Genomic DNA, 56,742 nt, shown 5'->3' on the forward strand with positions numbered 1-56,742 from the left:
TTCGGCGCCGGCCCCGACATCGAGGTCTTCGACGAGAACCTGAAGCCGTGTCCCGTCGGGGTCGAAGGGATGCTCGCACGCTCGGGCCCCATGCCGCTCGGCTACTACAAGGACCCGGTCAAGACCGCCGCCACCTTCCAGCGGATCGGCGGCATCCGGTGGACCATCCCCGGTGACTTCGCCCGCCGCGAACCGGACGGCTCCGTCACCGTCCTCGGCCGCGGATCGGTCTGCGTCAACACCGGCGGAGAGAAGGTGCACCCCGAGGAGGTCGAGGCCGTGCTGCTGCGCCACCACGACGTCTTCGACGCGGCGGTCGTCGGGACCCCGCACGAGCGCTGGGGCCAGCAGGTCACCGCACTGGTCCAGCTCCGTGACGGCGCCACCGCCACCGAAGACGACCTCCGCGAACACACCCGAGGTCTGATCTCCAACTACAAGGTTCCCAAGAGGTTCCTCCTCGTCACGGAGGTGCCCCGCACTCCGGTCGGCAAGATCGACTACCCGGCCAACGCCGCGCTCGCCGCGCGGCTGCTCGCCTGACCCCGCCGACGACCGGCACGGCATGGCGGGGCCGGCCGGCCACCGATCAGAACCAGGGGGCGGGATCTCCAGCGCCTCTGCGGAGGATCTCCGGTTCGTCCTGGGAGAAATCGATCACCGTCGACGGCACGGCGCCGCACTCGCCGGAGTCGACGATGGCGTCCACCACATGGTCGAGCCTTTCCTTGATCTCCCAGCCTTGTGTCATGGCTTCGGTCTCGCCGGGCAGGAGCAGAGTGCTCGACAGCAGCGGCTCGCCGAGCTCGGTCAGCAACGCCTGCGTGACGACGCGGTCGGGGATCCGGACCCCGACGGTCTTCTTCCTGGGATGCAGCAGCCGCCGCGGCACTTCCTTCGTCGCCGGCAGGATGAACGTGTAGCTGCCGGGAGTCGCCGCCTTGAGCGAGCGGAACAGCGCGGTGTTGACCTGCACGAACTGGCCGAGCTGCGCGAAGTCCCTGCACACGAGGGTGAAGTGGTGGTCACGGTCGAGGCGGCGGATCTCCCTGATCCGGTCGAGGCCCTCCTTGTTCCCCAGCCGGCACCCGAGCGCGAAGCACGAGTCCGTCGGGTACACGACCAGCCCGTCCGAACGGATGAGGTCGACCACCTGCCGGAGCGCCCGAGGTTGCGGATTATCCGGGTGCACATCGAAGTACCTGGCCATTCACGACAGTTTAGGGCGCGGTTCCTGTCAGCTCTTGCACGGATCGACTCCTCGCGTACCGGGACGGGCGATGTGGCGCTCGTCGAGAAGCCGTTCCAGCACCGCCGGCCACGCCGCCATGATCCCGTCGGCGCAGGCGTCGATGAGGGTGTTGTACGCCGCCTCGTCCTCCGGCGCCGTACCGCTGAACCACACGTGGACCGCGTATCCGTCCGCGTGTGCGCGGGCGACGAACTCCGGGGTGGCGACCGGGATCCCGTTGAACCGTACGGGGATCTGCAGGGCCTTCGTCCCGTCGATCGGTCGCGTGCCGGAGAAGAAGTACGCCGACAGCTCGTTCTGGCCGGGCGCCAGCGCGATCCGTGGCGCGAGGCGGTGGAAGGTGGCCAGGGCGGCGTCGTTGAACGAGGTCACGATGACGTCGGTGCGACCGGCCCGGTTCAGGAAGCCCGCGAGCAGCCGCGCGTTGTGCTCGAACGACTCGACGTCGGTGTCGCTGGTGCCCTTGATCTCCATGTTGATCGGCACGTGCGGGAACGCGCGGAACACGTCGCGCAGCGAGGGAATGGCGAAGTCGCTCGCCCGGTACCCCCTCGGCGGCTTGCGGTGGTGGGTCCGCACACCGCGCAGCGGATACGACTCCGGCGGCAGTCCGGGTACGGCGCTGCGGCCGGGGACGAAGTTGTACGCCGCGTCCAGAGCGTTCACCTGGCGGTACGTCAGATCGCGTACGAGGCCGGTGCCGCTGGTCGTCGCGTCCACCGACGAGTTGTGGATCACCACCAGCCGATCGTCCGCGGTCGACTCGACATCCAGCTCCACCATGTCGGCGCCGAGCGCGACCGCCCGTTTGAACGCGTACAACGTGTCGGCGGGCGCCTCGTTCTCACCGCCGGCATGCGCCATGTTCAAGAACCGCCGGTGCAGCCACGGATTCCCGCTCGGGTGCGCGGCCGCATGGTCATCGGCTCGGGCGCCGGCCGAGGCCGGGGCGGCCGAGCCCGGACCGGCGGCGATCGCCATCAGCAGCGTGACGAACACGGCCACGCGCGCGGACGGATGGCGCGCGGTGCGGGCGTGGTCGGACCTGTGGTCGCGCTTGTACGACACGGAGGCTCCCATCGGGGTACGTCGGCCGGAGCCCCACTGTGGCCCCTTCGGGAACCCTTGCACCATCTCCAGGCCCGGCCGGAAACGGCCCCGATTGATATGACCCTTAAATTTAGTCTTGACAGAAGGGCGTCACGAGACGAATCTACGGCTGATAGAGCGCTCTCTGAGGAGCTCCCCCCGCCTCGCCACTCAGGAGACCCCTATGTCACCGGCACCATTTCCGAATCGGTTCGTGCGGTCGTGGAACAGGATGGTGATCGGGCCGATGGGGTCCGTTGCCCGGTACATCGGGGCACGGGTGATCCCATCCGTATCCCGCGGTCGCTCGCTCAGGCGCCGATCGGTCCTGGCCATGATGGCGCTCGTGGGCGCCTGCCTGAGCGGCGTCGTGACCGCGGCCGTCGTCGGCGCCCCCTCCGCGTACGCCGACCCCGTACCCCCGCCCCCGTCCGGCTGGTCGACCGTGTTCAGCGACAACTTCGCCGGGACCGCCGGGTCACCGCCCTCGTCGGCGAACTGGTTCTACGACATCGGCACCGGCTTCGGCACGGGCGAGAAGGAGCAGACCACCAGCTCGACCGCCAACTCGTACCTGGACGGGAACGGGCACCTGGTGCTCAAGGCCATCAACAACGGCGGCACGTGGACCTCGGCCCGGCTCGAGAGCACGCGCGACGACTTCCAGGCGCCGCCCGGCGGCAAGATGGAGATGACGGCGTCGATCCAGCAGCCCAACCCGGCGAACGGCCTGGGGTACTGGCCCGCGTTCTGGGCCCTGGGTTCGCCGATGCGCGCCGGAGGCGGCTGGCCCGGCTCCGGTGAGATCGACATGATGGAGGACGTCAACGGCCTGAACCAGGCCTCGCAGACCCTGCACGACTCGGCCAACAGCCCCGGGCATGGGCTGATCTCCTGCCCGAACACCGCCTCGACCTGCCAGACCGGCTACCACACGTACTCGGTGATCATCGACCGTACGAACACCAGCGCCGAGACGCTGCAGTTCCTCATGGACGACACGGTGGAGAGCACCATCACCGAGGCGTCGGTCGGCACCGCCGCCTGGCAGCAGGCCATCGACCACGGGTTCTTCATCATCTGGGACCTGGCGATCGGGGGCAACTACCCCGACGGGATATGCGGCTGCACGACGCCGACCTCCGCCACCACCTCCGGTGCCTCGATGAGCGTCGGCTACGTGGCGGTGTACGAGCAGGGCGGCAACTCCACCCCCACCGCCACGGCCACCGCGACGGGTGCGGTGAAGGGCATCAACGGCCTGTGCCTGACGAACCAGAACTCGCTGAACACCGAGGGGAACCCGATCGGCCTCAGCGCGTGCAACGGGAGCGCCGGCGAGGTCTGGTCGACGTACAGCGACAACACCGTACGGGTCCAGGGCGGCTGCCTCGACGTGGTCAGCGCCGGGACGACCAGCGGCACCAATGTCGACTGGTATCCCTGCAACGGCACGAACGCCCAGGTCTGGAACCATCAGGCCAACGGCACGTTCCTCAATCCCAACTCCGGCCTGTGCCTGACCGATCCCGGCGGCAATACCGGGTCCCGGCTCGACATCGAGGCCTGTACCGGTTCCGCGCAGCAGCAGTGGACCCTGCCTTCCGGCGGCACCGGCAACACCGTGACCGTGACCAGCCCGGGCGGTCAGAGCTCGACCGCCGGCGCCGCGGTCAGCCTGCAGGTTCACGCGACCGATTCGGCGTCCGGCCAGACGCTCACCTACAGCGCGAGCGGCCTCCCCGCGGGGCTGTCGATCAACTCCTCGACCGGCCTGATCTCCGGAACGCCGACGACGGCCGGCACCTCGAACGTCACCGTGACCGCCAAGGACGCCACCGGCGCCAGCGGCTCGGCCTCGTTCGGCTGGACGGTGACCTCCGGCGGCGCCTGTTCGACGACGAACCTCGCCCAGGGCAGGACCGCCACCGCGTCGTCGGCGGAATCGGCGGCCTTCCCGGCGTCGAGCGCGGTGGACGGGAACCTCGGCACCCGTTGGTCGTCGGGCTTCAGTGATCCCCAGTGGCTTCAGGTCGACCTCGGCAGCACACGGTCCATCTGCGGGGTGACCCTGAACTGGGAGGCGGCGTACGCCACCGCGTTCCAGATCCAGGTCTCCGGCAACGGGACCACCTGGACCACCATCTACTCCACCACGACCGGCACCGGTGGCGTGCAGAATCTCAACGTGAGCGGATCGGGCCGCTACATCCGGATGTACGGCACCGCGCGGACGACCCAGTACGGCTACTCGCTCTGGGAGTTCCAGGCGTACGGCGCCTGACCACGGATCGGCCGACGCGACCTCATCGGAGAGGTCGCGGTCGGCTGATCTGGGCGTTGAGCTCGGCTCCGAGCAGCACCGCCAGCGCGGTCACGTACAGGAACAGCAGGGCCGCGGCGGGCGCCGCCAGGACCCCGTACGCGGGATTGTGGGCGATGGCGGTGGTCAGGAACAGCCGCAGCAGGAGACTGCCGGCGAGCCACAACAGCATGGCGACGACGGCGCCGGGCAGTTCACGGCTCCATCGGCCGCGCACGGGCACGGCCAGGTGGTAGAGCGTGACCAGCAGTCCGGTGCAGATCAGGATGAGGACGGGCCAGTAGCCGTAGCTCACCACCGGGGTGAGCGCGCCGTGGGCCCGTCCTGGAGTGGCCGCGATGATCCAGCCGGGCGCGGCGATGAGCAGCGGAAGGGTGATGGTCCCGGTGACCAGCGCCCCGAGGTAGAGGGTGAAGGCCAGCACGCGGGCGTGCACGGCGGAGCGGACGTCACGCATGCCGTAGGCGATGGTGATGGCGTTGACGTAAGTGTTCATCGCCGCCGATCCGGTCCACAGCGCCATGACGAATCCGAGCGAGATGATCCCGCTGCGACCGTGCCGCAGCACGTCGGTGAGCACCGGCTTGATGATCTCCTCGACGGCCGACGGCGCCAGCACGTGCCCGGCCGCGGCGAGGATCCGGGCCTCGGCTTCGGTCGCGACGTCCGCGCCGAACAGCGGGGTCAGGTAACCGATCGTGGCGACCAGGACCAGCAGCAGCGGAGTGAGGGACAGCAGCGCCCAGAACCCGGCTTCGGCCGCCAGCCCCAGCACCCGGTCCGACCAGGACTGCGCGACGGTACGGCGGACCAACGACCAGATCCACGACAGCCGCCGCCTGAGCCTGAGCCTGGGACCGGACGGGCCAGGCTGCGGTCGCCGCGCGGTCAGGGAATCGTCCGCCACCGGGGAGGCCGGCGGCGTCTCGGCCGCGCCCTGCTCCTCCGCCGGGCGGTGATCGCTCCGGTCGGCGTCGTTCTCCTCCGCCGCCGTCGTCCGCCAGGCCCTGATGAACACCGGAACGATGAGCCTCCCCTGCCGGGTGACCGGCCAGCCGATCTTTCAGTCAACCTCCCGCACTTCCGGACGGAAACGGGCAACCTGAGCAAGCCTCATCACCTGCCCTGATGATCAGAGCGTCTTCCCGCCGTTGTCATGCCGGCCGTAGCGCACAGGACCGGCGGCCGGCCCGAGGATTCTCGGGGCCGGCCGCCGGCCGGTGTGGTGGGTCAGACGCCGCGGCAGGGTGTCCGGGTGGCGTCCAGGCTGAGCTTCTTCTTCAGGGAGTTGAAATTCTGGGCGTTGGCCTTGGAGCAGAACTTGGAGGTCGCGAGGGTGTACTCGACGTTGAAGACGGCCTTCCCGGCGGCCACGTACTTGTCATAGCCATAGCCGGTGTCCGCGGTGGTGCACTCGCCGTACGTCCAGCACTCCTCGTTGAGGGCCCAGTCGAAGTACGGCTGGAGCGACTGGAGCTGGTCGATGTCGTTCTTGAGCCCGACCGACAGCCCGCGGTTGTGAGCCTCGTTCGCCAGCCAGGAGTTGAACTTCAGCTGGTCGTTCGCGGTGAGCGGGAATCCGGAGTCGTTGGTGTAGCCGTCGACGTTGTCGAACTCGACGGCGTCGAAGCCCTTGGTCTTGCACATGTCCATGCGCTTCTTCAGGACCGTGCCGAGCGTTCCGGTGTACTGCCGGACGTCCAGCCAGCGTTCGCCCGCCCAGCCGTCGACGTCGCTGCCGAGCACGCTGCTGGGGAAGTCGCCGGCGTCCGGTCGCCAGTTCTCATACGTGCCGGCGCTGATGTAGCACACGACCTTGCGACCGGACTTGGTGGAGTGCAGCTGTGACACGTTACCGGCGGTGGCGTCGAAGCCGTCGATGTCGTACATGGTGACGTCGAGATACGGCGCGGACGGCACCGCGGACAACTGCCACTGCCAGCTCGTGTTCAACGCCGGCTTCCAGCAGCCGGAACACGAGACGGGGGCCGGGAGACTCGCCGCCTCGGACGGCACTCCCCAGCAGAGGATCAGAGCCGCGCTGACGGCGGCGACGATGAGACGTACTGTACGGCGCATGGGCGCTCCTCGTAAGTCGAAGAAACAAGGGGCGGCATACGCGCTGTTCCACACTCCCCGCACTGGCCGGCCCCGGGATCACCGCGGCAGCCGGGGTGGCATCGCCCATCAGGATCAGCAGGACTGACGCCAGCACGCGAAAGAGCTCTCCTTCCCTCGACCAGATCGAAGGATCGCTCATTCGCGGCCACTCATCAAGCATTTCCCCAAAGATCGCCCGATTGTTTACACATCACCGGAACAGAGCCTTTTCAACATGACCCCGTCCGCGTGGAAAGACCGCCGGTCAGGAGACATCCGTGCGGGATGCCGACGAGGCGGTCGGCGCGGTCAGGTGCGGTCAGGTGCGTCGGAACTCGAGCACGGGGATCGTGCGGATGCCCTCTGCGCTGCGTGCGTACTCGGCGAAGCCCGGGTAGCGGCGGGCCTGTTCGGCGTAGATCCGGTCGCGCTCCTCACCGGCCAGGTCGCGTGCCTGGACCTGGTAGGTCTCGGTGCCACGCTCGATGACGGCCGTCCCGGCCGCGACGATGTTGTAGTACCAGTCCGGGTTCGACGGCGCGCCGGCCTTGGTGGCGAACACGTAGATCACGTCGCCGTCGCCGTCACCGTCGTCCGGCAGGTACATCATCGGGTTGACGTACTCACGTCCGCTCTTACGGCCCCGGTGATGCACCAGCACCATGGGGGCGTCTTCGAAGTTGCCACTCACCTGGCCGCCGTTCGCACGGAACTCGGCGATGGTCTTCGCGTTCCAGTCGTTGGGCTCTGAGGTCATCACGCCACTCCTTCCCGGTGGATCCTCGATCCACCGCCTGCTCAGCCGCAGGCCTCCGAGTGTCGGCCCCATGTTTCCAGGCATACCACCCGGGTGGCGACGGCGGGCTCTCCCGCGAAGACGATGTCCGGCGGGCGTGTGCCGTCCTGCATGGGGGTTACGCCGATCGACTCGTCGGTGAGCGTCCCGTCCTCGGTGAAGGCCACCAGCCGGCCTCCGCGGTGGCGGCGCGTCGGTGGGCTTCGCGATGCTCGTCACCGCGCGGGCCTGCCAAGGCGTGTTCGGGGCGATGCTCCCCCCGGCCGCTCTCGCCCTGCTGAGCACGACGTTCAGCGACCCGAAGGAGGAGGGCAAGGCGTCCGGCGTGTTCGGGCGCCGGCGCCGGCAGCGCGGTCGGCCTGCTGCTCGGCGGGACACTGACCGAGTACCTGTCGTGGCGCTGGTGCCTCTACATCAACCTGGTGTTCGCGGGGCTCGCCCTGGCCGGCGGCGCGGTGCTGCTCAAGCACCACCCGCGCCGGCCCGGCGCCCGCCTCGACTGGGGCGGCGTGGTCACCGTCTCCGGCGGCGTCTTCTGCCTGGTCTATGGGTTCTCCGGCGCGGCCATGAACTCATGGTCGACCGCCTCGACCTGGGGTCTCCTCGCCGCCGGGGTGGTGCTGCTGGTCATCTTCGCGGTGTGGCAGGGCCGTGCGGCCGACCCGCTGCTGCCGCGCCGACTGCTCACCACTCAGGTCGAACCGCCTCGTCACCGCTAGGGTGGCCACGAGGTCTCCGGATTACAGGTTCTTCTTGGTCGATGAACCCTCTACCGGAGACCTCACTGCTTAGAGGCCACGACACACCGCCACACATCAGACTTCGAGACAGGCCCTAGCGTCTGAAATGCTTCGAATCACAGGTCGCGACATTGCCGTCGCGACCTGTGATTCGCCTTACTCGTGCCCTTAGGCGTTGTCGCCGCAGAAACCTGTTGTTTCGAGCTTGTCCAGCTTGCGGATTTCGATTACGTCCATTTTGACATATCCTCTCCAGGCCGGCGGGCCGCGGCGGTATTGCGAGTTTGCCATTACGTTGGCGGCCCTGGATTCAACTGATCATAAGTGATCGTAGATGCGCCTCAGAGTCTTGGCAATACCTTCTCAGGAAGGACTCGTCCTGGTCATGCGGGTATGCGGTCCGGTCCGTCTAAACCATTGGCGGACGCGTTCACCGTGCCTGCGCCACCAGGCGGAAATCCAGACCACCTGGAATCCCGCCACAATGAGAATGACCACGGCCGCTTCCGCTGCCGCGCCCATGGATTCGGTGACCAGAAAAGTGTGAATGGAATCAGCGATCAACCTGATATAGGTCGGGATGGTTATGGCACTGACGACAAGCAGGCAAACGCTCGTGCCGAGGACGAGCAATACGGCATAGCAGCGAACGGCCACTTGCTCATGCCTGGGGAGCCGCAGTATGGCGGGGCTTCCCGATTCGCCGCGTCGCCGTGTGAGGCGGGCGGCGACGTCACGAACGTACGCGGATCCGTCCGCGTAGAGGTTCCGGCATCTCGCCAGATCCTGGAGGAGGAAGTACACGTCCGTTCGCATGAAGACGAGAAACTGCAGGGGAAGCATCGATGAGATCATCAGTACGATGATCGGCAGAGCCGATGGGGCGTCGATGCCCATGACCTGCAATGTCTTGATGGCAAGGATGGCGAGTGAGGCTATTGTGAGGTCGATCGCCATCCCCGCGCCGTAGACGGTGAATCGATGTCTCCGTGGCGCCGTCCAGATGCCGCTGACATCGGTCTGAGCGACAAGAAACTGCAGCCGAGTCCCCAGTCTGATGTGCGCCGGAACATCGGCGGCCCGTGCCGTGGCCAGGTGGCCCATCTCATGGACGAGGATGAGGGCCCATGCGACAAGGGCCTGGCTGAGCAGAATCAGACTCTCGTGGTCGGTCCAGAACATCTCTCGGTAACTCGGGAACACGCCCGGATCCCAGGCGATCACTCCGAGAGAGGCGATCACCACCGTGGCCATCAGCGCGGCCAGGATCGGGCTGAGGGTCCAGCGGACGTGACGCGGTCGCAGCCAGGGAAGGGAGGGTTTCTGAGGAGGGGGTTGCCCGACATCATGATCGTCCACTGCGGCCACAAAGCCGAGGTCGACCAGCTGATTCACAAAAGCGACCACGTCAACGGACTGTTCGCTGCGCGACTCGATGTCCTGCCGGATGTCGTCGAGCGGTCGCCCATGCTGGATGCCCTCGATGACCTGCATGCCGATCTGCGGGATGGCGATGAAGGTCCCGGTCTCGGCCCGACCGATGATCCACTCTTGCCCGTCCTGGCGAGAGCGGAGGGAGTGCAGGCGAACTGCCGAGTCATTCCTGGCGAGAGGCAACTCCGGCTGAGTCATTCTAGGTCGTCCCGCAGGCGGGACAGCCGGGTTGGCGAGGGTGAGAGACGAGTACGGGGTCGGTCAACGCGACCAGATTCATGCCGTAGACACGTCCGGCCGGCAGGGCCGGCACCCCTGTGAGCAGGGAGATGGCCGCGTGTGTCATGAGGAGGCCCGCCATCCCGGCCGAGGCCGCCGTCACCGGATGCCCGGGTGTCTGCGTGCCGAAAGACGACTCGTCTTCCGGTCTGAAGATCGACATTTCCGGTCGGCGCGCCTCTGCGAGCTTCAGACATTCCCAGCAAGCACCGTCGCCCGGCTTGAAGACGCCCACCGTCAGTAGTGCGCCGTGATATCCACCGCCGACCCACGGAACGTTCTTGGCCAGACAGGCACGGTTGGCCCAGGTGCGAATGATCTCCGGTCGGTCGGCGGCCAGGACGAGCACGTCGCAGTCTTCCGCCAGAGCCTCCAGGTCGGCCTGGCCGCGCACGGTGCTTCGCTCGCCTGTGATCTTGATATCTGAGTTCAACCGGCCCAGTCGGGCGACCGCGACATCCACCTTCGGCTTGCCGAGGTCATCCTCGTTATAAAGAACCTGCCGGTTGAGGTTCGACAACTCCACGATGTCGGAGTCGACGCAGTGCAGATGCCCCACTCCGGTCGCGGCCAGACCCTGAGCCGCCGCGCCCCCGGCACCACCGACACCGACCACCACCACGCGCGCGTCGCGGAGCCTCAACTGCACGTCCCAGGAGCCTTTCCGGGGCAGCGTGTCCACCCATCGGAAGTAGGCGTGACCGCGGCCGTAGCGCTCCCGTTCACGCGGGGAGAGCGTCTCGGGTTCCAGGCTGTTCGCGTCTTCGAGATGTCCCGCTTGGAACAAGGACTCGATCGTGTCCATGATCTGCGGCGCCGTGACCGGTGGCCGCTCGCCCGAGGACATCAATTCGACGATCTGCGGGATGGTGCGAGAGCCGTTCATGGCCTCAAGGAGTTCCCAGATCCGGCCTGAGGGGTCCTTGATCTCTGCCGCTATACCGAAGAGCCCGCGTCCCAAGCGTATGTGGCCGTCAATCGTTCTGTACGGTTGATGTTCGGGCTTTACTCGAGGAAGGTGGGGCAATGAGCGGACCCTGTCCTCGTCTGTCTGCATCAAAGGCGCACACCAGATCTGTCGAGCGGATGACTCAATGAAAAGCCCCAGTGATTGAACATCGAGCATCCGAAGATTTTCGAAGTCACGGGTCGCGACATTGCCGTCGCGACCCGTGATCTAAACCTGCTCGTGCGTCACATTTCGGTGGCGCAGAAACTCGTCGTCTCGATCTGGTCCAGCTTACGGATTTCGATGTCCATCCTGACCATCCTCTCTAGGCCGGCGATCCATGGCGTTTCGGCATCGTCGCAGTTGGCCGTTACGCCGGCCAGCCATCGATCTGACTGATCATGGGTGATCGTAGACGGGCCCCCAGAGCCTTGGCAATACCTTCGTCACGGAGTGCTGGGACCTTATGCCGCCGACATTATATTTTCTGTAAGCGGCCTCCCCCGTAGGCGAATCATTGCTGGCAGTTCGCTGGAAGCCTCCGATCGGAAATTAATCCACCCCGCCGGCCGGGCGCGGGAATTCGGGGCGCCCGCGCCGCGACGACCAGGACGGCCGGACAGAACGGACGCTCGTCACTGGCCCATACGTCCGTCGATCCGCTCGCGCAACAGGTCGGCGTGGCCCATGTGACGGGCGTACTCCTCGATCAGTCCGACCAGCACCACGCGCAGCGACATCGGCCCTCCCCCGCTGCCATGCAGATTCAATGGATCGTCGCCGGTGATGTCGAGACTGCGCGCCTCGGCGACGAACCGTGTCGCGAAGTCCACCTCCGTACGCCACGCGTCCCAAGCCTCCGCGACCACCTGGGGATCGGCGACCGCGCCATCGAAGTCACCGTCGCGATCGGTGTCGGAGCAGAACAGCCGGGGCACGTCCTGTCCCGACATCAGCACCCGGAACGTCGCCCGCTCCACCTCGGCCAGGTGCCGCACCAGCCCAAGGAGCGACATCGTCGACGGCTCGACGGAGCGCCGCGCCATGGCCTCCGCGTCGAGACCCGCGCATTTCATCTCCAGCGTGAGGCGCTGACAGCGCAGGGATTCGACCAGCGTGGTGCGCTCGTCCCCCAGCGTCGGTCCGTTCTCACGCGCATCGTCGTCAGACGGCGTGCCGTCCGCGGTGAACATGTCGGCTCGCCGGGTCGTGGCCATGGCCGCAATCATCGGCGATGCGCGTCGCGGCCGACAAACGATTAAACCGCACTCGGGATCTCAACAACGTTCGAAGGTGTGAGCAGGTGAAAGGCGAAGTATCGCGGGCGGCCACGGCGTTGTGGTTTGACGACCTGCCCATCGGGCATTGCTGCGGCACCCTGGACGAAACTATGAAGGGAGCACAGCGATGGGTCTGATGTTCCGTAAGCGTAAGAGGTTCGGCCCCCTGGTTTTCAACTTCACCGAGAATGGCATGTCGTCGTGGACCATCAAGGTCGGACGATGGTCGTGGAACTCCCGGTCCCGTGCGCACCGGTACGACCTGCCCGGGCCGATGTCGTGGAAGCAGGACAAGGACAAGTCCAAGTCCTGACACGCGTGGACCTCGGGGCGGTGTCGTCGGCCCGGACGGACGCCGCCCCGCGAAGCGCGTCGAGCGCGAAGCCTTTTCACAGATGGCTCGGAGCCGGTCGCTGATCGGCGATGCCCCAGATCACGTCGTCAGCATCACCGGCGGCTCGCGGCCGTCGTCCTGCCGTTTCGGTACCGCTCGGCTCGGACCCGCAGCAGTTCGGCAGTGGTCTGGTCGGCGGGCAGGAACGCCTCCAGGTGGAGTTCGGCGAGCGTGATGTCGGTCGCGGTGGCGAACGAGGTCAGCGTGGTGATCAGGCGCAGTTCTCCGTCCGCCGACGCCAGCCGCATCGGCACGGAAAAGCCGAGGTGTTCGGGGCCGACCGGGGCCTGGGGAACATATTCGGCCAGCTCGGCGACGAAATCGTCCAGGCGCGGGTCCGGGCTCCGCCGTGCCCTGGCGCGAAGGTTATCGATAACGTGTCTGCCCCACTCGTCCAGATTTCCTACTCTGGCCGCCATTCCCTGCGGGTGGAGCATGAGCCGCAGCATGTTGACCGGCGGTTCGAGCAGCTCGAGTGACGCGTCCTCGGTGAACACCTCGACGGCGTCGTTGGCCGCCACCACCCGTCCGTACGGTGCGATGACGAGGGCCGGGTACGGCAGGTGGCCGTGCAGGATCTGCTCGAGGGCGACGCGGACCGGGCGCAGTGCCGTCTCATCCAGGCCCGACTCGGTGAACACCGGCGCGTAGCCGACCGTCATGAGCAGGTCGTTGCGCTCCCGCAGCGACAGGCCGAGCGACTCGGCCAGCCGGATCACGATCGCGCGCCCCGGCCGGGAGCGGCCGCTTTCGATGAAGCTCAGATGACGTTGGGTCGTGCCCGCCAGCGCGGCCAGTTCGAGCTGGCTGAGCCGCCGAACCGCGCGCCAGCGTCTCAGCTCCGCACCAACGGTTGTGCTGCTCACCGCTCAGTTCTACCCGCCCTCCCGTGACACTGGCGATTCCCTCGGGGGAATTGCCGAATGCCCTGGCGACTCAGCACGATCGTGCCCCGAAGAACGGCCGGGCCGAAGTGGCCCGGCCGGCTCCCCGTGCTGCCGTCGCGGGGCGACCTTCGTTCAGACCACGAGTAGGAAGGCCGTTCAATGAAGAGCTATCGCCTTGAGCCGGGTCGTGGCCTCGCCGGGCTGACGGTCCACGATCAGGACGAGCCCGAACCGGGGCGCGGGCAGGTCGTGGTCAAGATCCGCGCGAACTCGATCGGCTCACGTGACCTCCTGGTACTGGCCGACAACTATGTGCTGCCCATCAGGCCCAAGGTGGTGCCCGGCTGTGAAGGGGCGGGCGAGGTCGTGGCCGTCGGCGAGGACGTCAGCCGGGTCAAGACGGGTGACCGCGTGGCGGCCACCGTCTTCCCGCGCTGGCTGGACGGCCCGTTCAGGCGCGAGAACGCCGCACAACTCGGCACCATGATCGACGGAGTTCTGACCGAGTACGCGGTGCTGGACGAGGGCGGCGTCGTGCCTGTCCCTGAGCACCTGTCGTTCGAGGAGGCCGCAGCGCTGCCGTTGGCGGCGGTGACCGCCTGGAACGCGCTGACCACCGGCAGCGCGCTACATCCCGGTGCGACCGTGCTGACACTCGGATCGGGAGCCGTGTCACTGTTCGTCCTACGGTTCGCCAAGCTGGCCGGCGCCCGGGTGCTGGTCACCACGTCCAACGCCGCCAAGGCCGAGCGACTGAGGGCGCTCGGGGCCGATGAGGTGATCAACTACCGGGAGAATCCCGGCTGGGCCGAAGAGGTACGTGCCCTGACCGATGGCCTCGGTGTCGATCGCGTCGTCGATGCGACGGGACCGCTGGAGCAGTCGCTGAAGTCCGTCGCACCAGGCGGCGAGGTGGCCTTCGCCGGCTACTGGCTGTCCGGCACCGAGGGGACCACCCCCATCGACCCCGCGACCCTGTTCATGGCGGGTGCGACGCTGCGCCGTGTCGCCACCGGCAGCCGCGCCCACTTCCTCGAGCTGAACCGCGCTGTCGAGACGCACCGGCTGCGTCCCGTGATCGACCAGGTGTTCCCGTTCGAGCAGGTACCCGACGCCTTCAAGTACTGCGAATCAGGCGGCGGCTTCGGCAAAGTGATCATCAGCCACACCTGACGATCAGGGATCCGCGCAAGCCGGGCCGGTACGGTGCCGGCGGCGCCAGGGCGATGGTGGGCGCAGCGAACGCCCACTACAACCGCGCGTTCGCGCCGGAACTATACTGAATATCAAGAAGATCACTGTGCCGGTCCTGGTGATGCACGGCGATGACGACCGACCAGATCGTCCCTTATGCCCTCCGGTCCTGACCGTACGACCGGCGATACCGCGCACTCCAGCCGATCCGGCATGCCTCGGCGAGCCCAAGTGCTGACACCGCGCATGGTGAGGCACGGCGGATAAGGAGCGCACAGTGACGAAAGTACTGATCACCGGATCGGGTACGGGTTTCGGGCATGAAGCGGCGATGCGTCTCGCGGAGAAGGGCTTTGACGTCATCGCGTCGGTCGAGATCTGGGCTCAGGTGCAGACGCTCAAGCGTCAGGCGGCCGAGCGGGGCGTGAACCTTCAGGTCGAGAAGCTCGACGTCACCGACGAAGGCGACCGCAGGAAAGCCCTGGCGTGGGGTGTCGAGATCCTGGTGAACAACGCCGGGGTGGGCGAGGGTGGCTCGACGGTGGACGTCCCGGCGGAGAACATGCGCCGGCAGTTCGAGGTCAACGTCATCGGCCCGCTCCTGCTGACGCAGGGCATCGCCAAGCAGATGGTCAAGCGAGGCAGCGGACGCGTCGTGTGGGTCTCCTCTCGCGAGGGTCTCAACGTCAATCCCTTCACCGGCCTCTACTCCGCCTCCAAACACGCCATCGAGGCCATCGCCGAGACCATGGCCTACGAGTTGCAGGAGTCCGGTATCGAGGTCGCCACCGTCAATCCGGGGCCGTTCCTGACCGGTTTCAACGACCGGATGTTCCAGACGTGGCAGAGCTGGGAGGACGACGCGTCCGAGCGGATGTTCGACTACGCGAAGCTCGCGTTCCCCCGGCCGCAGTTCGATCCCGAGCCGGTGTACGCCACGCTGACGGCGGTCGCCGCGGGCGAGGTCGACACCTTCCGCAACCTCGAACCCAAGTCGATGATCGAGGAGACCAAGAACCTCCAGCAGGTTCCCTGGGAACGAAAGGTCTCGGACGGCCTCAGGACCCGGCCCAGGCAGATTCAGGCCTCGTACGACATGGAACCTGAGACCCCGGTCTCCGAGTAAGGCGAGCCCCGGCCGGCCCGGTACGCGGGATCGCGCCACACAACGAAAGAATCTCAGCGCCAGGGGGGACGATGCCCACCAGGACCACCGTGCTACAAGATCGCTTTCGTAACCGCGGCACCGCGTTCACGCTGGACCAGCGTGCCGAACTCGGCATCACCGGCCGGCTGCCGGCCGCCGTGGAGACCCTCGACGAGCAGGCCGCCCGCGCGTACGCGCAGCTGCGTGACCAGCCGTCGGACCTGCACAAGTACATCTACCTCAACGAGCTCCACGACCAGAACCAGGTGCTCTACTACCGGCTCCTGGTCGACCACCTCACCGAGCTGCTGCCGGTGGTGTACGACCCCACCGTGGGCGAGGCCATCCAGCAGTGGTCCACCGACTTCCGCGACTCCCGCGCCGTGTACCTGTCGATCGACCGGCCGGAGGACGTCGAGGCCTCGTTCGCGTCGCTTGGACTCGGTACCGGCGACGTCGACCTCATCGTGGTCTCCGACGCCCAGGAGATCCTCGGCATCGGAGACTGGGGCGTGAACGGCACCGACATCTCGATCGGAAAGCTGGCCGTCTACACGGCCGCAGCCGGCATCGACCCCGACCGGGTCATCGCGGTCAACCTCGATGTCGGTACGGACAACGAGCAGCTCCTCAACAGCCCGTACTATCTCGGCAACCGCCACGCGCGGGTCACCGGAGAGCGCTACGACGACTTCGTCGCGCTCTACCTGGAAACCGCGTCCCGGCTGTTCCCGGACGCTCTGCTGCACTTCGAGGACTTCGGACCGTCGAACGCGCGGCGAATCCTGGTCGGCAACGCGGCGAAGTACCGCGTCTTCAACGACGACATGCAGGGCACCGGCGCCATCGTCATGGCCGCGGTGTTCGCCGCCCTGCGGGTGACGAGAGGACGCTGGGCCGAGCAGCGGCTCGTCGTATTCGGCGCCGGCACCGCGGGCACCGGCATGGCCGACCAGATCCACGCGGCGATGCTGCGCGACGGGGCCACGGCCGGCGAGGCGAAGAGCAACATCTGGCTCGTCGACATCCACGGGCTGGTGACCGACGACATGGCCGGCCTGCCCGACTACCAGCAGGTCTACGCCCGCCCGAAGTCCGAGGTCGGTTCCTGGGCCGACGGTGAGATCGACCTGCTCACCACCATCGAGCAGGTCAGACCGACCATCCTCATCGGCACCTCGACCGCGCACAACGCGTTCACCGAGGATGTCGTCAGGACTCTCGCGAAGGGCACGGAGCGTCCCATCCTGCTGCCATTGTCGAACCCCACCAGCCGCATCGAGGTCATGCCGTCCGACGCGGTGCCCTGGTCCGGCGGCCGGGCGTTGATCGCCGTGGGTATCCCGGTACCGCCGGTCGAGTACGACGGCGTCACCTACACCATCGGCCAGGCCAACAACGCGCTCCTCTACCCAGGCCTGGGCCTGGGCACCATCGTCTCAGGAGCCAGGCACGTCACCGACACCATGTTGCTGGCCGCGGCCGAGGCGGTGGCCGGCCAGGTCGACGTGTCCGAACCCGGCGCCGGCCTGCTGCCTCCGGTCGACGACCTGCGGGCGTCCTCGGCCACGGTCGCCGTGGCCGTGGCGAAGGCCGCCGTCGCGGACGGAGTGGCGACGAAGTCGCACGACAACCTCATCCAGGCCGTCCAGCAGGCGATGTGGCAGCCGGTGTACACCGGCGAACTTCCGACCGGCGAGACACAACCATGAGATCGCATCCGAAAATGAGGGACGTTCCCGTCGGCATCGACGCGTCTGGGCGGCGTCAGGAGTTCGACAGCATGGGCACGGTCGACGTGCCGGCGGACCGCTACTGGGGCGCGCAGACACAACGCTCCCTGATCCACTTCTCGATCGGGGACGACCGGATGCCGAAGGAGGTCTATCACGCCTACGGCTACGTGAAGAAGGCGGCGGCACTGGTCAACGGCGCCGCCGGGCGGCTGCCCGGCTGGAAGGTCCGGGCGATCGTACGGGCCGCCGAAGAAACGATCGACGGCGCCCTCGACGATCATTTCCCGCTGTACGTGTGGCAGACCGGGTCCGGGACCCAGAGCAACATGAACCTCAACGAGGTGATCGCCAACCGGGCGTCACAGCTCCTGGACGGCGCGCTCGGCACGCAGGAGCCGGTGGCCCCGAACGACGACGTCAACATGGGGCAGTCCAGCAACGACAGCTTCCCCACCGCCATGCACCTCGCGTCCGTACGGATGATCGACGACCACCTGCTCCCGCAGGCCGAAGAGCTCGCGACCACGATCGAGGCCAAGGCCGACCAGTGGAAGGAGGTCGTCAAGATCGGGCGGACCCATCTCGAGGACGCCGTCCCCCTGACCGTCGGGCAGGAATGGTCCGGGTACGCCGCCCAGCTACGCGCCTGCGTCCAGGAGATCGACCACGCCCGGCAGGGCCTCCTGGAGCTGGCACTCGGTGGCACCGCCGTCGGGACGGGGTTGAACGCCCCGAAAGGGTTCAGCCATGACGTCGCGGCGCGGATCGCCGAGCTGACCGGCATACCGTTCGTCACGGCGCCGAACAAGTTCATGGCACAGGGGTCGCTCGACCCGATGGTGCGGGCTCACGGCGCGCTTCGCGGGCTCGCCGTCGCCTTGATGAAGATCGCCAACGACATGCGATGGCTGGCCTCCGGACCACGCACCGGCTTCGCCGAACTGCTGCTGCCGCAGAACGAGCCGGGGTCCTCGATCATGCCGGGCAAGGTCAACCCGACCCAGTGCGAGGCCATCGTGATGATCGCCATCCAGGTGCTCGGCGACGACACCGCAGTCGCCTTCGCCGGAAGCCAGGGCAACTTCGAGCTCAACGCGATGCGCCCGTTGATCATCAACAACTTCCTGCACTCCGCGCGCATCCTCGCCGACGGAATGGAGAAGTTCCGCACCTTCTCCGTCAGCGGCACCGAGCTCAACCGGGACAAGATCACGCAGTACGTGAACGAGAGCCTGATGCTGGTCACGGCGCTGAGCCCCACCATCGGCTACCAGAACGCCGCGCACATCGCCGAGTCCGCGCTGGCCAACGGCCAGACCCTGAAAGAGGCCGCTCTGGCGAGCGGCCACGTCGACGAGAAGACCTTCGACGCGGTCGTCGACCCGCTCTCGATGGTCGGCCACGGCGTCTCCGGCGCTTGATGCCCCTCACACCGTGCGGAGGTAGCGGCTCCACGATCTCCTCGCGGTCCACCGTGATCGGCCCGTCGGCCTAGAGGCGGCCAGGATTCTCAGAACGAGACGCCCACCGGGAGGATCCTGGGCTTACCTGGATCTATGGGACCTAGAACCTCACCTCCGGCGGCGCAGGCTGCCGAGCAGCTGTGCTCTTACGTACCGGACGGTCCTGTGAGTACGACGAGCACACCCATTCGTTGCGTCATCGTCGATGACAACCGTCACTTCCTGCACACCGTCAACGACGTGCTCAGCTATGAGGGAATCACCGTGGTCGGCCTTGCCTCGAAGAGCGACGAGGCCCTCAGCCATGCCTGCCTGCACCGGCCCGACGTCGTCCTCGTGGACGTCAACTTGGGGCCGAAGAGCGGTTTCGACCTCACGCGGCGGCTGATGGCGGCGGCACCCGCCTGGCAGCCGACCGTGATTTTGATGTCCACCTACGCTGAAGAGGACGTCAGGCCCATGCTCGAGACCAGCCCCGCCGCCGCGTACATCCCGAAGATCGCCATCTCCGGGCCCGCCATCCGCCGGGCCCATCGCGAGTATCGGGAGCGCGGGCGGCCTTCGACGGGACGTCATCGAATGGTCGCGACGCCCGGCCATGCCGATGAGCGCGACGACAGACGGGCCCATGCCGCAGATCGGAAGGAAGGAGGGGGTGGGTGGTCGACGACATCAGGGCCGACAGTGTGGCCCGGGTCCGGGAACGTTTTCTGCAAGCGGAGGAAGTGTCACCCGACCGGCTGCGGGCCGGGATAGTCGAATCATGGCGACGCTCGCAGCTGTACGCCGTCCCTGCAGCGAACACTTCAACGAGCGGCTGCACCGGGGAGCGTGCGCCGGCGCGCCCATCCGGGACCCGCTGACCGGACGGCTGGCCGGGCTGCTGAACATCAGCTGCTGGCACAAAGACGCCGGGCCGTTGGTGCCCGCTCTGGCGCACAACGCCGCGAGCGCCGTCGAGCAGCGGCTGGCGGAGCTGGGATCAGAGCGCGAGCGGGCCCTCATGCGCGAGTTCCTTTCCATCGGCAGGAAGTTCGGCCGGCCGGCCATCACCGTCGGCGACGGCCTGACCATGGCGAACCGGCCGGCCGCCGACCTCCTCGAGGCGCGACGGCCCGCACCCCGGCCGATGATCAGTCCCGCCGCGCTGGGCCTCGCGGGTGGCTCCACCACGTTCTGTAAGGTGTGCGCCGACCTGATGGCAGGGTGCCCGGCCGGTACCTGGACGCTGGTGGAGGGCGAACCCGGCGCAGGCAAGCTGACGCTCGCCGAAGCCGCGCACCACGCCCGCGACCGCGAGGCGCCGCTCGTCATGATCGAGCCCGCCGACCGGCCCGAGGACACCACGGCCCGCCTGGACCAGGCCTCCTCCAACGGCTCCGCGAGGCGCACCGTGGTACTCCGCCACCCGGAGAGCTTCACCCCCACCGCGCTGGCGGCGGTCATGGCATGGATGGCCTCACAGTCCGGGCATCCGGAGCGGCCCTGGCTCGTCGCCACCGCATCCGTGGCCACCGAACTGCCGGCCGGCCTGCTGCGCGCCCTGCCGGTGACGCTGACCGTGCCGCCCCTGCGTTACCGGATCGACGACGTGCGCGAGACGATCTACCGCAAGATCAACACCTACGGAATCTCGGTCACCCCACGCTAACCCCGTCCGCGTTCTCCGAGGCCCCTACGCCGCCCTCACGAAACTCAGGCGGGTACGAGTGCCGCCAAGGGGACGTGGTGCTGGCCCGCGTGAACATCCCGATCGCGCAGGCTGCCCTGGGCCACCGGCCGGGGAAAGGAGATCTTGACGACGTTGAGGACGGGGATGCGGAAGATCTGGACGTCCGCCGGGTCGAGTTCGTACAGCCGCGCGATGACCTCCTCGTTGATGAAGTCCTCGTCCGCGACGGTCGCGTAGTCCTCGGCCGAGCACATGAAGAGCTCCATGGTGACCCAGAAGGGGCCGGCGTTCTTGGAACGCACTTCCTGGGCCAGTTCGCCCAGCGTGGGCCGGCGCTCATCGGTCATGGGAGGCGTCCTCGGTGATCTCGATGCGGAACATGTCGGTGGGTTCGTCGACGTCGACGACGTGGTTGAGCACGAACTCGTAGGCCGGACCGCGCTCGGTCTCCGCGGGTGAGGTGGCGAAGGCCAGGCTCGGCAGGTAGTCCATGTCATGGGTCGGGAGGTGGAGCATCAGCGGATTGGCGATCTTGGCGATCGTGGTGGCCGTGGCCTGGTCCGGGGCGTTGACCAGCAGCATCACTCCGACCTCCCGGGGCCGCCCGGCCGCCGGGTCGATGGCTCCGAGTACGGCGTTGTACCCGTACGGACGGATGTCCACGGCGTACTCGGGAGGGTCGAGTCCCAGTGTCTGGCGTACGCGCCCGGCGAGGACCTCCTCCAGCAGGGCGAGCCACTCCTCGATCCGCGCGAGGATGCGCGGATCCCGGATGGCGGTGAAGGACATGGTCTCGTAGCCCGTGACGCGGGCTCCTTCGAGCTTGATCGTGTGCTGGCCGGCGAGCTCGAAGCGGGACCCTTCGACGCGGACACGGCGGTGGTCCAGCGCGGTGTAGACCGCGTCGGAGACGACGAGCGTGCCCGCCGGCTCCCGCATCTGGAACGGGTCGACCGTCTCGTAGAGCATGTGCGCCGCCACCGACGTCGGTGTGCAGGCGGTGGAGGGGTCCAGTGGCTCGATGGTGAAGCCGTCCTGGTCGATGGTGGCGAGGACGCCTCCCCCTCGCGGGTCGGTGGTGCACTGCCCACCGCACTCGACGATCTTGGAAGCGTGCCAGGTGGGACCCGCAGGCATTCCCTTCATCAACGGGTACGCGGCGGCCACGGCGGTGTCGGTGGCGCGACCGGCGAGCACCACGTCGGCCCCGGCCGCCAGCGCCTCCACGATGGGTTCGTGGCCCATCATACCGACGATGTGGCTGCAGTCGTCCAGCGTGGCGGCGTCCAGCCGGCCCATCGGTGCCAGCGGGTGTACCCGTCCCTCGTTGAGGCTCTCCTTGAGGGCGGCGGCCGTCTGCTCGCTGTAGATGCGGGCGACCTTCAGGTCCAGGCTCTCCTCCCGGAGGATCCCGTCGACGATTCCGGCGACCCAGTCGACGCCGGAGTCGGTGCCGCTCGTGCCGCACGAACCGATGATCAGCGGGATGCCGGCGTCGGCCGAGGCCCGCAGCAGTATCCGCAGGTCGCGGGCGACGGCGGCGGTGGCCGTCTTCGGTGTGCCCGAGCCCAGATAGTACGGACCGGAGTCGGTGGAACCACCGTCGACGGCGATCACGTCGGCCCCCAGCTCGAGCCCCCGGCCGACCGTCTCCGGCGGGAAACCCGCCCCGAGCATTCCGCTGGGGGTCAAGATCCTGACGGTCTCCCCCGGAGCGGGATCCCCGGTCGCGGCCGTGCTCGTCATCTCGTCCTCGTTTCTCTTGATCGTTCTTCGTACCGCCGGCTCCGCGACGGCCCGGTGGTCACCGGCCCGTACGGGCGGGAGCAGATGTGCGTTGAGCGAGGACCGGGGACGTCCGCGCAGGGCGGCCACCAGTTCGCGGGCGCCGTCCAGGCCGGCGGCCCGGCGGGCCTCGGCGGTCTGCCCGGCCAGGTGGGAGTAGACCGTGATGCCGGGGACGTCGCGCAAGGGGCTGTCCGCCGGCAGCGGCTCGGTCTCGGCGACGTCGAGGGCGGCGCCGGCGAGCCGGCCCGTGCGTACCGCGTCGGCCAGTGCCGCCTCGTCGACGATGGCGCCGCGTGCGGTGTTGACCAGGTGCGCCGTCGGTCTCATGCGGGCGAGCGCGGACGCGTCGATCAGGTGCCGGGTGGCCGGGGTGAGCGCGGTGTGCAGGGAGAGGAAGTCCGCGGCGGCCAGGAGTTCGGGCAGGTCCACGAACCGCACGGAGGCGTCGTCGCGCCGGCTCGCCGGCACGCCGGTCGTGCAGAGCACCGACAGTCCGAATGCCCGGGCGAGAGGCACCACGGCCCTGGCCGCCGCACCGTACCCGAGGAGTCCGAGCGTCCTGCCGCGCAGCTCGTGACCGTCCTCGCGCGGCCAGCGACCGGCGCGGACACCGGCGGCGACCGGCACCAGCCGGCGGGCCTGGGCCAGCAGCAGGGCCATCGTGTACTCGGCCACGGCGTTGGCGTTGACGCCGGGCAGATTGCTCACCGAGACGCCCGCGCGGGTCGCGGCCGCGATGTCGACCGAGTCGTAACCGACGCCGGTACGTACCACCGCGCGGAGGGCCCGGGCCTGCGCGAACACCTCGGCGGTCATCGGCTCGCCTGCGATCAGCGCGCCCTCGGCGCCGTCCAGGATCGCGATCAGCTCGTCGCGCTCACGGGCGCCCCGCAGCGGGCGGTGCCGGGTGGTGTAGCCCGCGTCGAGGAGGAAGCGGTCCACCTCGTCGCCGGGCACCAGGTAGTCGGTGGTGATGAGGACGGTGGGCGGCGTGCTCACAGGGCGCCCTCCCCCGTGTCGTTGCCGCGCTGGAGCCGGTCGATCCGGACGACCAGCAGGATGGCGATGACGGTCAGGACCGCGATGTCCAGCAGCATCAGATGCCATCCCGTGATGTCGACCGCCAGGCCGACGAGGGCCGGCCCGGCGATGCCCCCGGACGCCCATCCGACGGTGTACAGGCCGGTGTAGGTACCGAGGACGCGGGACGACGGTGCCAGGTTCCACAGCACGACGACGGCGTTGATGATGAAACCGGCGGCGCCGGCCCCGCCGAGGCACAGCGTCACCATGGTGACCGTCGGAGTCTGGACGGCGGCTCCCAGGAGCAGGCCGATGGCGAAGACCGCCATCCCGGCGACCATGACCCGCAGCCGCCCGAAGCGCTCGGCGAGCAGGGCGACGGGGAAGGCGGCGAGGATGTAGGTGATCCCGCTGGGCAGCGTCAGTCCGCCGGCCTGGCCGTCGGAGAGGCCGAGGACCTCCACACCGTACGGGGTCATCAGGGAACGTGATGCGAACCAGGCGCTCGCGAAGGCGAACACGGCGATGATCAGTAGCAGCCGGCTCCGGTCGGGATCGCGCACCAGCTCGCGGAGAATGACCCTGGCCTTCACCTCGGCGTTCGCCTCGCGCCGGCCGGTGGCCGCCGACGCCTCGTCCTCCGCGAGGGCGGCCTGGTAGGCCGCCGAACGGCTGTCCCGTACCCGCCAGACGAGCACCGCCGCCGCCACCAGCATGAGGCCCGACGGAACGGCGAAGGCCAGTTTCGGGTGGTCGTCGACCAGCAGCAGGCTGACCAGTGCGGCGACGATGGTGGTCAGCGCTGAGGCGATCTTCACCGCGGCGTTCCCCCGGCTCCGGCGCGCGGGCTCGATGAAGTCGGGCATGAGCGACTCGCTGACGGGCTTGAAACTGTTCATCACCAGCGCGTAGAGGAAGATCACCAGGATCAGCCAGCCCAGCGACGTCGCCTGCGGGATGAGCAGGAACAAGGCGGCGCCCACCGGCATCATGACCGCCAGGTACGGGATCCGGCGCCCCCAGGCCGTCCGGGTGTTGTCCGACCGGTTGCCCATGTAGGGCTGGATGAAGACTCCGAGCAGGTTGTCCATGCCCATGAGCAGGCCGATCACCGCCGCACTGGAGACGTGGTCCCGCAGCAGTTCGGGCACCCGGTTGTCGTAGAAGTTCCAGGTCGACTCCTGAGCGAACACCGCCAGGGCCACGTAGAAGGTGATCCTCCTGGTGCCGGCCGAACGGATTTCGGTACGGGTCGCGCTCGCCATTGAGGTCCTCCTCCGCTATGGCACGCGTCACGGTAGTTGCTATAGCAAAAAAGTCAAGAGACAGCATTTGTGACTTGCCATGTCACTGTTACGATGCGGCCATGACGGTCAAGTCGACGGCGGACCGATCCGCCACAGGCGGCCAGACTCGAGCCGACCTCGCCTACCAGGCCCTGAGGGAGGCGATCGCCTCCGGTGCGCTCCGTCCTGGCCAGAAGGTGACCGAGCGAGGCCTGGCCGAGCAGCTCGAGGTCAGCTCCACACCGGTGCGCGAAGCGCTGCGCCGGCTCGAGCAGGACGGACTCATCCAGCGCACGGGGCCACGAACGGTCGTCGTGGCCGAGATCGCCGAGCGCGCCATCGACGACCTCGCCGAGGTCGAGATAGGTCTGCGGGGACTGGTGGCCCGGTTCGCGGCCCGGTACGCCACCCCCGAACAGCTGGACGCCCTCGACACGATCCTCGACGCCGCCGACGACCTGCTGATCGTCATCGTCACCCGGCACCGGAACGGCGAGAACGTCGACCGGTACGTCGCCGCGCTGCTCGACCGGATGCAGGAGTTCAACGAGGCGGTGAACTCCTGTGCCGCCAACCCGGTGCTGATCCGGCTCCTCGAGCAGTCGCGGGTCTTCTCCCAGCCCGAGCGCCGGGCACGGATCCTCGAACAGATCGCGGCGGGCGACAGCTTCGGGCTGGACCGCTACTCCAGCCACCGCGCCCTGGTACGCGCCCTACGGGAAGGCGACTCGGCGACCGCGGAACGGCTGGTCATCCAGGACGCCCAAGGCGGCCTGGCGGCCCTTCGAGCGCGCCCGCGCAGGAGGTCCCGATGACGGCGTCCTCGTACCGCATCGCCGTGATCCCCGGCGACGGAATCGGTACGGAGGTCGTCCCTCAGGGACTCCAGGCGCTGGAAGCCACCGCCGGAGTGTTCGGTCTCGACCTGCGGTTCGACCACTTCGACTTCGCCAGCGCCGCGTACTGGCAGCGCCACGGAACGATGCTGCCGCCCGACTGGCAGGAGGTCCTCGGCTCCTACGACGCCCTCTTCTTCGGCGCCGTGGGCTGGCCGTCGATCGTCCCCGACCACGTCTCGTTGTGGGGCAGCCTCCTGCGGTTCCGGCGCACGTTCGACCAGTACGTCAACCTGCGTCCCTGCCGCCTGATGCCCGGCGTCCGCAGCCCCCTCGCCGACCGCGAACCCGGCGAGGTCGACTTCCTCGTCGTACGGGAGAACACCGAGGGCGAGTACTCCAGCATCGGCGGCCGGATCTTCGAGGACACCGAGCGCGAGACCGTCCTGCAGGAGACGGTGATGACCCGCGTCGGCGTCGACCGCGTGCTGCGGTACGCCTTCGAACTCGCCGAACGACGGCCGGCCCGGCACCTCACCTCGGCCACGAAGAGCAACGGCATCTCGATCTCCATGCCCTACTGGGACGAGCGGGTCGAAGCGATGGCGAAGCAGTTCCCCGGAGTCAGCCACGACAAGTCCCACATCGACGCGCTGGCGGCGAACTTCGTCCTGCACCCGGACCGGTTCGACGTCGTCGTGGCCAGCAACCTCTTCGGCGACATCCTCTCCGACCTGGGCCCCGCCTGCACCGGGACGATCGGCATCGCCCCCAGCGCGAACATCAACCCGGACCGGACCCACCCGAGCCTCTTCGAACCGGTCCACGGCTCCGCACCCGACATCGCCGGCCGCGGCATCGCCAACCCGGTCGGGCAGATCTGGTCCGCCTCCATGCTGCTCGACCACCTCGGACACCCCGACGCCGGCGCACGCCTGCTGGCCGCGATCGAGGACGTCCTGGCCGCAGGTCCCGCCGAAGCCCCGCTCACCCCCGACCTCCACGGCCAGGGCACCACCCTGGAACTGGGAGAGGCGATCACCGACCGAGTCAGGCAAGCCCCGAAGGCCGCATCCGCGACACAGACCCTTCGGCACCGTTCTCGGACAGAGCCGCCCGCACGACGAGAATGAGTGGGATATGAGGGAAGACCGTGACGGGTGGAAGGTCGTTTCCGACCCGTCGGCATGGGTCGGCATCGTCTTCGTCGACATTGACGGCACCCTCGTACCGGCCCCCGGCTCCGCTGTCCACGTAGCCCGATATCTGGGCACGGAGGAGGAGATGGCCAAGGCCGAGGCGGCCTACGCGGCCGGTCTATTGACCAATCCCGAGATCGCTGCGGTGGACGCGCTCGCATGGGCGGGCCGCACCGAACGGGAGATCGACGACTGGCTGACCCAACTGCCACTCGTCGACGGGATCGCGGAGACGGTCCAGTGGTGCCGTGCTCATCGTCTGCTGCCGGTACTGGCCACCCTGGCCTGGCAGCCGATCGGGAAGCATCTCGGGAAAAGGTTCGGGTTCGCCGCCTACTGCGGACCTGAGCTGGAAACACTCGACGGGTCCTTCACCGGCCGAGTGCGGGCCACCTTCGATGAGTTCGGCAAACGCGACTTCGCGCTGCGCTACGCGGAGAACCTCGGCTTCGGCCCGTCCCAGTGTGCCGCCATCGGCGACAGCCGGTCGGACCTGCCGCTGTTCGACGAGGTCGGCCTCAGCGTCGCCTTCAACGCGGACCAGCAGGCGCGTGACAGGGCCTCGACGACGGTGGACGGCGGGGACCTATGGGCCGTGACACCGCTTCTGGCGGATTGGCATCAGCGCATTCGCTGAAGCGCCCCAGCCGCCGGTTCCGCACCCGACATCGCCGGCTTCGGTCCCCGGGGTGACGCCGGGGACCCCGGAGTGTCAGGCCGGCCGGGCGACGGTGCGGGTCCACGCCAGCATCAGTGCCGCCGCCTCGGGCTCGGTCGTGCTTTCCTGCACAGAGTGGCCGGTCCTCGGGATGATGCCGAAGCTCACGTGCCGCGCCGGCCAGTACTTCCCCTCGCCCTGATGGAAGGTCGCGCTACTGGAACAGTCGAAGGCGCCGGCCCCGCAGAAGGTCAGGTCACTGCCGCCGACGAGGACCAGCGCGGGCACCGTCAGCTGCCTGCTGATCGCGTCGGCGGGCGTGGCCGGAAGGTTGTAGGCGAGGATGTCCGGCACGTCGTGGCTCGAATGGACGTCCTTCAGCTTCTCGTCCAGGGCGTTCATCCCAGGCGTCGAGGTGCGGGAGTCGTGGTAGAGACGGCCTCGCACGCCCGGGACGGTGGTCAGATATCCGTCGTAGCCGAGCCCGGCGAACTTCGGATCGAGGTTCGCCTCCTGGGTCGCGTCGAGGATGGCTCCCGCCGCGTCGGACATGGCGTGGCCACCGCCGATGCTGATGACACCGTCGACGTCGCGGTAGTGCGCCGACTCCACCACCGCGACCGCCGAGCCGAACGAGTGCCCGGCCGTGATGACGTGCCGGAACGCGTGACCGCCGACACTGCCCGACCGCAGGGCGGTCACGACGTCGTGCATCGACGTCGCCTCACCCGCGAGAGTCAGGTCGGTGTACGGCGGGTGGCTGCTGTATCCGCTGCCGATCCGGTCGACGTCGAACGTCGCATAGCCGGCCGAGGTCGCCGCCCGTACGTAGGAGTAGACGCCGCCCCGGTACGGGAAGTCCCAGTAGGTGTGGTTGTAGGTCCCACCCGGGATGAGCAGCTGCACCGCCTTGGGCTTGATTCGGCCCTGGTAACACAGTTCGCCCCACATCCGGTACGCGGCGGGGCCGCCGTCGGCGAGCCGTACGTGCAGCACATGCGTCGAGCAGTGCGCGGGCGTACGGGCCTGTGCGGGCGCGGCCACGAAGGTGGCGGCGATCAGCGCGGCGGCGAGTAATGGCAGGCGTCTCACGGCGAAGCTCCTTACGGCATCGATCGATGACAGTGCGCAGCCGCAGACGCCGCTCAGGCCTGGGCTGGTGAGAAGACGACCGGCAGCGTGGTGAGGCCACGGATCACCGGGCCGATCACCCAGTCAGGCTCGTAGCCCTCGGCGAGCCGGAACCCGGGTGCCATGGCGAGGAGCTCTTCGGTGATGATGCGCATTTCCAGCAGGGCGAGGTGCTCGCCGAGGCAGCGGTGGACGCCGGAGCCGAACGTCACATGAGGGTTGCGCTCCCGGGGGCAGACGAACTCCTCGGGCCGGTCGAACACGGCCGGGTCGTGGTTGGCGGCGCTGAAGACCATCAGCACCCGCTCCCCGTCCTCCAGCTTCTGCCCGGCCAGTTCGGCGCCCCCGCGCACGGTACGGGCCAGGGAGACGATCGGCGCCTCCATGCGAAGGCTTTCATCGATCATCGGCGGGATGAGCGCCGGGTCGGCGATCAGGCGTTCCTTGAGGCCGTCGACGGTGGCCAGGTAGTAGATCATCGCCCCGATGCCGTGGACGGTGGTCTCATGCCCCGCCGCGATCAGCAGCGCGATCATGCCCACCTGCTCCTCCTGGGTGAGCGGCCGCCCGTTGAACCGGCCTTCGTCGATCGCACCGATGACGGCGTTCTCTTCGCGCGCGCCGCCCAGGTGGTCGGCGATGTATTCGGTGAACTCCTGAGTCACCCGCTCGTTCTCGGCGAGGTCGCCCGTGGCCGCCGTCATGAGTTGCCGTTCCACCCAGTACATGAACCGCTCGCCGTCTTCGGGCGGAAGTCCGAGGATCATGGCGATCGCCATCGGCGGCACGTTGCGGGCCAGCGTGGCGATGAGGTCGGCGCTGCCCTGCTCGATCAGTTCGCCGAGGCGTTCCCGTACCAGCCTGCGCAGGAGCGGCTCGTAGCGTGCCGCGCCCTGCCGGGTGAACTGCCGCTGGACGATCCTGCGGTAGGCGGTGTGCTCGGGCGGGTCGAAGTCGAGAGGCGGCTGCAGGATGGAATGGACCCTGGGGATGGTGACGCAGTCGGTGCTGGTGTAGGTCTGCGGATCGCTGGTCACCTCCTTGACGGCCTCGTGAGTGAGTGCCGCCCAGAAGCCGCCGTACTTGGTGCTGTGCACGACCGGGCAGTCGCCTCGGAGCTCGGCTAAGACCTCGTTGATGCGTGGCGCCAGCCATGGATCAACATGATCGAATTCCCATCCACCAGCGATTGCCGTCATGTGTTGGGAATATCACCACATAAGCACTGAATCAAGACATGTCACTCGTCCGCCGCCTCGGCGGTATTCGGCTGATCAAGCCATCGAGGACCGGTTGCCGCCCATTCGCCCGGCAGGTGCGGCGTATCCATTCAGCCTGAGCGGGCGGCTGGTGTCCGGGTGAGTCAGGAATAGTTCTCCCAGCCCGGCCAGAACCTGCGGAGCTTGGGGTCGGTGTCGTTGGCGCGAGGCCAGAGTCGGAGCCGGTAGTGGTCGTCACCGTCAGCTCCGGCGTGGCCCAGCGTGGTGTAGCCCGCGCCGGAGATGCGCGCTCGGTAGCGGCCCGCGGGCAGTTCGACCGGGATCGGCGTGCCGCCGCCGGACGCTTGGAAGATCAGCTGCCCGTCCGGTATATCGAGGTCGACATCGACTTCGTGTGACCAATTGCCGGTGTCGGCGGAGGGCTCGGCGGCCCAGACCTCCACGCGCATCGGTGTTTCGAAGTTCCACTGCCCTGGCGTCATCAGGTCGATGAGGCCGCCCGCGGTGCCGACGAACCGCTGGGAATCCACTGCGTCGTCCAGTGCGTCGAGGAAGAGGTTGTCCTCGTCGTCCTCGATCACGGCAGCGTCGGAGTAGATGTAGATCTGGCCGTAGTCGGCTGAGACATGCAGATCAGCGGCGAATGCGGGCCGGTCCGGGTTTGTCATGTCGAAGAAGATATCGATCGCGGAAACGACGACCATGACCCAGCGGTGGCCTTCGTGCCCAAGGAGTATTGGCAGGTAAAGGCCGCGCGACCGGGATCGGGGGAATCCCCACTTCGTTCGCCTCTTGATCCGCTGACGGCGCCGGCCCCACTACCAAGCTCATCCTGGAGACCTGGACCTCGGACACCTGCCTCATCTCCGCCTTCACCAGCGCGCCCGCCCGGACCAGCCAGTCGGGCAGCGCGTGTCGCGGCACCTTCGGGGCCCGGATCTGCTTCGAAGACGAGGCCGGGCAGAATCTGCGCCCACCCAAGGCCCGCACCTGGGCCCGCCGCGGCCACAGCCCCATCATGGAGGTCTCGGGCAAGGGATCGGGACGGGTATCGGTCGCCGGGCTCGTATGCCGCAAGCCCGGCATGCGGGGCCATGTGTTCTACCGCCTGATCGTCCACCGCGGGCGTAAAGGCGAACGCCGCAGTTTCTCCGAAGCCGACTACGCCGCCGCGGTCACCGCCGCCCACGAGCAGCTACACGCCCCGATCATTCTGATCTGGGACAACCTCAACACCCACCTCAGCGCACGGATGCGCACCTTCATCGATGCGCACACCGATTGGCTGACGACGGTCCGCCTGCCCGCCTACGCCCCCGATCCCACCCCGTCGAAGGCGTGTGGGCCCACATGAAGAACGGACTGGGCAACCTGTCCGCCGACACCGTCGACCCACTCGCCGCCACCGTTAAGAGCCGACTCAAACGCATCCAGTACCGACCCGAACTCGTCGAGGGGTTCCTCACCCAGACCGGACTCACCCTCGAACCCGAGCCCCCATAGGAAAGAGACCTCAGCTATTCGACCTCTTGTATCAGCTTGAGTCGGTCCTTAGCCGAATGGCGTGGCCACCAGTGAAATGTGGCGCAAGTCGTCCGTGGTGCATCGCAGGTCTGCCAAGGCGGCGAGAACTCGCAGGTAGACGGACGTATCAGCCTGGTCTTCGTAGGAAGGTTCGAAAGTTCCTGCTGCGTCGATGGCTGCCTGCAGCTCAGCGGGCAGCTCGGTCTCGACGTAAGGGAGGCCGCCATTGATGACATGGACGACCACCTCGCCGTCGACCGCGTAGCCGAGGTCGGTTTTCATGGTGAACGTCACGGTGCTGGTCGCTGCCACGCGGCCGTCGGCGGACAACTTCTTGGCCGGGACCGTGGTAGGCGACGAGTCCGCGTCGAATGAGGTAGCGCCTTCAGCGTCGTAGACGAACGTCCAGTCACCAATACGCCCGGCAAGCATTGTGAAAGTGTCCTCAGCCGGGGCCGACCTCCAGGTTTCGGGCCTGTCGCGGGGGATCATGCAGCGCTGAAACAGCCGGGGCTTGGCGCCTAGCAGTTCCAATGCCTCGGTCGGCTCAAGGCCGCGAACCACGTGCACCGTGTGATGTGGCTGTTCCTCGGCCAGGGCGCTGATCCAAATCGGCGTTCCCACCGAATCGAGAGTGCCTGCCGGGAAGCCAGGTGTGGACATCCCACTCCTTCAACGGTCGATGGTGCTCAACCTAGCCCCGTTTTCCGCACACATGGATGTTCGGGGTTGATCAGTGCGTCGGGTCGGCCGTGTGCCGGTAGGACGGGCAGCGTGCCGGGTTGTGAGGCAACCTGCGCGGTTCGGAGGTCCGTCAGCGGAGAAGATACTGGGGGCGTTGCCGGTGGCTGCCCCGTTGCAGTTCCCGGTTGAGGATCCGGGAGATCACGATGAGGCGTGCCCGGTGCGTGATGTGGCCGAGCTGACCATGGGCAGGTGATCGAGGCGCTGGTCGCGAACCGGTTGACCTCGCCCCGCCCATTGGTGCATGTGCAGGGGGTGGGCGCGGGGACTGGGCGGTTCGGTGAGGCTCTGGGATGGGTCCTGAGCTGCTCAGCCGATCGGATCGGGCCGGCGCTGGACGCGATCGTCGTGCACCTGGACCGGACCGCTGAGGGCGGTTGGGATGGCGGCGATCGGAGCGTTCCGGATCGAGGTCATCCGAGTGCACTGGGACCTGACCTCGATCTTGATGCACGGCCAGTACGAGCAGACCGAGGACGGGCTCGCCGCTCCCTGGATTCGGTCACCCCCAAGGACCGCGCGATCCCGTGCTCGAAAATCCACGCGGCCCGCAGCCGCACCTTCTCCCGTCTGGCCCACCCCGAAGCGGACAAACCGCCATCACCGGGACCTCATGACTTGTTCGCACTGACCGGCGCGAAGGCCGACGAACGTGAAACCCTCCGCGACATGCTCGACACCACACCCGACGTCCAGGCCGCCCATCCACGACAAACGATCATCGCCGACAAGAACTACTACGGCCGACAGCTCGAGCACGACCTCACCGAACGTGACCTGAAGCTGCTGCGCCCGGCCCGCAAAGGCGAGTCCGAACGAGCCGGCGCGCACCTGTTCAAACCGCTCCGGCAGATCATCAAGTCGATCGACCAAACCCTCAAGGGCCAACTCGACCTGGAACGACACGAAGGCAAGAGCCCAGCCGGGGTGACCGTCCGGGTCCTCCTGCGCATCCTCGCATTACCGCCGCGATATGACACAACGACAAAACCGGGCAACCCGTCAAACGATCCCTGAATCGCCTACGATCACTGACCGCGACACCAACCCCTGGACTCATTCATCTAGGCGGCGACGGTGTCGTTCACTGTTCGAACGGCTCCCGAGAGGCGTACGGCTGAATCCCGCGGGCCATGCACTGCATCGTCACGCCATGGACGTGCTCGAGCGCCTACGCCGACCTGGGGATGGCCGGGGTGTTCATGGTGATCGACGCGAACGGGAACATGCCGCGCCATCCGGCTCCATGAGCAGGTGGTGCCAGCTTGAAGAGAACACGTCGAATTCGCCCTGCCGGCTCGTTACCTGACTGCCGAGATCAGCGGGGTCGCGAAATGCCGGCGACAACCGGCTTCGCGATCAGGCCAGGAGAAGTGCGGAGTCCCAGGTGGTCGCCGGGGGGCCGCCGCGCGCGTAGGCGTGCAGGGCGAGCGCGATGCCCGCGGCTCCCTCCAGGAAACCGGCCCGGTCCGGTGCCACGTCTGCACCGGCTCCCGCCGCGTAGCGGAAGCCGAACGGCGCCTCGGGATCGAAGCAACCGGCGACGCGGCGGGCGAGCCCGTCGACGGCCCCGTCGAGATCCTCCGCACCGTCGTCGGCGGCGATCAGCCGGGTCATGTGCAGCATGCCGGCCCAGCCGTGGCACAGCCCGGCGTCGACCACCCCCCAGGTGTCCCACGGACGTGCGAGCGTGGCCCGCAGCACCGACACCGCCGCGCGTCGCCACGCGGAGTTGTCCAGGGCGATACCCGCGAGCTGGATCGCGCGGGCGATGCCCGGCGATCCATAGCACCAGCTCGGCCGGTCCGGCGCCACCTGGTGTTCGTGGTGGCGCCGGTCAGGGACGTCGACGAGCTCGCGCAGGGTCACGACGGTCGGCCACGAGCCCCCGGAAAGCCGGTCCAGCAACCAGGTGACGATCCGCTCGATCGCCTCCTCCTGGCCCGGGAGGCGCAGGCCCTCGCGGTGGGCGATGGCGAGCAGGGCCAGCGGGCCGGCGATCCCGTGGGCCAGGCCCAGGTTGAAATGGCCGTCGCCGGCGGAGGTGTCCCGGATCGGAGCGTGGGTGACCCACCAGCCGGGCACCCGGACGCCGCCGACCTCCACGTCCTGGGTGAGAGCGATCAGGCAGTCCACAGCGTCCGCAGCTGCGCCGTCGCCCTCGCCTCCCGCCAGGAGCAGCCGGCCCAGACCGGCGAGTCCCTGGACGATGTCGTAGACGGCGAAAGCGGTCCCGGGCCGGCCGGCGGCGATCCGTCCGGTCTCGTCGCGGGTGAGATCGCGGACGGCGGCCCGTACGGCCGGCAGGGCACGGTCCATCAGGCTCGCGTAGTCGCCGGGCCGGCTGGCCGCGGCACGCGTGGCGAACACCACCGCGGGCAGGCCGGCGAACAGGCCACCACCGCCGGACATCGCCTCCTTCGCCGCGACGGACAGGTACGCGTGGGTGCTCCGCCGGTCGCCGAGCTCCGCGTGCAGGAGGGCCACGCCCGGACAGCCCTCATTGAGGGCGCTCGGATGCCAGATCAGGGATTCCCGGCCGCCGGGAGACCGGTCGACAGCGGTCCCGGTGATCCGCATGACGGCCTGCGGGTCGGCGATCCGCCGGGCCACCTCCCCGACGATCGACTCCGCCTCCGCCCTGACGGCCGTACCGCTCGTCTCGCCCCCGGACGCGTCGGCCCTGACGGGCTCCGACCCGACCGTGCCCGTGCCGCGTTCGTCCGCCGTCACGTCGTGTCCCCTCACTTCGCGTGCCTCTCCCGGTCCCACAGTGCCTGCAGAGCCCCCCGTGTGATCGCATACGAGACGCCCTCGCCGTCCGGTGCGGCTCCGACGAGCCGGTTGTGGTGCATGTGCAGCAGCGCGGGAAGGGGCGTGGGCCGGTTCAGCGAACGAATCAGGCGGCCGTACTCCGCGACGGCCGGCCTGCGGCGTGCCCAGATCGCATCGAGGCGCGGATCGACCTGCCCCTCGACGACCGGGATCGCGGTCCGGCGTACCGCCTGGAACGCAGAGTGGTGCTCGTTCTTGGGGAAGGCGTGCAGGAACCACTCCCGCCAGTCCGGCGCGTCGAAGCCGCGCATCAGGTCCGCGTAGTTCGCGGCGGCGAGCAGCTCCGGGCGCAGGTCGAGCCGCAGTCCCAACTGCTCGATCACGGCCTCGCTGTCGGCCTGGAACAGCCGCTCGGCCGCCTCCAGCGCCTCCGGCCCGCCGTACCGCTCGACCTCCGGCTCGTACGTGTCGAGCATCAGCGTACGGGCGAGCCCCGCCTCGCACAGCCGCGCCGCCCATTGGTGCACCAGCGGCATGACCTCGCGGTTCAGCCCGTCCGGGTCACCCTGGAAGCGGAGTCGCAGGTGCGGGCCGGGATCGAAGTACCGCATGAAGAACCACCGGTCGACGCAGGAGGGTAGCGCGGCGCGCAGCACGGGCAGAGAGCGGGCGATCAGCTCTCCGTGCCGGTCGGCGGAGCAGTACAGCTTCGCGAACAGCCACTCACCGCCCGGGTGGTGGACGTACGGGCGGCGCCGCACCACGGCCCGCGTTCGGACGGCCGGATCGGGCGTATCGGAGGTCAGCGTGACGACGAGCTCCCCGGCGCGGCCGTCCGCCCAGCCCGCGCCGAAGCCCTCGCCACCCGGCGGCTCGACCAGGAGAGTACTCTTGCGGCGGCCGAGTTCGTAGCGGAGGATCCGCCGGTGCAGCGTGGCGTCCAGATCCAGGCCGATCCGGTTGTCTCCGTTGGTCATGAAGACCTCGGCGGGCACCCGCCAGCGTTCGCGCCAGGCGTCGAGACGGCGTTGCCACTCCCGGTCCGGCACAGCGGTGTCGACGAGGTCGAGCGAGGGACGCCAGGTCGCCGGGGCCATGATCGTCCGGCCGTGCCGGACACGCGGTAGGAACGGCAGCATCGCGTCGAGGTCGCCCCAGGTCCACGCGGCGCACGCGCGGTGACGCGCGTCGCTGACGTCGTAGAGGAAACGGGCCACGTCGGGAGCGACCTCGCGCAGGACGAGCATGTGGATCGTGGTCGGAACGATCTCCGTGCCGCGGCTCAGCGACTGGAGGAAGAGCCGTCCGTCCGCGGAGCCGACCGCGAGGTCGTCCAGGTCGACCACCGAGGGATCGCCGGGGTCCGCGAACCTCCCGACCGGCAGGCTGTGGGCGGTCAACCGTGGCACACGGGCCACGTTGGCGACCCGTGTCCAGTTGGCCTGGAAGGTGAGTTGCGGCTGGGGAATCTTGGCGCCGGACAGGAGCTGGGCGGTCTGGTCGCGCAGATCGTCGAGGAGGTACGCGAAACGGCCGCTCAACGCGCCGGCGCGGCGTGAGAGGGGCATGGTCGCCAGGGCGATGCGGAAGTCACCGGCCTCCAACGCCGGCGCCGACGCGGCCAGCACGTGGATCCCGAGCTCCAGCACGGACGGCACCCGCCCGTCGTCGTCGTCCGCGAGCCAGTCGATCATCGCAGCGTCGAGCTCGACCTCGTGGGCCCCGTCGAGCAGCGCACGCTGGGTGAGCTCGCCGAAAACGCGGTCGCGGTATCGGTTCGGCTCCGCGCGGGGCGCGCTGCGGGCCGAGGTACGGTAGCCGGCCGGGGTGCCGAGCCCCGCCTCCGGATCGAGAAGTTCCTTCACCGGGACCAGCCGCCCCGTGCCGTACCGGTCGACGAAGTCATCGTGGTAGGCGCGCATGTGGGGTACGGCGCGGTCAGGAGGGGTGATGCGGGTCAGGATCGCGGCGGTCGACTCGACCTCCTCGGCGACCGCCCACGGCAGTGTGATCTCGTCATCGAGCCGCAGGTCGACGTGGGGAGCGTGCTGTTTCTCCCCGAGCCGCCGGGTCACGCGGAGGACCTCATTCCACGCCGGAAGCCCCCCACCGACGGGCGTCCTCGCGTAAGCGTCCAGCGCGGCGCCGGTCTCTTCCAGGTCCGCCGCCGCCTCGGCCGGAAGACGGTCGAGGACGTGCTGGATCGGGTCGGCGTCGTCGGGGGGCATGAGATCGGTGAGCAGGGCGTACCGCTCGACGAGTTGCATCAGCATCCGCTCGACCGCCTCCGGCGAGCCCTGCGGGAAGGCCGTGAGCAGGTGTCCGGCCAGGTCCGTGAACCGCACCGGCCGACGAGCCCGCTCCAGCACCTCGTCCACCACCCGGGTGCGGCGTACGGAGACCTCGATCGCCGGGCCGTCGTCACCTACGGGCAGGTGCGGCACCACGATCCGGTCGCCCCGCGCGAAGGCCAGGCCGTTGCGGACGACATGGAGGCGCCGCACGATCTCCGGCCGGCGTTCCCAGTCGCGTACGAGCGTGTGCAGCCAGCCGACGTCCGGCCGCGCGCTCTTGCGGTGGCCGTCGCCGAAGGACGTCTTGACGGCGTCGCCGAAACGCGCCTCGGAGACGCCGGCCATGATGCCGAAGGGCGTGGACCGGGTCGCCATGCGAAGCACGTAACGGGATACCGAGAGCACCGCGCGCCGCAGCTTCTTCGGATCGACCGGGCGGCCGGCCTCCAGCGCGTCGAGCGTGTGCGCCAACGACGGGCTGGATACCGCGATCGCCTCCCGGACCAGCGGGTCGGCGATGATCGAGCGCAGATATCCGGCGGGGTCGTCGCCGTCGCTTCGGGTCCGCGCCGCCGTCTCCGCCGGGAGCACGCTCATCCGCACCGTCGCCCGGTCGGCGGCCTTCAGCCTCGGCATTTTTGTCATGCAGCTCTCCGTGCACAGGAAAAGGATCGTATCGCGCCGTACCGTACCAGGGGATTTGTTCAGGATATGTAAGCGTTCCCGCGCGTTCCCACGTTCGGTTTCCTCCTCGGCGAAGCCCGCCGTGCCGAGCGTAGAGCTGCGGTAAGCGATCGGTAAGCGATCGGTAAGCGCACCCTGCCATGCTGCTCGGCGAGCCGCTCCGTTGCGGCTTTATCTGTATTGCAGAAAGGAATGTGTATGCCCCCGTTGGCAACCCTGGAAATCGACGAGGACATCTTTGACCTCGACATCGAATTGGTGCTGGAATCCGATTCTGTGACGCCGATACAGTCCTGCAGTGGTGGCGAAAGCACCTGCGGCACGCAGGTGTCCTGGAGCGGTACCTGTGGCGGGACCCTGTGCAACTGCAGCGCCACATACGGGGCGATGGCTCCCGGCATGTGCTACTGATTAGTGCGGCCCAGCGAGCCGTCGCCACGACCATCGCGCGCGAGGTGGCGGCTCGCCTTGCCTCCGTCACGGACCGCGACGGCGCCGCCGCTGCCACGCGGCGGCCGGGCACTCGCTCCGACCACGCCGGGCAGGCGCAGCTCTACGCGGCGCTACACGACCGCGAGCCCCGCGCCGGATGGGACGCGACCGGCCATCGACTCCTGGAGAACGCGGTGACGAAAGCCGGGTCGGCCGGGCTCTTCAGCGGTGGGCTCGCCGGACTCGGCGTCGCGGCCGTACTCCTGCGGGGTCGCACCGGCCGCTACCGCGGTCTGCTGGAGAAGCTGGACGCGGCCGTCGTGCCCATAGCGGACCACGACCTCATCAACGGAACGGCCGGTGCCGGCGTGTATGCGCTGTTGCGGGGCCGTCCGCCCGCGATCGTCGCGGTGACCGCCGCGCTGGCGGAGGCCGCCGCCGGTGACCCGCCCTTCTTCGTGCCACCGCACCGCGTTCCGCCGGCCTGGTCGCTGCCCGAGGGGTACGTCGACTGCGGGCTGGCCCACGGCGCCGCCGGCCCCGTGGCCCTCCTCGCCCTGCTCACCGAGCAGGGCAAGCAGGCCGACCTGAGCGCCGAGCACGCCGAGCGGCCCGAGGTCCGCACACGCGCGCTCACCCGTGCGGCGGACTGGTTGCTGGACGCGGCCGAGACCGACGAGTGGGGCATCGCCTGGCCGGCCGGCCTGGCCGGCGATGACCGGATGCCCTCACCGCGCCGCGCCTCCTGGTGCTACGGCGTCCCCGGCATCGCCCGTGCCCTGTGGCTCGCCGGGCGGGCACTGGACGAACCCCACCACCAGAGCGTCGCCCGCGACGCGATGACCGCGCTGCTGGACGCCTCCGACGCCTGGGGCCTGGACTCTTCGCCGAACCTGTGCCACGGGATCGCGGGACTACTGCTGGTCACCGCGGCGTTCGCGGCCGACGACGCGCGATTCGCGCCCGCCGCGGAGGACCTGCTCGACCGGCTCGTCGATGCTTTCGATCCCAGCCTGCCGCTCGGCTTCGACGTGACCGGCCCCGGCCTGCTGACCGGCGCCGCCGGGATCGCGCTGACACTGCTGACGGTGACCGGGGACTCTCCCGCGGACGACCCGGCCCTACGGCCGTTCCTGGTGGGCTGATGGAAGAAGGTGGCGTGAAACCGCCCGGCGACGAGCTGTTCGGATCCGGTATCCGGGTGTCGATCGGCCAGCTCCGGCATGAGGGCGCGGGACTGCTGGTCGGCTTTTCCACGATGGCGCGGGAGCTGCCGCGGCTCCTGGCGGCCACGATTCGTCTCGGGCGCGAGGCCGCGCCTCGCGCGCTCGCCGCCATCATCGTCGCGGAGCTCGTCGCCGGCGTCGGAACCGCGGTGACGCTCCTGTCGACGTACCGCGTGCTGGTGCCGCTGATGGCCGGTGGGCCGTCGCGGGACCGGGTCCTCGCCGCCGCGCCCGCGCTGGTTGCGATCGCCCTGGCCGCCGGTACGGCGAGTGTTATGCGGGCGTGCAGCAAGGCCGCGGCGAGCCGCCTTGGGCCCCGGGCCGAGCGCCTGGCGTACACACGGCTGCTCGAGGGTGCCGCGCAGGTGGAGCTCGCCGCTCTGGAGGACGCGGAGTTCCACAACCTGCTCGGGGCGGCCCGCCAGGGCACCCGCGCGACCCGGATCGCCCTCAGCAACGCCATCGCGCTGCTGACCGGGTTGACGAACCTGGTGGCCTCCGCCGGGGTCCTCACCGTGTTGCATCCGGTCCTGCTGCCGCTGCTCGCTGCGGGGATCGCACCCAAGGGCTGGAGCGCCGTACGCGCCGCGCGGGCCCGGTTCGCCTCGACCAAGCGTTACATGGACCTGACGCGCCAGCTCGAAGTCCTGGGCGACCTGCTCAGCGGCCCGAACCCCGGCCAGGAGATCCGCGCCCACGGCGTCGCGCCGTTCCTGCTGGAGCATTACCGGCGCCTATCGGCGGTGGCCGAGGAGGAACAGGAGCGCCTCGGCCGGGCTGAGGCGCGTAACACCCTCGTCGGTGACGCGCTGTCGGGCCTGGCCGGCCTGGCGACGTACGCCGCCCTCGGCGCGTTGCTGCTGACCGGAGCGGTGCCGCTCGCGGTGGCCGGAGCGGCGGTCATGGCCATCCGCACTGGGAAGATGAGCCTGACCGCACTCGTCATGTCGACGAACCAGATCTACGAACAGGGACTGTTCGTCCTCGAGTGGGAGCGAGCCTGCGCCGAGGCCGGGCGGCTGGCCATGCACACGGGCCACCTGGCATTGCCGCCGAGGGCGGTCGAGATCCGCGCCGAGAACCTGCGCTTCGCCTATCCCCACGAGACACGGCCCGCGCTCGACGGCGTCGACGTCGTCATTCGGCCGGGTGAGACCGTGGCGTTCGTCGGAGAGAACGGCTCCGGCAAGAGCACATTGGCCAAGCTGCTCATCGGCCTGTACCTGCCCCAGGGTGGGCAGGTGACCTGGGCGGGGGTCCCCATCTGGCACCTGGACCGGCGACGCCTGTTCGAACGGGTCGCCCTGGTGACCCAGGACTTCACCCGCTGGCCGTTCACCGCGCGGGTCAACCTGGCCATCGGCCGCAGCGAGCACGCCCGCGACGACGCACGGCTGCGGTGGGCGGGGTGGACCAGCGGTGCGGACGCGGTGGCGGCGTCCCTGCCGGACGGCTGGGACACCCTGCTGGCGCGGGAGTTCATGGGGGGCACCGAACTGTCCGGCGGGCAGTGGCAGCGCATCGGCCTCGGGCGCGCCTGGTTCCGCGACGCGCCCGTCCTGGTCTTCGACGAGCCGACCTCGGCCCTGGACCCGCGTGCGGAGATCGAGGTCTTCGACAAGGTGGGGATGTTGGCCGCGCAGGGGCGGACGATCGTCCTCATCACCCATCGGCTGGCCTCGGTACGGCGGGCGGACCGGATCTACGTCCTGGCACACGGAAAGGTCGTCGAGCACGGTACGCACCAGAGTCTGATGGACGCAGGTGGCGCGTACGCCGCGATGTACCAGCTCCAGGCCGGCCAGTACGCGGAGACGACCTGGCGTCGGCACGGCACGGAAAGGACCTTCACATGACGGTACTGTCGGCACTCGTCGGTGACGTCGACTACTTCTTCGAGAAGTACGTGGGAAAGGCGCCACTGCACCGGCGCGACGTCCTGCGGGACCTCGGCGCCTTCGTGTCGATCGAGGACATCGACCGGGTGATCACTGGAAGCGGGCTGCGGACACCCGGCGTCCAGTTGGCGAAGGACGGGGTCGTCGTCACACCCGACCGCTACGTGTCCCGGTCGACCCTCGGTTACGCGGGCCTGAAGGACGTCGTCGACCCGGTCAAGGTCGCGCAGTTCTACCGGAACGGCGCGACGATCGTGCTGGGCACCGTCAACCTGCTCCTACCCCGCTTGCACGAGGTCTGCAAGGACATCGAGACGGAACTGGGCCATCCGGTCGACGCCAACATCTACGTGGCGCCGCCGGACACGCGGGCGTTCGACGTCCACTGCGACGCCCAGGACATCCTCGTCATCCAGGTCCACGGGACCAAGCGCTGGCACCTGTACGACGAGATCGTGCCGAACCCGGGCGGGGGAACGGTCGTCTCCGGCCTCGATCCCGACGCGCCGTCGTCGGTATGCGAACTGTACGAGGGCGACCTGCTGTACGTCCCGCGCGGCATGCCCCACCTGGTGCGTACGACCGGCTCGTCATCGGTGCACGTCACGATCAGCGTCAACACGATGACGTGGGCGGACCTGCTGCGCGAGCTGATCCAGGAGATCCTGCGCGCCGACGAGTTCGCCGTCCCGCTGCCCCTGGGCCGGAACGTCGCCGAGCGGATCGGGCCGATGGTCGGCCGGTACGGCGACCTGATCGCGTCGGCGCTGGCCGGCCGCGCCGGCGGGGACGCCCTTCACCGGACCCTTTACGGCCGGACCGCGTTCGGCGAGCCGGTCCGGGCCGGGCTCCTGCGACAGGCGGTGACCGGCACGCCTACCGGCATGCCGGATCGGATCCGCCTGCGCCCCGGGGTATGGCCGCTGGTAACGCTGGCCGAGGGCGCGGACGGCGCGCGGATCACGGTGGGGACCAGCGGTTTCCGCGTCTCCGCTCGGGTCGCCGAGACATGCCGGCGCCTGCTGGACGGGCCGCTGGCCGTACAAGAGATCTCCCCTGACCCCTCCGAGGCCGCGACGGTCGCGGAAACGCTGATCGGCCTGGGCATGTGTGCCGGTGAGGACGTGTAATCCATGGGTGATGCCAACCCCGTTGGCATCACGTCCCTCCCCGCCCCGCCGCGCGCGCCTCCTGGGTCATGTACGCGTCGCGGACGGGCTTTCGCTCGTGGCAGAGGAGGAGTCGGGCCCGTCGGCCATGGAGTCGAGCACCTGGTCATGGACCGCCAGTACGCGAGCGTCGAGCTGGTCAACGGTCAGGCCGATGTCTCGGGCCAGTGATGCCCAGAAGATGAGATAGCTCTTGTACGCGGCCACCATGAACATCGCGACCGCGTCGGAGCTGGCCGGGAGGGCACCCGAACGCTGGTCGCGTTCGACAGCCGCCCTCGTCCGGTCGATCTCGGGCAGGGCGCGTGGGTGGCGATCAAGTACCCGAACGCGGTCTCCGATGAACAAGCCGGCGGGTGGGTCTGTAGACGCGGCGATCGCCGAGGCCACCTCCACCGCGTTCGCCTCCAAGAAAGGCCAGGCGATCACCGCACGGCTGATCGTGCGGCGGGTCAAGGCCCCGACCCATAGCCGCGGCCTCTTACCGTGCTGGCTGTAAAGGAGCTGGTGGCGAACCCGATATCGCGTCCACGCTCGAACTGTGGATCGGCTAATTTTCCTGTGCTTCGTTGACCTCGATAGATGAGGGTCTCCAGAGCGTCGCGGAAGGCTCTGAAGTTCTTGATCGGCTCGGTCGGCTCTTCGTCCAACTCGAATGTGCGCCGCATCGTCCGGGTCTGACCTTTCAGATCCTCGGCGTCCACGGAGCCGTCGAGGGCCGCCTCGACCTCTTCGAGCAGGAGCGTGGCTTTTCCCGGGTCGCGCCGGCCCGGTGGTTCAGCACGAACGACCGCTTGAGCCGCTTGATCTTGACGCTGGGTTTTCTCGCTGGTGATTTCCCGCATGGCTTGGCGCTGTCGGTGGCCCGGCTCGCGGAAGAGCGCCCGGAAGTTTGCGGTCCATGATCGCCGCCGCATCGGCGAGGTCCTCATCATGGCGAACGGCGTCCATAACACTTCTGGCGAATCCCACGTCCTTGACCTTGAGGTTTTGCGCCTTGGCCGCCTGATCGGGTTCCAGGAAGTCGGTTGCGCGACGCCGTCGGAGCTCATCCCCGTCGCGACCGCTCGACAGGCCCAGACCGACCTGACCTCGCGACCAGCCGCCGGCCACGGTTGATGCTGAGGGATCTTTTCCCTCTCGGTGTCGTGTTCGGCATTTGCGGGCCGGTTGCCATCGCCGGCTCCGTCTATGTCCTGACAACCGGTTCGCACCGCATCCTGTTCGGCGTGGCCAGCCCCTGCTTCTTCGTGATGATGGCCTCCACCTCTCCGTACGTCGCGGCCCTTTACTACTCCAAGCTTCGGGTGGGGCACAGACGAGTGGTGGGCCGGGCGATCATCATCGGGACCAGCAAGCCCCGCTGACCCACAATCGGTTCTGCGACGCCGGCCTGTAGAGGCCGCGAGCAGCGCGCGCGAGGCGGCCGTCTTGATCACGGGCGCACCCCACGGCAGAGCGCCAGTGCGAAGTGAGAATCGGGTGCGGCGCCGGCAGCCCGGCGGGAGCCGGAGCCGGTGGGTTCGCTGGATGGGCCTGGGATCAGGTGGGTGCGGATAGGTCCGGCATTCAGGGACGTCCGAGGATTGCTTCACGCAGGACCCCGCATTTCGTCCAGGCCGTTCTTGGCTGCGCTCCGGGCCGAAATCCACAATTCTCGGCATGAATCCGTCCGAGGTTGCCGACATCCGGTACCCGAGTGATTCTCTGACCTGGTACCCGAGCCGGACCAATTCACCATGCACTCTCCGATACCCCCAACGGGGGTTCTCCCGCGCCAGCCGGAGCACCGGATCCCGAATCTGTTGGCTGACCCCACGGCGGCCGGGCTTGCTCGGATACGTCCAGGTGCGCTTGACCAGCCGGCGGTGTCAGGCCAGCAGCGTGCCCGGGGTGACCAGCCGATGCGAACGCAGCACCACCGGCAACAACCGGGCCAGCCATGCCAGGACGGCCCGGTCGGCCCAGTCCACCTTCGGGCGGGTGACCTGACGCCGCAGCACCGCCACCTCATGACGGAGCACCATGATCTCCGCGTCCTTCGACGCTTGGCTACGCGCCAGCAGCACCAACCAGCCGAAGACCCGGATCATGATCAGATACAGGAGACGAAAAGACACAAAGCACGATCTTGCCCCACCCCGGCCATCCGCCCAAACCGCAGGTCAGCCATCGCTGCGACGAGTTCTGAAGCGGTACAGCCTGGGTACTGCCGTGAACGGCGCGCGGAACAATCCCTCGCGAGGCCGAACGGCGGCTCGTCAGCGAGCAGGTTGGCAAGACGACGACCGAGGTCAGGATGGCGACAGCGGGACCCGTCACCCGACCAACGCGACATCGCGTTGACAGCAGACGATGGCGGGATAATCCCGCAATACGGCAGGTTTACTACTTATGGCGAGCGGCCGGCCGCTCAAAACTGAACGTCATGACGAACCTCGACACGCTTCTCGAACGTAACCGGTTCTTCGCTAAGACCGACGCGAAGGACAAGGTGCCGGCTATCCCGTTCATCCCGAACATGCAGGCTTACGTGTTGACCTGCATCGACCCTCGAGTCGACCCGGCCGGGATCCTGGGCTTGGAACTCGGCGACGCGATCGTCGCTCGCAGCATCGGCGGCCGAGTGACCGACGCGGTCCTTGCCGACCTGGCCTGGGTCTGCCACCTCCACGAGAACATGACCCCTGATTCCGCCTGGTTCGAACTCGCGGTCATCCACCACACCGACTGTGGCTCGGCATTGTTCGCCGATGACGAGCTACGCCACAGCTTCGCCATCCGCTACGGCTACGACAGCGTTGCCCTGCGTGGTCTGGCCGTGCTCGACCCCGCCCAGACCGCGCAAGAGGACACGGACAGGCTCCTCGCCGCCCCACAGCTCGCCTCGCAGATCGCGGTGTCCGGCTATGTCTACGAGATCGAAACCGGGCTGCTCACCCAAGTAACCGCACCGCGCCTCCGAGCGGACGGCTCCACCACCGCCTCCTGACCGGTTGATGCGGCGAGCCTTGCCAGCCCAACCGGTAGCACAGGCCAACTCGCCGATCTTCCTACACCACCAAGTCCACCGAAGAAGGAGCTCAATGGCCGACACACCGACCTTTGTCCTCATACATGGGGCCCTCACCGATGCCTCGGTCTGGCGTAAGGTCTCCGATCGACTGCAACGCGCTGGTCACCGCGTGGCCGCGCCCTCGGTTGCCATGCGCAGCCTTGACGGCGACGCGCGCTACCTGCGCGCGTTCCTCGAAACCCTGCCCGGTCCGCTCATCGTCGCCGGGCACTCCTACGCCGGCTCGATCATCTCCCACCCGGACGCGCTCACCCCGGCGGTCCAGGCCTTGGTGTTCGTCGCCGCGTTCCAGCAGGACGCCGGTGAAACGCCGGGCGAGCTCAACGGCATGTTCCCCGGTAGCCTGCTCACCCCCGACAACTTGCGCTTTCGCCCATACCCCAACGGACAGGAGGTATATCTGCGGCCGGAAAAGTTCGCGGAGGTCTACGCCGCGGACGTCGACCCGGCCGAAGTTGCGATCATGGCCGCCGCCCAGAAGCCGTTCGACCCCACCATTCTCGACGGAACCTTCAATGCGCCGGCCACCTGGCGAACACTTCCCTCCTGGAGCGTGGTGCCCACGTCCGACATGTCGATCCCTACCCAGACACTACGCTGGATGGCAGAACGCGCCGGATCCATCGTCACCGAAGTCGACGCCTCCCACGCCGTTCCCACCGCCCATCCCGACCACGTGACCAACACCATCCTTGACGCGGCGAAGGGCATTTCGGACTGACCAGGACGTCACCCACAAGGGAAAGGGGCCATACACTTCCGTATTCGTTCCCGGTATCGGGCACGGCGGTTGGTGCTGGCACCGGTCGGTCAGCGGGTAAGCGCGACTGGTCACAGCGCCCCCGCTCTGACCGTGCCTGGTCTCTGCCAGGGGCGACGATCCTCGGAACCTGCGACTGGCAGACGCTGAACCCCTGGTTGGCGAAGTCGATGCGGGGACTTCACCGACGTGCTGCTGGTCGGCCATAGTTGGGCAGGTTTCCCGATCACCGTCGAGGCGCCACGGCCTCCGGCCGCCTCGCCCGGATCGCCTTCTATGGCGGATAGGTATCCCTTCCCGGCGAATCCCTAGTGGGGTGTCCACATACTTCGCCGGGTGTGATCATGCGGCTTTGGGGCGGGGGGCGGCCCCAGCGTTGCCCGCGTTCGCTGCGGATGCGGGCGCGTTCGCGGCGTTGTGCGGCCAGGATGTCGGGGTGGCGGGCGTTGGTGTTGCGCCAGCGCAGGTAGGCGTGTAGCCGGCGGGCCAGGACGGTGTGGTTGGGGTGGTCGGAGTTGCCCATCGTGAAGGTCCGCAGAGCCGAACTGGGCTTCGATGGGGTTGGCCCAGGAGGCGTAGGTCGGGGTGAGGCACAGCTCGACCTTGTTCTTCTTGGCCCAGGTGCGGATTGCTGGTGTCTTGTTCGCCGACAGGTTGTCCATGATCACGTAGATCTTGGCGCCGTCGGGGCGGGCTGCCCGGATGGATTTGAGCGCGGCCAGGGAGTGGTCGCCGCCTTTGTGTCTGCGGGTCACGCCCCACGCCTTGGTCATCGCCGAGGGAGTAACAGCCGTGGAAGTAGCGGATGCCGTGGGTGCGGCGGTAGGTGGCGGGCAGCCGGTCCGGCCGTGTCTGCGGTGCCCACGCCGATCCGTGGCAGGGACGGATCGAGAGCGGTCCGAACTGGTCGCTGAGGGGCCTTGCGGTTGCCCCCTCCGACGCGTCCATGGGGGACCAGGACTGCCCGTCCGTGCATCCTCAGCCGACCTGGACGGCCTTAGAGGTCCTAACAGAATGATCACTGTTGCCCGATGACTGTGGCTCTGGCTGTTCGCTCTTCGGTGTGAGGAAGGGCGAGCAACCACCATGGATCGTGGCAGACAGCCTGTGGGAGCGGATCGAGCCATTGTTACCGGCGGTGGAGCGGCGCAGGCGTCATCCAGGCCGCAAGCGTCTGGATGACCGCAAGGTGTTGTGCGGGATCTTGTTCGTGTCTTGGCTGCCACCACCAGAAGGAACGAGACGATCGCCACCAGCGTCCGGGCCGGTGGAACCGGGTCCACCGCTCGCGCAGCAACTCCACCTCCGGGGGCGCGTCGCCCTCGTCGCGGCGGCGGAACTTCATGTTGATCGGGTCGCCAATGCTCAGCGAGTCCACGACCACCACCGCGCCCAGGGCCGCAGCCGTCCACGAAGGACTCTGGCCGCGGCCTCGTCGACCGTCACGACGGCGCGCAGGCGGGTGCGCTCATCCTCGACCGCCAGGACCGGTGCAGCTTCCGCTCGCTGCGCCCCAACGCCCAGGTTGTCGGCCACCACCAGCGACGGCAGCCAGCTGTCCGGATCGCGCATGGGCCAGCAGTACGAGTCGAACCCGGCACCCGACGACCACCACGGCGCAAACCTGTCCCGGCGTGACTACGCGTCGCGTCCGGACCGGGTGGCCCACCCCGTCGTCGACCAGCTGTAGTTGGCTCATGCCGGCCGCGCACAGCGAGAAGGCCCCCGGGTCGGTCAATCCATCGGCGACGCGGAGCGCCTACCGGTACGTCTGCGCGGCCTGCCGGGCGCCACCTCGGACCGGGAATCTGCCGCATGGTGGTCGGCTCCCATCAGAAGTAGTCCCGCTTTTCCATCAGCGTTTCGACTTCGTCAAAAGCCTCGTCCTTGCTGAACGCGGACGGCCATCCGCAGGCCCGGTATACCTGTCGCAGGTATTGGACGTCCAGCTCGGTCTCCCAGTCGTCCGTCTGCGCCAGAAGCTCCTCCTCCGTGATCGGCGTCTCCCGCTCCTCTGCATACCAAGCCTCGATCGAGTCCATGCCCCGGATCGGAATGAGCTTCAGACTCCGGTAGTCCTCCTTCAGTTCCGCGAAGTAGGTCTTCGCATCCTGCGGGGGCTTACGCTCCATCCGGATCATCTCCTCAATGACCTCGCCCGTGTTCACATCGAGGAACAAGGATCGGCCGCCGCTCTCGTGACCGAGCGCGAAGATGAACACATGGTCAGGCAAGTCCTCGAACGATTCCTCGCCGGGGAACGGCCGCTTCCCCACGAAATACGAGCGGTCGACCGTGCTGTAGTTGACAAGACGCGACTTGTAATGGACGTCAGCGGAGCTGTCGAGGTACGGAAGGCTCCTGATGACCTCAAGGGCGAGGTCGGACTTGGCGTCGAGATCGCTTCCCGGCGCGAGGTTCGGCCACCCCTGCGGAGGCGGCGTCACCAGCTCGCCGGGGTTGTAATGCAGCGTGGTGAGAAAAGTGTAGAAGTCCGTGAAGATCTCGACGATCTCCTTGGCCGAATAGGGAGGGTCCCGATATTCAGAAGACATTGACGACCGATCCAGGGAGGGAACGGAGCTGCCTAGGACAGTGCGCGGAGGCCGGCAGCGGGGTACCAAGGCGGTGGGCGAGATTGAAACGTTTGGGAGGCTACGGCGCCCACGTCCGTCGGTGCAACGGGCACGGCCACACCGGCGCCGTTACCGCCGGCGACTTGCTCCATGATCGAGAAGGTTATGCCCCGCGACGTATCCCAGCCGTAACAAGGCGGGGAAGGAATGCGGGCCGAGTGTCCCGCCCGCCGCCCGGAACGGATCCTGGGTCTGCCCCCTCAGTCATCGTGCCGCCCCAAAGGGCAGGCCACAGTCGCTCGTGCCTTCGATGTTCCCGCAGTTCGGAGAGCCCGCAACCCGTGCTGGGGCGACACCGGTCCTTGTGGCCATGTTCGTGCTACTCCGCCGCGTCGCCGCGCAACCGCCGCGCTCGACGCCGCGCCACCGGCCCGATGGGTCACCGCGGACGAGGCCTACGGCAACAACACCGTGCTGCGGGCCCGGCTACGCCGCCTGCGCCTGGGGGTACGTCCTGGCCATCTCCCGCGACCACCTCGTACCCATTGGCGGCGGCAAGACCCGCCGGCGGGCCGACCATCTCGCTGCAGGCCCCACCCAGCGTTCGGCGATCGCGTTCGCCCGTGGTGCTTGCGGCGGGATCTTGATGATCTTGATGCCCATCGAGGTGAACACGTCGTCGAACCCGGCGGTGAATTTGGTGTCGCGGTCGCGGATGAGGAACCGCAGCCCGCCAGCGCGTTCGTCCAAGTCCATGATCAGGTTCCGGGCCTGTTGGATCACCCGTGTGCCGTTCGGGTTGGCGGTGAGGCCGGCGAGGTGGACCCGGCGGCTGGCGATCTCGATGAAGAACAACACGTAGATCCGCTTGAGGAACACCGTGTCGACCGTGAAGAAGTCGCAAGCCAGCATGGTTTTTGCTTGCGCGGATAGGAACTGGGTCCAAGTGGGCCCGGTGCGGCGGGGTGCTGGGTCGATTCCGGCCCGCTTCAAGATCAGCCATACGGTACTGGGCGCGACCTTATAGCCCAGCTCGAGGAGTTCCCCGTGGATGCGCCGACGCCCCTAGCAGGGGTTCTCGGTCGCGAACCGTAGCACCAGCGTCCGGATCTCGGCGGGTACCGGAGGTCGTCCACCGCGATGGCTCGGGTAGGTCCACTTTCGCCGGACCGCGTCCCGGTGCCAGCGCAAGAGCGCTGCCGGTGTCACGAAGAACGTCGGCCAGCGTGCGCGGGACAGTAACCGAGACAGCAGAGCAAGCACGGCCCGATCGGCCGTTTCGGTCCTGACCTTGTCGACCTTCCGACGCAGCACCGCCAGCTGATGGCGAAGAACCAGGATCTCCACCTCCTTGTCAACGTCGGCGCGGAACCGCAAGATCACAAACTGGGCGAACCGGGTGATCGCCTTTTACAGAAATGAGGTCAGCACAAGCGCTGATCCTGCCGTACCGGCTGCGATGATCGTGCGGTACGCCGCAGGTCACCAGCCCTGACCGAGGTTTTCGAGCCCCACAGGGCTTTCAGCACCGAGCCGGAGGACGGAGCAATCGTGCTCCTGTAGGACCAGGGCGACGGCGTAAGGGTTACGCGTTAGACCCCCGAGCTACGCGCACCATATCGGCCGGTTTGAGCCCAACAGCCCGCGGAGCTGCGGCGACAGGACCACTCTCCACTGGAGATCAAGCGAAACGGGATCTTGAATATGTCCCGGTTTGGCGTATTAGCAGGTAAAAGGCCGCGCGACCGGGATCGGGGGGATGACCCGGCCGCGCGGCGTCTTGGGGGCGCCTGGTCAGCGGCTTTTTGTGACCTTCATGATCTGCCAGAGTTCCTCGCGGAGGCGGTCACGACAGATACGGTACTGCGACCAGTTGCCGTCGAACGCCGTCATTACGACATATTCCTCATCCGCCGTCTGCCGTCGCGTTCGTTCCGGGTGGTTCATGGTGTCGTGCATCTCGGTCCACAGGCGGTCCCGCCAGGCTCCGTACAGCTCACCGTCACCGGCGAACCACGTCTCCACCAGGAGTTTCTCCTCGTGCAGCACCCAGTTCGCCAGGTCGGTCGAAGGACGCGACCGGCGTTTCCTCAGTCCGCTCAGGGTGGGTTTGGAGTGGTTGCTCGCCGGCCATACCTTCATGTCGTCCCCCTCGTTCCTATTCACCCCAAGAGACGCGCCACCTGCTGTTCTGGATGACAGGAATGTTCGCCGAGACGTACGTCTGAAATTCTGGGGGCATGCAGCAGCGCCGAACTCTCCGCGATGACCTGCTCGACGCCGCCGCCGCGCTGATCATCGAGCGTGGGTTCCGGCGCGTGCGGATGCAGGACGTCGCCGACGCGGTCAGTGTCAGCCGGCAGACCGTCTACAACGAGTTCGGGGACAAGTGGCGGCTGGCGCAGGCGCTGACCCTACGGGAGAACGACCGCTATCTCGACGGTGTCGACGCGGCGTTCACCCGGCACGAGGACCTCTACTCCGCCGTCACGGCAGCGGTCGTGTACACGCTCAGCACCGCGGCCGACGACCCGCTCAAGAAGGCGATCCTGACCGGGACCGGCAGCGAGGACCTCCTGCCGCTGATGACCACGCGTGCCGAGCCGGTGCTCTTCGCGGCCAAACGGCGGATCATCGCGCACCTGCTGCGGCAGTGGCCGCAGCTCGACGCCGCGGAGGTACCCGAGCTCACGGACGCCGTCGTACGGCTGACGCTCAGCCACATCGTGCTGCCGGTGGACCCGCCGGAGGTCGTGGCGGCCCGGCTGGCCCGGCTCGTCGCACGCTACCTCGGCGACGAGCGCGGTGCGGCGGCCATCAAGCCGGAGGCCGATGGCACGGGGGCCGCGCCCTTTACGTTGTAGATCACTAGCGGGCCTCCCGCTGTGCGATGAAGACGAACTCGCGACCGGGGCGATCAGGCGCCTCTCGAACGTCCAGCACCCGATAGCCGCAGGCGACCAGGCTCGTCTCCACCTCGTCGCGGTCGCGGAATCTCAGGGTCGAGTCCGAGGTGAGGACCGCGCCGTCCACCAGGAACCGGTAGGTACAGCGGAACGAGACCAGCGGTAGGCTCACGCCGGTGACCTCGAGACGCCGCTCGACCGAACCGGCCCCGGGGACATCGAGCGTGACCGGAGCCGTGTCGGCGGCCCATTCCTCCCAGGCCCGGTAGCCGGGACGCCTGGTCTCGAACACGAGGTGGCCACCGGGGCGGAGTGCCGCGCGGATGCCCTGGAGGGTCCGTGCCCAGCCGTCGTCGGACAGGAAGACCTGCGCCACGTTTCCCGTCATGACCGCGAGATCGGCGCCGGCCGCCGGCACCGCCGTGGCGTCGCCGTGCACCCAGGTGATTCGTCCCGTCCGATCCTTCGCCCTCGCGACCTCGAGTGACGCCCCGGCCGGATCGACGCCCACAACCGTACGGCCGCCGTCGGCGAGCAGGATCGCCAGGCATCCCGTCCCGCAACCGACGTCGAGCACCCGGTCCGCACCCAGCTCGCCGGCGATGCCGAGATAGGCGGTCAGATCGCCGCGGTCTCCGTCGAAAGCGTCGTAGACAGCCGCCAGGCGAGGGTGCGCGAAGATCGCATCAGGCACCCGGCGACCATATCCACGGAGCGACGACGAGGATGTCCGGTCCGTACGGGAGACATCGCTAATGTGGTCCGCACCAAGCCGAAGGAGGTTCGGGTGGACTTCGACCTGCCAGAGAGCGCCGTCGCCGTACGCGATGGGGTCGCCGCGATCGGCGCGCGCCACGGGCTGGACTACTGGGACCGGTGCGACGCGGAGAAGCGCTGGCCCGAGGAGGTCTGGCGGGAGCTGGCCGACGGCGGCTGGCTCGGCCTCGCCGTCCCGGAGGAGTACGGCGGTGGTGGTCAGGGCCTGCTCGAGCTCGCCGTGGCCGCCGAGACCCTCGCGGGCTCCGGCGCGGGCGCGGCGTCGTCCTTCCTCTACCTGCTCACCCCCGCCTTCGGCGCCCTCACGATCGCCCGGCACGGCACCGAGCTGCAGAAGAACGCCCTGCTGCCCGCTCTGGCCGCCGGCGAGACGGAGACCTGCTTCGCCATCACGGAACCGGACGCCGGCAGCAACGCGATCAACATCAGCACCCAGGCACGCCGCGACGGCGACGACTTCGTCGTCACCGGCCAGAAGATCTGGATCTCCGGCGTCGAACGCGCCCGCTACATGGTGCTCGTCACCCGTACGATCCCGGCGGCCGAGGCCAAGCCGCGCCTGAACGGCTTCACGATCCTCCTCATCGACATCGAGGAGGCCGTCGCCGAGGGCACGCTGACCTATCGGCCCATTCCCAAGCTCGGCACCAACACGGTCGCCTCGAACATGGTCTTCCTCGACGGCGTACGCGTCCCGGTCGCGAACGTCATCGGCGAGGTCGACCAGGGCTTCGCGGTGCTGTGGGACATCCTCAACCCCGAGCGGATCATCGCGGCGGCGGGTGCCGTCGGCTGCGGGGAACTCGCCCTCAGGGTGGCCGTCGACTACGCGAAGGAGCGCGCGCCGTTCGGCCGGCCGATCGGCGCGAACCAGGCGGTCGCGTTCCCGCTCGCCCAGGTCAGCGCCCAGGTCGAGCTGGCGCGGCTGATGACCTACAAGGCGGCCTGGCTGTGGGACGCCCACCGGCCGTGCGGTGCGGAGGCCAACATCGCCAAGCTCACCGCCGCCGAGGCGGCCTGGCAGGCGGCCGACCGGATGTTCCAGGCACACGGCGGCATGGCCTACTCCCTGGAGTACCCGGTGGCGCGGCTGTTCCGTGACGCCCGCATCGGCAAGAGCATCCCGGTCGCCGAGGAGCTGATCCTGGCGCACATCGCCCAGCACGAGCTCGGACTGCCGAAGTCGTACTAGATCACCGGCTCTCGGGCAGGCGTACGGTCACGGCCGGGTCGTGCGCCGCCCGAAGGTCGCGTTTGAGGATCTTGCCGGAGTGGTTACGCGGGATCTCGCCGGCGAACTCGTACCAGCGCGGGCGCTTGAAGGCGCCGAGGCGTTCGCGGCAGTGGGCGTCCAGCTCCTCGGCGGTGACCGGTCCGCGGGTCACGACCAGCGCCTTCACCGCCTCGCCCCACCGGCGGTCGGGTACGCCGATCACGGCAGCGTCGCTTACCGCCGGATGCGTGAGGAGGACCCGCTCGACCTCGGCGGAGTAGACGTTCTCACCGCCGGACTTGATCATGTCCTTGGCCCGGTCGACGAAGTAGAGGTAGCCGTCGTCGTCACGCCGTACGAGGTCGCCGGTGCGGAGCATCCCGTGGTCGAACGCATCCGGCAGGTTCGCGTAGCCCGCCATCATGGACGGCCCGCGCAGCAACAATTCCCCCGTCTCCCCCGGCGGCGCCTCGATCTCGACGTCGAACGCGGGCAGCGGGCGGCCGAGGGTGCCCGGCCGCTCCAGCTCGTCGGCCAGCGTCGAGACGGTCACGAAGTTGCCCGCCTCGGTCGAGCCGTACACGCCGCGGAAGTCACTGCCCAGCTCGGCGAGCATCCGGAGGGTCTCGGCGCGTTCGACGCCCGCCATGCCGTACACCAGGCGTACCGGCCGGCAGGACGGGTGCCGCAGCGACCGTCGCGTACCCGCCGGGAAGACCGCGACCGTGACGCCGTGCTCGCCGATCAGCGACCAGGTCTCGTCCAGCCCGGCGCCGGAGGGGAACACGACCGCGCCGCCCACGGCCAGGTGGGCGAGGGCCGCCCCGTAGCCCGCGACGTGGAACAGCGGCAGCGTCGCGAGCAGCCGGTCGGAACCCGTCACGCCGAGGCCGTGCACGGCGTTGGCGGTCGCGGCCACCCAGCCCCGGTTGGTGAGCAGGCAGCCCTTCGGACGCCCGGTCGTCCCCGAGGTGTACAGCTGGATGATCGGGCTCTCGTCCCCGGGCCGCGGAACATCGGCGCTCCGGACGATGTCGAGCCGGGTCTCGAGCTCCTCGCCGATCATCCAGTGGGCGAGCCCGAGCAGGCCCGAGTCGCGGGCGAGCGGTTCGAGGAGCGGGTGCACCACGGCGTACGCGGCGCCGGCGTCCTCGATCTGGAAGCGGATCTCGGCCGGCGCCAGGCGTGGGTTCAGCGGCACCACGCACGCGCCGAGCCGCGACGCGGCGAACGCGGTCTCGAGCGCCTCGGGCGCGTTGACGGTGAGCAGCGCGATCCGGTCGCCCTGGCGTACGCCGGCGGCCGCGAACACCGCGCTCAGCCGCTGGACACGCCGCTCCAGCTCGCCGTACGTGCGGCGCCGGTCGGCCCAGATGAAGGCGGCACGCGACGGCCAGAGCGTGCCACCCCGATGGACGAGATCTCCGAGCAGCATGGCGCCCCCAACGTTCTCGGGTCTTCGAACTCGTAAGTCAAGTGTCGCCGAACCCCGATCGGGGAGATACATAAAGGATTCATATAAAGCTGTTATGCTTCAGGCATGAGTCGCCGAGACGCCGCGCACGGAGCCTCCGATGCCATCGGGTCAGCCCTCTACGGTCTGGCCACCAGGGCCGTGAGACGCCTCCCCCGCGACATGAGCCTGACCTCCGCCGCCACCTTGGCCACCCTGGACAAGACCGGCCCGCGACGGATCACCGATCTGGCGGTGGCCGAGGGCGTCACCCAGCCCGCGATGACCGTCCTGGTCCGGGTGATGGAGGAATCCGGGCTGGTCGAACGGAAGGGCGATCCGTCCGACAAGCGGGTCACGCTGGTGTGCCTGACCGAGGCCGGCGCGTCGTACGTCCGGACGCGACGCCAGGCGGGCGTCGACGCGTACGCGCGGTTGATCGGCGAACTCACCGGTGACGAGGCCGAGGCCTTGGCGGCAGCCCTTCCGGCGCTGCTGCATCTGGCGGAGCTCGAAAGCCACGCCCGAGAGGAGTCGGACCGGTGACCGCCGCCCAGGCTCATGACCAGCCCATGGGCACTGCCCGGATACGTTCCGAGGCACGTCCGCTGGTCCCCGCCCTGATGTTCATCGCCCTGGTCGTGGCGGCGGTCGCCAGTCTCGGGACGCCGCTCATCACCAGTGTGGCGACCACGTTCCACGTCTCCCTCGACAGCGCGCAGTGGACGCTGACCATCGCCCTGCTCAGCGGCGCCGTCGCCACACCCGTACTCGGCCGGCTCGGAGCCGGTCCGCACCGGCGGGCCACGATTCTCGCCACGCTGGCGATCGTCGTCGTCGGCAGCGCGCTCACCGTGCTGCCGCTGCCGTTCGCCTGGCTGCTCGTGGGCAGAGCGGCCCAAGGCGTCGGACTCGGTCTCACGTCGCTGATGATGGGCGTGGCCCGCGACCATCTTCCCGAGGAGCGCAGCGCGGCCACGATCGCCCTGATCTCAGTGATCTCCATCATCGGAGCCGGCGTCGGCTACCCGCTGGCCGCGCTGCTCGCCGAGTTCGGCGGACTCCGGGCCGCCTACGGCCTCGGCCTGCTCGTCACCGCCATCGCCTTCGTGACCGCGTGGCGCTCCATGCCCGCAGCTCCCGAAGGCCGCTCCGCTCACGTGAACGTGGCCGGTGCGCTCGTCCTGGCGGGTGGACTGCTCCTCGTCCTGTTCCTGGCCGGCGAGAGGAGCCTGTGGAGCCGGCACCTCGCCGTGGCGGTGCCCCTTGCCGTCGCCGCCGTACTCCTGCTCTGTGTCTGGACCGTTTCCGAACTGCGAACCAAGACGCCCCTGGTCGACGTCCGGGCGGTACGGCACC

Annotated in this window: 56 protein-coding genes and 2 pseudogenes (2 of these 58 cut by a window edge); 28 read left to right on the top strand and 30 right to left on the bottom strand. The window is 68.4% G+C overall.

Going from position 1 to position 56,742, the window contains the following annotated elements; genetic code table 11:
* Positions 1-543, top strand: the 3' portion of a protein-coding gene (locus FB559_RS37020; protein WP_141962290.1) for an AMP-binding protein. It extends 1,032 nt beyond the left edge of the window; 543 of the gene's 1,575 nt are visible here — the last part of the coding sequence; its start codon lies off the left edge, out of view; the stop codon is at positions 541-543.
* Between the two features lie 46 nt (positions 544-589).
* Here the strand turns inward: FB559_RS37020 and FB559_RS37025 are convergent, their stop codons facing one another.
* Both FB559_RS37025 and FB559_RS37030 read right to left on the bottom strand, forming a co-directional pair.
* Entirely contained in the window at positions 590-1,210 is a 621-nt protein-coding gene (locus FB559_RS37025; protein WP_141962291.1) for an L-threonylcarbamoyladenylate synthase, read from the bottom strand.
* Positions 1,211-1,237: 27 nt separating this feature from the next.
* Positions 1,238-2,320: a glycerophosphodiester phosphodiesterase family protein gene (locus FB559_RS37030; protein ID WP_221640613.1), complete on the bottom strand. Its 1,083-nt coding sequence runs from the start codon at positions 2,318-2,320 to the stop codon at positions 1,238-1,240.
* Positions 2,321-2,687: 367 nt separating this feature from the next.
* On the opposite strand from FB559_RS37030, the gene FB559_RS37035 reads away from it, so the two are divergent.
* Positions 2,688-4,625, top strand: a complete 1,938-nt coding sequence (locus tag FB559_RS37035) for a discoidin domain-containing protein (protein WP_141962292.1) — start codon at positions 2,688-2,690, stop codon at positions 4,623-4,625.
* A 22-nt stretch (positions 4,626-4,647) separates the two neighbouring features.
* On the opposite strand, the gene FB559_RS37040 is transcribed toward FB559_RS37035, so the two are convergent.
* The 4 genes from FB559_RS37040 to FB559_RS44285 form a co-directional block, all read right to left on the bottom strand.
* Positions 4,648-5,682 carry a YihY/virulence factor BrkB family protein gene (locus tag FB559_RS37040; protein ID WP_246122730.1) on the bottom strand — a complete coding sequence of 345 codons (1,035 nt, stop codon included), beginning with the start codon at positions 5,680-5,682 and terminating at the stop codon, positions 4,648-4,650.
* Between the two features lie 212 nt (positions 5,683-5,894).
* Positions 5,895-6,743, bottom strand: coding sequence for an endo alpha-1,4 polygalactosaminidase (locus FB559_RS37045; protein ID WP_141962293.1), 849 nt, complete (start codon positions 6,741-6,743; stop codon positions 5,895-5,897).
* A gap of 340 nt (positions 6,744-7,083) precedes the next feature.
* Positions 7,084-7,521 carry a nitroreductase family deazaflavin-dependent oxidoreductase gene (locus tag FB559_RS37050; protein WP_141962294.1) on the bottom strand — a complete coding sequence of 146 codons (438 nt, stop codon included), beginning with the start codon at positions 7,519-7,521 and terminating at the stop codon, positions 7,084-7,086.
* 41 nt (positions 7,522-7,562) lie between these two features.
* Complete coding sequence (locus FB559_RS44285; protein WP_185792652.1) at positions 7,563-7,727, bottom strand: hypothetical protein; 165 nt, start codon at positions 7,725-7,727, stop codon at positions 7,563-7,565.
* Positions 7,728-7,922: 195 nt separating this feature from the next.
* Here FB559_RS44285 and FB559_RS37055 point away from each other — a divergent pair, with 195 nt between their 5' ends.
* Entirely contained in the window at positions 7,923-8,279 is a 357-nt protein-coding gene (locus FB559_RS37055) for a hypothetical protein (RefSeq protein ID WP_281286368.1), read from the top strand.
* Positions 8,280-8,663: 384 nt separating this feature from the next.
* Here FB559_RS37055 and FB559_RS37060 read toward each other — a convergent pair whose 3' ends face one another.
* On the bottom strand, positions 8,664-9,932 hold the full coding sequence (locus tag FB559_RS37060) for a hypothetical protein (protein WP_141962295.1): 1,269 nt from the start codon (positions 9,930-9,932) through the stop codon (positions 8,664-8,666).
* Between the two features lies 1 nt (position 9,933).
* Positions 9,934-10,899 (bottom strand): HesA/MoeB/ThiF family protein, encoded by a 966-nt coding sequence (locus FB559_RS37065; RefSeq protein WP_221640614.1) that lies wholly within the window; start codon positions 10,897-10,899, stop codon positions 9,934-9,936.
* Positions 10,900-11,124: 225 nt separating this feature from the next.
* On the opposite strand from FB559_RS37065, the gene FB559_RS37070 reads away from it, so the two are divergent.
* Positions 11,125-11,361, top strand: a complete 237-nt coding sequence (locus tag FB559_RS37070) for a hypothetical protein (protein WP_141962296.1) — start codon at positions 11,125-11,127, stop codon at positions 11,359-11,361.
* Between the two features lie 236 nt (positions 11,362-11,597).
* Here FB559_RS37070 and FB559_RS37075 read toward each other — a convergent pair whose 3' ends face one another.
* On the bottom strand, positions 11,598-12,155 hold the full coding sequence (locus FB559_RS37075) for a DinB family protein (RefSeq protein ID WP_246122732.1): 558 nt from the start codon (positions 12,153-12,155) through the stop codon (positions 11,598-11,600).
* A gap of 214 nt (positions 12,156-12,369) precedes the next feature.
* Here FB559_RS37075 and FB559_RS37080 point away from each other — a divergent pair, with 214 nt between their 5' ends.
* Entirely contained in the window at positions 12,370-12,555 is a 186-nt protein-coding gene (locus FB559_RS37080; RefSeq protein ID WP_141962298.1) for a DUF4236 domain-containing protein, read from the top strand.
* 134 nt (positions 12,556-12,689) lie between these two features.
* Here FB559_RS37080 and FB559_RS37085 read toward each other — a convergent pair whose 3' ends face one another.
* Positions 12,690-13,502 (bottom strand): helix-turn-helix domain-containing protein, encoded by an 813-nt coding sequence (locus FB559_RS37085; protein ID WP_141962299.1) that lies wholly within the window; start codon positions 13,500-13,502, stop codon positions 12,690-12,692.
* 180 nt (positions 13,503-13,682) lie between these two features.
* On the opposite strand from FB559_RS37085, the gene FB559_RS37090 reads away from it, so the two are divergent.
* From FB559_RS37090 to FB559_RS37115, 6 genes are all read left to right on the top strand, one after another.
* Entirely contained in the window at positions 13,683-14,696 is a 1,014-nt protein-coding gene (locus tag FB559_RS37090) for a zinc-dependent alcohol dehydrogenase family protein (protein ID WP_141962300.1), read from the top strand.
* Between the two features lie 298 nt (positions 14,697-14,994).
* Entirely contained in the window at positions 14,995-15,843 is an 849-nt protein-coding gene (locus FB559_RS37095; RefSeq protein ID WP_141962301.1) for an SDR family oxidoreductase, read from the top strand.
* Positions 15,844-15,914: 71 nt separating this feature from the next.
* Positions 15,915-17,576 (top strand): NAD-dependent malic enzyme, encoded by a 1,662-nt coding sequence (locus FB559_RS37100; RefSeq protein ID WP_141962302.1) that lies wholly within the window; start codon positions 15,915-15,917, stop codon positions 17,574-17,576.
* A gap of 14 nt (positions 17,577-17,590) precedes the next feature.
* Positions 17,591-19,021, top strand: a complete 1,431-nt coding sequence (fumC, locus tag FB559_RS37105) for a class II fumarate hydratase (RefSeq protein WP_246122734.1) — start codon at positions 17,591-17,593, stop codon at positions 19,019-19,021.
* A gap of 207 nt (positions 19,022-19,228) precedes the next feature.
* Positions 19,229-19,819: a response regulator gene (locus tag FB559_RS37110; RefSeq protein ID WP_185792653.1), complete on the top strand. Its 591-nt coding sequence runs from the start codon at positions 19,229-19,231 to the stop codon at positions 19,817-19,819.
* A 7-nt stretch (positions 19,820-19,826) separates the two neighbouring features.
* Positions 19,827-20,714 carry a hypothetical protein gene (locus tag FB559_RS37115; RefSeq protein ID WP_141962305.1) on the top strand — a complete coding sequence of 296 codons (888 nt, stop codon included), beginning with the start codon at positions 19,827-19,829 and terminating at the stop codon, positions 20,712-20,714.
* Between the two features lie 44 nt (positions 20,715-20,758).
* Here FB559_RS37115 and FB559_RS37120 read toward each other — a convergent pair whose 3' ends face one another.
* The 3 genes from FB559_RS37120 to FB559_RS37135 are packed head-to-tail and all read right to left on the bottom strand — an operon-like array spanning position 20,759 to position 24,811.
* Positions 20,759-21,082 (bottom strand): DUF4387 domain-containing protein, encoded by a 324-nt coding sequence (locus FB559_RS37120; RefSeq protein WP_141962306.1) that lies wholly within the window; start codon positions 21,080-21,082, stop codon positions 20,759-20,761.
* On the bottom strand, positions 21,072-23,522 hold the full coding sequence (locus tag FB559_RS45010; protein WP_221640616.1) for an NAD(P)-dependent oxidoreductase: 2,451 nt from the start codon (positions 23,520-23,522) through the stop codon (positions 21,072-21,074). Before FB559_RS45010 ends, FB559_RS37120 begins: the two co-directional genes overlap by 11 nt.
* Entirely contained in the window at positions 23,519-24,811 is a 1,293-nt protein-coding gene (locus FB559_RS37135) for an MFS transporter (RefSeq protein WP_141962307.1), read from the bottom strand. The genes FB559_RS45010 and FB559_RS37135 overlap by 4 nt, the downstream gene beginning before the upstream one ends.
* A 101-nt stretch (positions 24,812-24,912) precedes the next feature.
* On the opposite strand from FB559_RS37135, the gene FB559_RS37140 reads away from it, so the two are divergent.
* From FB559_RS37140 to FB559_RS37150, 3 genes are read left to right on the top strand one after another with little or no spacing between them, the layout of a single operon-like run.
* On the top strand, positions 24,913-25,647 hold the full coding sequence (locus FB559_RS37140; protein ID WP_141962308.1) for a GntR family transcriptional regulator: 735 nt from the start codon (positions 24,913-24,915) through the stop codon (positions 25,645-25,647).
* Positions 25,644-26,801, top strand: coding sequence for a tartrate dehydrogenase (locus FB559_RS37145; RefSeq protein ID WP_141962309.1), 1,158 nt, complete (start codon positions 25,644-25,646; stop codon positions 26,799-26,801). The genes FB559_RS37140 and FB559_RS37145 overlap by 4 nt, the downstream gene beginning before the upstream one ends.
* A gap of 7 nt (positions 26,802-26,808) precedes the next feature.
* Positions 26,809-27,504: an HAD family hydrolase gene (locus FB559_RS37150; protein ID WP_141962310.1), complete on the top strand. Its 696-nt coding sequence runs from the start codon at positions 26,809-26,811 to the stop codon at positions 27,502-27,504.
* 75 nt (positions 27,505-27,579) lie between these two features.
* Here the strand turns inward: FB559_RS37150 and FB559_RS37155 are convergent, their stop codons facing one another.
* From FB559_RS37155 to FB559_RS37165, 3 genes are all read right to left on the bottom strand, one after another.
* A complete protein-coding gene (locus FB559_RS37155; protein ID WP_141962311.1) occupies positions 27,580-28,617 on the bottom strand; it encodes an alpha/beta fold hydrolase in 1,038 nt (345 codons plus the stop codon).
* Between the two features lie 53 nt (positions 28,618-28,670).
* The gene (locus FB559_RS37160; protein WP_141962312.1) at positions 28,671-29,855 is read right to left on the bottom strand and encodes a cytochrome P450; all 1,185 of its coding nucleotides are present in this window, start codon (positions 29,853-29,855) and stop codon (positions 28,671-28,673) included.
* 164 nt (positions 29,856-30,019) lie between these two features.
* The gene (locus FB559_RS37165; RefSeq protein ID WP_141962313.1) at positions 30,020-30,580 is read right to left on the bottom strand and encodes a hypothetical protein; all 561 of its coding nucleotides are present in this window, start codon (positions 30,578-30,580) and stop codon (positions 30,020-30,022) included.
* A gap of 233 nt (positions 30,581-30,813) precedes the next feature.
* Between FB559_RS37165 and FB559_RS45015 the strand changes: the two genes are divergently transcribed.
* Positions 30,814-31,230 carry a transposase gene (locus FB559_RS45015; protein WP_425455129.1) on the top strand — a complete coding sequence of 139 codons (417 nt, stop codon included), beginning with the start codon at positions 30,814-30,816 and terminating at the stop codon, positions 31,228-31,230.
* A complete protein-coding gene (locus FB559_RS45020; RefSeq protein ID WP_221640617.1) occupies positions 31,227-31,379 on the top strand; it encodes a hypothetical protein in 153 nt (50 codons plus the stop codon). Before FB559_RS45015 ends, FB559_RS45020 begins: the two co-directional genes overlap by 4 nt.
* 48 nt (positions 31,380-31,427) lie before the next feature.
* On the opposite strand, the gene FB559_RS37175 is transcribed toward FB559_RS45020, so the two are convergent.
* On the bottom strand, positions 31,428-32,063 hold the full coding sequence (locus FB559_RS37175; RefSeq protein ID WP_141962314.1) for a hypothetical protein: 636 nt from the start codon (positions 32,061-32,063) through the stop codon (positions 31,428-31,430).
* 702 nt (positions 32,064-32,765) lie between these two features.
* On the opposite strand from FB559_RS37175, the pseudogene FB559_RS46945 reads away from it, so the two are divergent.
* Positions 32,766-33,179 (top strand): annotated as a pseudogene (locus FB559_RS46945) (IS982 family transposase); the annotation flags it as partial.
* A gap of 324 nt (positions 33,180-33,503) precedes the next feature.
* Here FB559_RS46945 and FB559_RS37190 read toward each other — a convergent pair.
* Positions 33,504-34,877, bottom strand: coding sequence for a lanthionine synthetase C family protein (locus tag FB559_RS37190; RefSeq protein WP_141962315.1), 1,374 nt, complete (start codon positions 34,875-34,877; stop codon positions 33,504-33,506).
* A gap of 11 nt (positions 34,878-34,888) precedes the next feature.
* Entirely contained in the window at positions 34,889-37,858 is a 2,970-nt protein-coding gene (locus FB559_RS37195; protein WP_141962316.1) for a lantibiotic dehydratase, read from the bottom strand.
* 237 nt (positions 37,859-38,095) lie between these two features.
* Between FB559_RS37195 and FB559_RS45030 the strand changes: the two genes are divergently transcribed.
* Genes FB559_RS45030 through FB559_RS37210 form a run of 4 tightly spaced genes read left to right on the top strand, consistent with a single transcriptional unit; the run spans position 38,096 to position 42,583 of the window.
* Positions 38,096-38,308: a hypothetical protein gene (locus FB559_RS45030; RefSeq protein ID WP_221640619.1), complete on the top strand. Its 213-nt coding sequence runs from the start codon at positions 38,096-38,098 to the stop codon at positions 38,306-38,308.
* A 44-nt stretch (positions 38,309-38,352) separates the two neighbouring features.
* Positions 38,353-39,474 (top strand): lanthionine synthetase C family protein, encoded by a 1,122-nt coding sequence (locus FB559_RS37200; protein WP_185792654.1) that lies wholly within the window; start codon positions 38,353-38,355, stop codon positions 39,472-39,474.
* Positions 39,475-39,488: 14 nt separating this feature from the next.
* Positions 39,489-41,411 carry an ABC transporter ATP-binding protein gene (locus tag FB559_RS37205; RefSeq protein WP_185792655.1) on the top strand — a complete coding sequence of 641 codons (1,923 nt, stop codon included), beginning with the start codon at positions 39,489-39,491 and terminating at the stop codon, positions 41,409-41,411.
* Entirely contained in the window at positions 41,408-42,583 is a 1,176-nt protein-coding gene (locus FB559_RS37210; RefSeq protein WP_141962319.1) for a JmjC domain-containing protein, read from the top strand. The genes FB559_RS37205 and FB559_RS37210 overlap by 4 nt, the downstream gene beginning before the upstream one ends.
* Positions 42,584-42,649: 66 nt before the next feature.
* Here the strand turns inward: FB559_RS37210 and FB559_RS37215 are convergent, their stop codons facing one another.
* Together FB559_RS37215 and FB559_RS44290 are read right to left on the bottom strand one after the other, a co-directional pair.
* On the bottom strand, positions 42,650-43,051 hold the full coding sequence (locus FB559_RS37215) for a hypothetical protein (protein WP_141962320.1): 402 nt from the start codon (positions 43,049-43,051) through the stop codon (positions 42,650-42,652).
* A 23-nt stretch (positions 43,052-43,074) separates the two neighbouring features.
* A complete protein-coding gene (locus FB559_RS44290) occupies positions 43,075-43,467 on the bottom strand; it encodes a hypothetical protein (protein WP_185792735.1) in 393 nt (130 codons plus the stop codon).
* Positions 43,468-43,650: 183 nt separating this feature from the next.
* Between FB559_RS44290 and FB559_RS44295 the strand changes: the two genes are divergently transcribed.
* A complete protein-coding gene (locus FB559_RS44295; protein ID WP_221640620.1) occupies positions 43,651-43,989 on the top strand; it encodes a hypothetical protein in 339 nt (112 codons plus the stop codon).
* Between the two features lie 504 nt (positions 43,990-44,493).
* Here FB559_RS44295 and FB559_RS45035 read toward each other — a convergent pair.
* On the bottom strand, positions 44,494-44,742 hold the full coding sequence (locus FB559_RS45035; protein ID WP_221640621.1) for a hypothetical protein: 249 nt from the start codon (positions 44,740-44,742) through the stop codon (positions 44,494-44,496).
* A gap of 308 nt (positions 44,743-45,050) precedes the next feature.
* On the opposite strand from FB559_RS45035, the gene FB559_RS37225 reads away from it, so the two are divergent.
* Positions 45,051-45,614 carry a carbonic anhydrase gene (locus FB559_RS37225; RefSeq protein WP_141962321.1) on the top strand — a complete coding sequence of 188 codons (564 nt, stop codon included), beginning with the start codon at positions 45,051-45,053 and terminating at the stop codon, positions 45,612-45,614.
* 94 nt (positions 45,615-45,708) lie between these two features.
* The gene (locus tag FB559_RS37230) at positions 45,709-46,419 is read left to right on the top strand and encodes an alpha/beta fold hydrolase (protein ID WP_141962322.1); all 711 of its coding nucleotides are present in this window, start codon (positions 45,709-45,711) and stop codon (positions 46,417-46,419) included.
* A gap of 397 nt (positions 46,420-46,816) precedes the next feature.
* Here the strand turns inward: FB559_RS37230 and FB559_RS46515 are convergent.
* The 6 genes and pseudogenes from FB559_RS46515 to FB559_RS37255 form a co-directional block, all read right to left on the bottom strand.
* Positions 46,817-47,367: pseudogene (locus FB559_RS46515) on the bottom strand (transposase); the annotation flags it as partial.
* Positions 47,368-47,587: 220 nt separating this feature from the next.
* Positions 47,588-47,836: a hypothetical protein gene (locus tag FB559_RS46950; protein ID WP_221640622.1), complete on the bottom strand. Its 249-nt coding sequence runs from the start codon at positions 47,834-47,836 to the stop codon at positions 47,588-47,590.
* Complete coding sequence (locus FB559_RS44300) at positions 47,824-48,030, bottom strand: hypothetical protein (RefSeq protein ID WP_185792737.1); 207 nt, start codon at positions 48,028-48,030, stop codon at positions 47,824-47,826. The genes FB559_RS46950 and FB559_RS44300 overlap by 13 nt, the downstream gene beginning before the upstream one ends.
* Before the next feature lie 260 nt (positions 48,031-48,290).
* Entirely contained in the window at positions 48,291-49,013 is a 723-nt protein-coding gene (locus FB559_RS37245) for a hypothetical protein (RefSeq protein ID WP_141962323.1), read from the bottom strand.
* 507 nt (positions 49,014-49,520) lie between these two features.
* Entirely contained in the window at positions 49,521-50,027 is a 507-nt protein-coding gene (locus FB559_RS44305) for a hypothetical protein (RefSeq protein WP_185792656.1), read from the bottom strand.
* An 801-nt stretch (positions 50,028-50,828) separates the two neighbouring features.
* The gene (locus tag FB559_RS37255; protein WP_141962324.1) at positions 50,829-51,176 is read right to left on the bottom strand and encodes a hypothetical protein; all 348 of its coding nucleotides are present in this window, start codon (positions 51,174-51,176) and stop codon (positions 50,829-50,831) included.
* A gap of 98 nt (positions 51,177-51,274) precedes the next feature.
* Here FB559_RS37255 and FB559_RS37260 point away from each other — a divergent pair, with 98 nt between their 5' ends.
* Entirely contained in the window at positions 51,275-51,898 is a 624-nt protein-coding gene (locus tag FB559_RS37260) for a TetR family transcriptional regulator (RefSeq protein WP_141962325.1), read from the top strand.
* 4 nt (positions 51,899-51,902) lie between these two features.
* Here FB559_RS37260 and FB559_RS37265 read toward each other — a convergent pair whose 3' ends face one another.
* Positions 51,903-52,634, bottom strand: coding sequence for a class I SAM-dependent methyltransferase (locus FB559_RS37265; protein ID WP_141962326.1), 732 nt, complete (start codon positions 52,632-52,634; stop codon positions 51,903-51,905).
* Between the two features lie 93 nt (positions 52,635-52,727).
* Between FB559_RS37265 and FB559_RS37270 the strand changes: the two genes are divergently transcribed.
* Positions 52,728-53,909, top strand: a complete 1,182-nt coding sequence (locus FB559_RS37270) for an acyl-CoA dehydrogenase family protein (protein ID WP_141962327.1) — start codon at positions 52,728-52,730, stop codon at positions 53,907-53,909.
* A gap of 1 nt (position 53,910) precedes the next feature.
* Here FB559_RS37270 and FB559_RS37275 read toward each other — a convergent pair whose 3' ends face one another.
* A complete protein-coding gene (locus FB559_RS37275; RefSeq protein ID WP_185792657.1) occupies positions 53,911-55,365 on the bottom strand; it encodes a class I adenylate-forming enzyme family protein in 1,455 nt (484 codons plus the stop codon).
* Positions 55,366-55,470: 105 nt separating this feature from the next.
* On the opposite strand from FB559_RS37275, the gene FB559_RS37280 reads away from it, so the two are divergent.
* The gene (locus tag FB559_RS37280) at positions 55,471-55,929 is read left to right on the top strand and encodes a MarR family winged helix-turn-helix transcriptional regulator (RefSeq protein WP_246122737.1); all 459 of its coding nucleotides are present in this window, start codon (positions 55,471-55,473) and stop codon (positions 55,927-55,929) included.
* Positions 55,926-56,742: the 5' portion of an MFS transporter gene (locus tag FB559_RS37285; RefSeq protein WP_221640623.1), read on the top strand. It continues 614 nt past the right edge of the window; 817 of the gene's 1,431 nt are visible here — the first part of the coding sequence; it begins with the start codon at positions 55,926-55,928; its stop codon lies off the right edge, out of view. Before FB559_RS37280 ends, FB559_RS37285 begins: the two co-directional genes overlap by 4 nt.

The sequence above is a fragment of the Actinoallomurus bryophytorum genome, assembly GCF_006716425.1.
Lineage (GTDB): Bacteria > Actinomycetota > Actinomycetes > Streptosporangiales > Streptosporangiaceae > Actinoallomurus > Actinoallomurus bryophytorum.

Coding starts and splice junctions, on each gene's coding strand:
- FB559_RS37025 (WP_141962291.1), bottom strand. CDS start 1,210: ATGGCCAGGTACTTCGATGTGCACCCGGATAATCCGCAACCTCGGGCG.
- FB559_RS37045 (WP_141962293.1), bottom strand. CDS start 6,743: ATGCGCCGTACAGTACGTCTCATCGTCGCCGCCGTCAGCGCGGCTCTG.
- FB559_RS37050 (WP_141962294.1), bottom strand. CDS start 7,521: ATGACCTCAGAGCCCAACGACTGGAACGCGAAGACCATCGCCGAGTTC.
- FB559_RS37060 (WP_141962295.1), bottom strand. CDS start 9,932: ATGACTCAGCCGGAGTTGCCTCTCGCCAGGAATGACTCGGCAGTTCGC.
- FB559_RS37065 (WP_221640614.1), bottom strand. CDS start 10,899: ATGAACGGCTCTCGCACCATCCCGCAGATCGTCGAATTGATGTCCTCG.
- FB559_RS37075 (WP_246122732.1), bottom strand. CDS start 12,155: ATGTTCACCGCGGACGGCACGCCGTCTGACGACGATGCGCGTGAGAAC.
- FB559_RS37080 (WP_141962298.1), top strand. CDS start 12,370: ATGGGTCTGATGTTCCGTAAGCGTAAGAGGTTCGGCCCCCTGGTTTTC.
- FB559_RS37090 (WP_141962300.1), top strand. CDS start 13,683: ATGAAGAGCTATCGCCTTGAGCCGGGTCGTGGCCTCGCCGGGCTGACG.
- FB559_RS37100 (WP_141962302.1), top strand. CDS start 15,915: ATGCCCACCAGGACCACCGTGCTACAAGATCGCTTTCGTAACCGCGGC.
- fumC (WP_246122734.1), top strand. CDS start 17,591: ATGAGGGACGTTCCCGTCGGCATCGACGCGTCTGGGCGGCGTCAGGAG.
- FB559_RS37115 (WP_141962305.1), top strand. CDS start 19,827: ATGGCGACGCTCGCAGCTGTACGCCGTCCCTGCAGCGAACACTTCAAC.
- FB559_RS37120 (WP_141962306.1), bottom strand. CDS start 21,082: ATGACCGATGAGCGCCGGCCCACGCTGGGCGAACTGGCCCAGGAAGTG.
- FB559_RS37135 (WP_141962307.1), bottom strand. CDS start 24,811: ATGGCGAGCGCGACCCGTACCGAAATCCGTTCGGCCGGCACCAGGAGG.
- FB559_RS37140 (WP_141962308.1), top strand. CDS start 24,913: ATGACGGTCAAGTCGACGGCGGACCGATCCGCCACAGGCGGCCAGACT.
- FB559_RS37145 (WP_141962309.1), top strand. CDS start 25,644: ATGACGGCGTCCTCGTACCGCATCGCCGTGATCCCCGGCGACGGAATC.
- FB559_RS37150 (WP_141962310.1), top strand. CDS start 26,809: ATGAGGGAAGACCGTGACGGGTGGAAGGTCGTTTCCGACCCGTCGGCA.
- FB559_RS37160 (WP_141962312.1), bottom strand. CDS start 29,855: ATGACGGCAATCGCTGGTGGATGGGAATTCGATCATGTTGATCCATGG.
- FB559_RS37165 (WP_141962313.1), bottom strand. CDS start 30,580: ATGGTCGTCGTTTCCGCGATCGATATCTTCTTCGACATGACAAACCCG.
- FB559_RS45020 (WP_221640617.1), top strand. CDS start 31,227: ATGAAGAACGGACTGGGCAACCTGTCCGCCGACACCGTCGACCCACTC.
- FB559_RS37175 (WP_141962314.1), bottom strand. CDS start 32,063: ATGTCCACACCTGGCTTCCCGGCAGGCACTCTCGATTCGGTGGGAACG.
- FB559_RS37195 (WP_141962316.1), bottom strand. CDS start 37,858: ATGACAAAAATGCCGAGGCTGAAGGCCGCCGACCGGGCGACGGTGCGG.
- FB559_RS45030 (WP_221640619.1), top strand. CDS start 38,096: ATGCCCCCGTTGGCAACCCTGGAAATCGACGAGGACATCTTTGACCTC.
- FB559_RS37210 (WP_141962319.1), top strand. CDS start 41,408: ATGACGGTACTGTCGGCACTCGTCGGTGACGTCGACTACTTCTTCGAG.
- FB559_RS44290 (WP_185792735.1), bottom strand. CDS start 43,467: ATGCGGGAAATCACCAGCGAGAAAACCCAGCGTCAAGATCAAGCGGCT.
- FB559_RS37225 (WP_141962321.1), top strand. CDS start 45,051: ATGACGAACCTCGACACGCTTCTCGAACGTAACCGGTTCTTCGCTAAG.
- FB559_RS37230 (WP_141962322.1), top strand. CDS start 45,709: ATGGCCGACACACCGACCTTTGTCCTCATACATGGGGCCCTCACCGAT.
- FB559_RS44300 (WP_185792737.1), bottom strand. CDS start 48,030: ATGCGCGATCCGGACAGCTGGCTGCCGTCGCTGGTGGTGGCCGACAAC.
- FB559_RS37245 (WP_141962323.1), bottom strand. CDS start 49,013: ATGTCTTCTGAATATCGGGACCCTCCCTATTCGGCCAAGGAGATCGTC.
- FB559_RS37255 (WP_141962324.1), bottom strand. CDS start 51,176: ATGAAGGTATGGCCGGCGAGCAACCACTCCAAACCCACCCTGAGCGGA.
- FB559_RS37260 (WP_141962325.1), top strand. CDS start 51,275: ATGCAGCAGCGCCGAACTCTCCGCGATGACCTGCTCGACGCCGCCGCC.
- FB559_RS37275 (WP_185792657.1), bottom strand. CDS start 55,365: ATGCTGCTCGGAGATCTCGTCCATCGGGGTGGCACGCTCTGGCCGTCG.
- FB559_RS37280 (WP_246122737.1), top strand. CDS start 55,471: ATGAGTCGCCGAGACGCCGCGCACGGAGCCTCCGATGCCATCGGGTCA.